Source organism: Moraxella osloensis (assembly GCF_001553955.1).
GTDB lineage: Bacteria > Pseudomonadota > Gammaproteobacteria > Pseudomonadales > Moraxellaceae > Faucicola > Faucicola osloensis.
Genome location: NZ_CP014234.1, coordinates 2361773 through 2419443, shown reverse-complemented (window position 1 = coordinate 2419443; position 57671 = coordinate 2361773). Strand labels below are relative to the sequence as shown.

The window sequence follows — 57671 nt, the reverse complement described above, 5'->3', positions numbered from 1 at the left end:
AACCGATAGCAGTTTTAACATGACACGAACGGAAGTGCGCTCGCGGGTCGCCAACTCACATTTAGGGCATGTGTTTGATGATGGCCCCAAGGATAAAGGCGGATTACGCTACTGCATCAATGGCGATGCGCTACAATTTATCGCTTTGGCAGACATGCAAGCGGCAGGCTATGGCGCACTTATGCCATTGGTAAAATAGCCAGTCAATTAGGTAGCACGTTGACTGGTAACGATATCAAAAACGCTTTGACAAGCCATCAGCTGCCAATGCGTTTTTAATAAGGCGTTTTTGATTATGCCGAGACTTTAAAATTTTTTAAAAATGCGCTTATAAAAATTTGGTCATCACCCTGAGCGGTAATATTTTCATACCAATTCCAATCGGCAGCCAAGGCCATGCTGGGACAAAGGCTTCATTCACTTTGGCTTCAATCGCTTCGACAATCGCCTCGACGCCCTCTTCTTCTGTACTTTCAAACGGCAAATATTTGGCACCGATATTGAGCTCGGTACGGATATACCCAGGGTAAATCGTGGTGACAGTTATCGGACGTTTTTCCTGCATCATATCAGCGCGAATGCCTTCGGCTAGATTTGCCAGTCCCGCTTTGGCAGCGGCATAGGTGGTAAGATGACGGGGTAAACCGCGCACCGCTGACATACTTGAGATGACCACCAACTGACCGCTGTTTTGCTGGCGAAAAATCTTCATCGCCGCCTCACACTGGGCAATCGCTGCGATAAAATTGACTTCAGCGGTATGGCGATTGGTCTCAAAGCGTCCATGACCAATGACGCGGCTATCGCCCACCCCTGCATTGACGATAATTTTATCAATCGTTTTCCCTCGGGTTTTGCAGTCACTCACAAAGCTATCAAATACCGTAAAAATCTGATTATAATCGGTGACATCCAAAGTTTTGACAGAGGCTTTGACAGGGTACTTGCTTTCAATGTCTTGCTTCAACGCATTTAATCGCTCTTCTCGTCTCGCGCAAATTGCCAAATCATAGCCTAGATAGGCAAATCGGCGTGCCATCATCGCGCCAATCCCTGAACTGGCACCGGTAATCAATACGGTTTTGCCTTGACCGATACCTTGTAGCTCTGCTAATGAACGTCGATTGACCAGTTTTTTCATCACAAACTGACCGTATTTATCAATTTTTTGTAGCGCGTTTTCAAGTTTTTTCATCGTTTGGTTGCCTGTACCACTGAGTTTTCGTAACAATAAATAAAAAATCATCAAAGAGGCGCTGATTTTATCATTACGACCCTTGTTTAGCCTACTGCAAATATCGCTATAGGCGTTAAATACACAACATAAACAAGGATGGCGATAGGGTTAATGATGACTGATACGATTTAGCCCTTCATACTTGTTAGCCCTTCACACGCGTTATTTTTTATAACAGCCTCTTACTGGGTAATGTCAAATCTGTCACCAAAGGCAAATATACAGGCTGGCAGTACCCTATATGAAGACAATAAAAACCCAAATCAGCACAAGGTCTCATTTGGGTTTTTTTACCATTCTTTGAGTTATGCCAAACCATTGACCCAGGTGAGTGGAGCGTTTTTCATCCAGTCACTCATCAGTGTCCACGGTTGTTCAGGGACACACGCTTCATCAGGCTCGCCTTCAATCGCGATTGCCAATGCTTTGGTGCCGATTTCTTCACTCACTTCAAAGGGTAACGGTTTAGCACCTTCGTTGATCTCAGTGCGTATATACCCTGGATATATCGTTGACACTTTAATCGGTAACTCAGATATCAGCATATCGGCGCGAATCCCTTCAGCAAGCTGGGCAATCGCTGATTTACTTGCCGCGTAAACTGACATGTGTTTTGGCAGACCACGGAAAGCCGACATACTTGAGATAACCACCAAATGACCACTATTTTGGGCACGGAAAATTTCCATTGCCGCTTCACACTGGGCAAGACCTGAAATAAAGTTAATTTCGGCAGTTTTGCGATTAATCTCAAAATTACCCTTGCCAATACGGCGACCCTCACCGACCCCTGCATTGATGATGATACGATCAAGCTTGCCAAACTCTTGGGCAAATTCATGAAACACTTTAAAAACCTGCGTATAATCAGTCACATCGAGTGCCTTGACACTGACTTTAATCGTCGGATTGTCCGCTAAGAGGTTGGCTTTGAGTTGTTCCAGGCGTTCGGTGCGGCGTGCACAAATTGCCAGATTATAGCCCATGCGAGCAAAATGGGTCGCCATGCCTGCCCCCAGTCCTGAGCTTGCGCCAGTAATCAAAATAGTTTTACCTTTGCCCACTTGGTTATCGATAAAACCAGATAAGTCAGTGTTCGGGGGTGTCATTGTGGTTTGAACTTGCTGCAGTAATTCCGGTAATGTTTGCATTATTTCTTCCTTAATTATTTGTCAATTTTTTTAAACGTTAAGCTGATAAGCTAAATTTTAGCGCCAAGTCACCATTTGCTCGCCTTGTTGATACAAATAGCTAAACTCATTAAAGGTTTGTAAAAAAACACCTTGGTCACTCACGCGAAATTGGTGAACACTGGCGTTGGCGATATGCCAGTTCAAATCAAAAGCTTGGACATCTGATAGTTTCATCACTTGCTGCATGATACTGGCAATCACGCCACCTGAGGTAAATACCATCGCATGTTCATGCTCGCCAGTTTGCGCAATCAAACGCTCAAAACCGTTCCAGGTGCGCTGCAAAAAGTGTTGCCAACTTTCATCATAATCACTGTCGTACTGACCGCTTTGCCAACGGCTCATGGCTTGAGTAAAAATATCAGTAAAGCTAATTTCAGGGTGTGTTTGACTGGATAAATACGCCATGAAACTGGCTTTATCCGCAAATGGCAATCCAGCTTTATAAAGAATTTGCTCATGATTAAATTCATTAAAACTGCTATCTTCACCCAGCAACAATGGCATGGTGACACTCGGATTTGCCTGATTTTTTAAAGCGTTTTGCACATGGTGGGTGATTTCGGTCAGTTCAATGCCTTCACGGGTGACATAATAATGGCTCAAAAAATGCTTGAGACTGTCTTTTTGGCGCGCCATACTGCCTGACATCAGCGCATGCACTTGCCGACCTGACTGGCGAAAACTATCACCAAGCCACTGGGTCTGAGCAACACCTTTTGGGGACAGTTGGTCATAATTGTCTGCGCCAAATGACGCTTGCCCATGACGAACAAGGCTGATGAGTTTCATGAGAATCCCTATGATTTATTGTTATTTTTTTCGATAAGTTCGATACAGCGGTCGTGCAAGGCGTTGACAATCACGCCAAAATCTTTGAACGCCGGATTATCCGTCTGCTGATGATAATAGCGGTAATAAATCTGCTGCGCAATCGCTGCCAAGCGAAATACCCCAAACACTTCGTAAAAGCGCCAGTTGTCCACTTTCAGCCCTGTTTTTTGCAGGTAATATTCGACCACTTCGGCACGGGTCATCATGCCTGGCAGATTGGTCGGCTGACGGCGCGTAGCTTTCATCACCGCATTGTCATCGGCTTGAATCCAGTAAGCTAACGCACAGCCCAAATCCATTAAGGGGTCGCCTATCGTTGCCATTTCCCAGTCGAGCACGCCAATGATGTTGGTTGGATTGTTTGGGTCTAAAATCACATTGTCAAAACGCCAGTCATTATGAATCACGCTAGTTTTGACATCGGTTGGGGTGTTGGCTGTTAACCACTGACGCACATCGGCAAAATCAGGCACATCAGGCGTGCGGGCTTGCTCATAGCGTTTATCCCAGCCCATGACCTGGCGCTCGCAGTAGCCTTCGCCTTTGCCAAGTGCCACCAAATCAGGGTTTTGGGTGTAATCGACCTTGTGTAAATCAATCAGCGCATCGACCACCTGTCGGCACAGCTCGCTGACTTGCTGTTCGCTTAACGTCAATGCTTTGGGCAAATTGGCGCGGGGAATAATGCCCTCGATGCGATCCATGACATAAAAATCGCAACCAATCACGCGGTCATCGGTACACAGCGCGACCATATTGGGTACCAGTGGGTATTGTGATTGCAGTGCTTTTTGCACTTTGTATTCACGCACCATATCATGGGCGGATTTGGCTTTGGTACCTTTGGGTGGGCGGCGTAAAATCAAATCACGGTTGGCATATTTTAGGCGGTATGTCCAGTTGGATGCACCCCCTGAAAATTGGGTGACTTCTGGCTGACCTTGCAAAGCGATGCCTTGGCTGATTAAATACTCGGTGACCGCGTCGCTGTCAATCTCTTCGCCTTTGCGTACTGGGTTGGCAGTATCAAGCATAATTTCATCCTTGTTTTTTAACTTGTATTTTTAACTTGTATTTTTAACTAGGTCAAATAGCAAAATGACGTAACCTGACATTACGTCTTTTTTGTTAGCTAGCTATCTTTTTTGTTAACTAGCTATTATTTATCTGGTAGTTATTTGGTCGTCGCTTGTTGGCGTTTTTTCACTTCCAGTTTGGCAATCATGCCTTTATGCACTTCGTCAGGCCCATCGGCAAGGCGTAGGCTGCGCGCTTGATTAAAGAACATCGGCAACAGCGTATCTTGGCTCACACCCATCCCCCCATGCAGCTGAATCGCCATATCGACGACTTCTTGTAATACCGTTGGGGCGACCACTTTAATCGCTGAGATTTCGGTCAACGCCGCTTTGGTGCCAAGTTTATCCATTTTATAGGCGGCATACAGGGTTAACAGACGCGCTTGGTCAATTTTGACACGGGCGTCAGCGATACGTTCACGGTTGCCACCTAAATCAAGCAGCGGTTTACCAAATGCGCTACGGCTTAGCCCGCGATCGATGGCAAGCTCTAGCGATTTTTCTGCAGCACCAATACAGCGCATACAGTGGTGAATCCGACCCGGTCCTAAGCGCCCTTGGGCAATCGCAAATCCCTCGCCTGCCCCGCCGATGACATTGCTAAGCGGTACACGCACGTTATCAAAATGCATTTCGCCATGTCCATGCGGTGCATCATAATCATTAAACACTTTGAGCATACGTTCAATCTTGACGCCTTTGGTATCTATAGGTACCAGTACCATGGTGTGCTGATGGTGGCGATCTTTGCTCTCGTCTGGGGTGTGTGCCATAAAAATAATAAGTTTAGCGTTTGGATCGCCCAAACCGGATGACCACCATTTGCGACCGTTGAGCACAATTTCATCGCCTTCGACAATCGCTGTGGCTTGCATATTGGTGGCATCACTACTGGCTACTGCAGGCTCTGTCATGCCAAACACGGAGCGAATCTCGCCTGCCAATAACGGCGTTAACCATTGCTGTTTTTGGGCGTCGTTACCGTAGCGCCAAATCAATTCCATATTACCACTATCGGGCGCATTACAGTTAAACACATGGGGGGCAATGAGACTTCTGCCAGACAACTCAGCAATATGGGCATATTCTTGAACGCTTAATCCTTGACCCAGTTGCTCGTCTGGCAAAAACATATTCCAAAGATTTTGTGCACGGGCTTTGGTTTTTAATTCTTCAAGTTTGGCAGGCCATTGCCAAGTCGTCCAATCGCCTGTGGGATTAAGCTTATGCGCGGCTTGCCAAAATTCTGCTTCAATCGGTTCGATTTCGGTTTGAATAAATGCTTTAGTACGGGCGATGTAATCTTTTGCTTTATCGCTAAGTTGGAATTCCATTGGGCGTTGTCCTTATTTGGTTCAAACAATTATTGAATGAGCTTAACGGATTTATTATCATGAATAAAATGATTTTAATTAGTATAATACCATGAATAAAATTCATACCATTGAAAGGTCTTAGCCAAATTATTGAGCAAATAATTGTCCTATACTTGTAAGGTATTATCCATATGTTGCGTAAAAACCCGTTAAAGCAGCTTGATTTAAATCTACTTAGGCTATTTATTTATATTTTTGAGCTTAAAAATCTTACCCATACCGCAGAAGCTTTGCATTTGAGCCAATCTGCCATTAGCCATGCGTTAGGTCGGTTACGTCAGGCGCTCGGGGACGAACTTTTTTATCGGGAAAAAGGTGAGCTGCACCCCACCCTGTATGCCAAACGGCTTTATCCCATCGTCAAACAAAGCTTTGAAAATCTCGAACAAATATTTCAAACTAACCATTTATTGAGCGAGGACAAACTTGGCGAGCTGGCGCAGCAGAGCTTTGCCTCATTGACGATTGCCATGCACGATGAAATTGAATTGATTGTGTTTAACAAATTGGTCAGCCAAATTCATCAAGTCCTGCCCAATTGCCAAATCACCAGTAGCCGGCTCAATCGCTCAGAACTCGCGCATGAACTAAAAGTTGGACAGCTGGATTTTGCCATTGATGTGGCGCGGGTGGTGGATAGTGAGATTGTGCACCGACCCTTGTTGCGAGATGAGTTTGTGCTGGTGTTGTATGCGCCAAATTTTGCCGCTGAATTGGCGAATGAACCGACTATCACCCAAGCTCAGTATTTTGCCAGTCAACATATAACTGTGTCATCGCGGCGGCTAGGTCTGTCGATTGAAGATAGTTTATTGTCCAAAGCAGGTTGGCAGCGGCAGAGTAAAATCCGTTGCCAACATTATGCCACTGCTTTTCAATTGCTAAAACAAGATAAGTTATTGCTCACCTTGCCGCGCCAGTTAGCCACCACATTTTTGCCACCCGCCCAAGGCTGGCAGATTTTGGATTTGCCGATTGCGTTGACCCATATCGAGTTACACGGCTATTGGCACCAACAACAGGTTGACCCGCTGTATGGCTGGCTAAGACAGCAGATTTTTAGTGCGTTTCATTAGCTCGCTGCGCTTAATAATTATTTATAGGCTATTGATGATTTATTCAGACAATAGCTGCTCAATACGGCCAGCGTGACGCTCTTGCTGTTTAGCGAGAGTCAAACGATTGGCGATGATGATTGATTTTAACTCCGCTAATGCCACGTCGAAATTGTCATTAATCACCACATAATCAAAATTCACGTATTGCGACATTTCATTGACCGAACCAGCAAGACGTTTTTCAATCACTTCTTGACTGTCTTGTCCGCGATTGGAAAGCCGCTGGCGAAGCGATTGGCGGTCGGGCGGTAGGATAAAAATGGTCGTGGCATCGGGACGCAATTTTTGCACTTGCAGTGCGCCCTGCCAGTCGATTTCTAAGATGACATCTAAGCCATTGCTCAGCATAAATTCTACTGTGGACTGGGCGGTGCCATAGTAGTTTTCAAACACTTCGGCATGCTCCAAAAACTCACCTTGCTTAATCATATCAGCAAATATCTCGCGGCTGACAAAGTGATAATGCTGCCCATCAATCTCACCAGGACGCGGCTTGCGAGTCGAATGCGAGATACTCACCGCCAAGTCATTGGTCGTTGCAATCAGCTGTTTGACCAGCGATGTTTTGCCAGTACCGCTTGCTGCGGTGATGATAAATAATGAGCCTTTGGTCATGACATATCCTTAGGGGTTTGATGAAGTGAGTAGTAGCCATTTTTGAATCGGCTATTTTAGCAATTTTTGCTAAAAATTTCTGCGTAATTTAGCCTTTCAATAGCGATTCGCTGATTTTTTACGTTTAACATATTTTGCGTGTATGAACTCATGGTAAACTAGCCATATGAATCATCAATGACTGAAGAACTGCGTTATGAAAATTTTACTCGCCAATCCCCGTGGTTTTTGTGCTGGGGTCGATAGAGCCATCGAAATCGTCAATGTCTGCCTTGAGCGCTTTGAACCACCTATTTATGTACGTCATGAAGTGGTACACAACAAATTTGTGGTGGAAGACCTTGCCAATCGCGGTGCGGTATTTGTCGAAGAGTTGGATGAAGTGCCGGATGGGGCGATTGTGATTTTTTCAGCGCATGGCGTCTCCAAAGCGGTGGAAGATGAAGCCGAACGCCGTGATTTGACGGTGTTTGATGCCACTTGCCCACTGGTTACCAAAGTCCATATCGAAGTCAATAAATTTGCCAAAACAGGCGTAGATGCGGTGTTGATTGGTCATGCCGGTCATCCAGAAGTAGAAGGCACGATGGGGCGCTTCGATCCACAATACGGTGGACGTATTCACTTAATTGAAGATGTGCTGGATGTTGCCAATCTTGATTTACCGACTGATACTGATTTGGCTTTTGTCACCCAAACCACCCTATCGATGGATGACACCGCAGAAGTGATTGATGCGCTAAAAAATAAATTCCCTAAAATCCATGCGCCGCGTAAAGATGACATTTGTTATGCCACTCAAAACCGTCAAGATGCGGTCAAGGAGCTTGCGGCGCGTTGTCAAGTGGTGTTAGTGGTGGGCTCACCCAACTCATCGAACTCCAACCGCTTGCGTGAACTCGCGGAGCGCTTGAGCGCCAAAGCGCATTTGATTGATAATGCCGGCGAAATGCAAAAAGACTGGTTTGCCGGTGTGGATACGGTGGGTGTTACTGCGGGTGCATCCGCGCCTGAAGTATTGATTCAAGAAGTGTTAGATACCTTACAATCTTGGGGCGGCGAAAAACCTGAAGAATTATCAGGTATTTTGGAAAACGTGACCTTTAGCTTGCCCAAAGCATTGCGTTCACCACAACTGCGTAATCCTAGTGAATCCAAGATTTAAAAGAGATATAGCATCGGATAGATAGCAAGTAAAGCCGGGTATAAGTCTGCTCGGCTTTTTATTGGTCAGTTAATTATTGGTTATTTAAACCCTGCTTGTATCATTTTTTTCATTATTTTTATTTAAAAATTAAAAAATTGTGCCGCTTGTGCTTGAAATAGTTTTGCATTCACCCTAACTATGACAACAAACCATCATAAATTGGGTTAATTATTTTTATTTTTATTCTTACTTTTAGGAGTTACTCATTATGGCAGATTCAACCAAACCTGAGCCAAAAAAACATAGCTTCGAAGCTGAAGTCGCGCAACTATTACATTTAGTCACCCACTCGCTTTACTCTAATGCGGATATCTTTGTGCGTGAGCTAGTGTCAAATGCGTCTGATGCCTGTGACAAGTTGCGTTTTGAAGCCAATCAAAACGACGCGCTGTATGAAGGTGACAGTGAACTACGCATTCGCATCGATATTGATAAAGATGCCAAAACCATCAGCTTTATCGACAATGGTATCGGTATGAATGAAGCCGATGCCATCGAGCATTTGGGTACTATTGCCAAATCAGGCACCAAAGCTTTCTTAGAAAAATTATCCGATGCACAAAAACAAGACGGCAATTTGATTGGTCAATTTGGGGTGGGGTTTTATTCAGGTTTTATCGTAGCGGACACCATCACGGTGGAATCGCGTAAAGCCGGTGAGCCTGCCAGCCAAGGTGTACGCTGGGTTTCAGACGGTACCGGTGAATTTACCACCGAAACCATCGAAAAGCCCACCCGTGGCACGACAGTGATTTTACATATCACCGACGAACACAGCGAATACCTTGACCGCCACAAAATTAAATCTTTGGTCAATAAATACTCTGACCATATCAGCTTGCCAATCCAAATGCGCAAAGAAGTTTGGCAAGAAGAAGAACTCACTGACGCGCAAAAAACTGCTAATTCAGAAGCAGGCGAAACTACCAAAGGTGAGATGCCCCAAGGTCAAATGATAACCACCGATGAATGGGAAACCATCAACCAAGCCAATGCCCTATGGACGCGCTCACCTTCAGAAATTACAGACGAAGAGTATAAAGAATTTTATAAAAATCTTACCTATGACTATGATGAGCCGCTAACTTGGACGCACAACCGTGTCGAAGGACGTCTACAATATACCCAGCTGCTATATATCCCTAAAAAGGCGCCGTTTGACCTGTACCAACGTGAGCAAAAACACGGTCTAAAACTGTACGTCAAACGTGTATTTATCATGGATGATGCCGAGCAGTTATTGCCGATGTATCTGCGTTTTGTCAAAGGGGTGATTGATACCGCGGATTTACCGCTCAATGTCAGCCGTGAAATCCTGCAAGAGTCTCGCGATGTCAAATCCATCCGCGATGGTAACGCCCGCCGTATATTGACCGTGCTAGCTAGTCTAGCCAATAGCGATGAAGCCGAAAAGCAAGAAAAATACAAACAGTTTTATGCTGAATTTGGCAACGTCTTAAAAGAAGGCTTGGGTGAAGACCAAAGCAATAGGGATAAAATTGCCAAATTATTGCGCTATGCCACTACCACTGATGACAATGTGGTCACCAGCTTTGACGACTATAAAGGCCGTATGAAAGACGGTCAAAAGGCGATTTATTATCTAACAGCTGAAAACCTTGCCGCCGCCAAAGCCAGTCCGCAACTTGAAGTGTTCAAGAAAAAAGGCATTGAAGTCATCTTGATGACCAACCCCGTTGATGAATGGGCAATGAACTTTATGTTTGAGTACGATGGCACACCGCTACAAAACATCGCCAAAGGCGCGGTAGACTTGGGTGATTTGACCGATGAAGCCGAAAAAGAAGAAGCCAAAAAAGCAGAAGAAACCTTGAAGCCTGTGGTAGAAAAACTCAAAGGCGTGTTGGGTAGCCGTGCTAAAGATGTGCGCGTGTCAAATCGTTTGGTGGATAGCCCTGCACTACTCGTTACCGCTGATGGTGAGCTATCGCCACAGATGATGCAAATGCTCAAACAAATGGGTCAGCCTGTACCAGAGAGCAAACCAATTTTGGAAGTCAACCCAAACCATCCGCTCATTCAAAAATTGGAAAGCGCGGAGCAGTTCGATGACCTCGCGCAAGTGATTTTTGACCAAGCATTACTTGCCGAAGGTGGTCAATTAGACGACCCAGCCGCTTATCTAAAACGCGTCAATGCGTTGTTGATGAAGTGATGTTGGCTAGGGGCGTAATGCTTACACCCTTTATAAATAAAGTCGGGCATTTGCTCGGCTTTTTTTAAATCAAATTTGCATACATTCAGAATGTATGTTAGATTAAAACAATAATTTAACAGGAGATAAGTTATGATTAACAGTGTTTATTCAGTCATTATGACAGACGATGTTAAAAAATCGGCAGATTTTTTTATCAAAAATTTTTCGTTCGATGAAACTTTTGCCAGCGACTGGTATATTAGTTTAAAAAATAATACTGGTTTTGAATTAGCTTTTATAGACTATCAACACGATACGATACCTATAGATTTTAGAAAAGTTTCTTCTGGTATCATTCTAAACCTTGAAGTGGATAACGTGGATGGCTATTATAATAGATTGAAAACCTGTGATGAAATTCGCTTTTTGCTTGACTTAACGATTGAAGATTTTGGTCAAAAACATTTCATTATAGAAACTTCCCAATCGCTTCTTGTTGATGTGATACAAATTATTCCACCTAGTGAAGAATTTGCCAAAAACTATCTTTAAAAGTATAAAAAAAGTGTAAAGTTGTATGAATAAAAACGAGCTTGCTTCTCAGCAAACGATTAAATTATTGGTGAATATTGCTAGAGAACATTTTTCAAGATTTGGGTATGCAGATGCTTCTTTAGAATCAATTACTTCTGAAGCAGGTTTAACAAGAGGTGCTCTATATCATCATTTTAAGAATAAAAAACATTTATTTATAGCGGTTGTCACGGAAGTACAGCTTGAAATAGCTGATTCAATTGCCACACAGTCGCAATTAGTTAACGACCTTTGGGAGCAACTAATTGTAGGCTGTATTGCTTTTATTCAAACAGCAATCACTGAAAAAAATAAACGAATATTGTTAATCGACGCTCCAAACGTCATTGAATGGCGTGAATGGAAAACGATTGATAATGAAAATTCCTCAAACTTATTACTGGAACATTTACAGAGTCTGTCTAAAAAAGGTTTTTTGGTGGAAATTGAAGTATCCTTAATCTCAAGTATGATTTCTGGTGCTTTAAACGAACTTGCACTGAATATTGCTGAATCAAATCTAATGTTAGATGTTGAAAAGCTTTATGAAATAATTTCTACACTCGTTAAAGGTTTTAAAAAGTAATAGGTCTAAATTACTACAGATAACTTCAAATCGTTATCTCTCTGCCACCATACACTGTTTGGGGATTTGCTTGCGATTGAGTGAGGTGATACAGCCCCAACTACCATCGACTTTACTATCACCAATACGGTACATGGTCAGCGTCTGACCATTGAGCCAGCGATTGGGAAACGGCACGCCTCGTACTGTCGCTTGAATCATACAATGACTTTCAGTTGGAACGCTTTCTGCTTGCGTGAGCACTTTTAACACCACTTTTTGGTTATCTGTGCTTAGCGGTGTATTGACAGGACATTGACCCGTGGCTTTGTAGATGGCATCGACTCGCCCCTGTGCGCTTTCTACGATATCAAGCACTTCAAACAGCGTGGCATTGGCTTTTTGTTTGGCATAAATCGGCAAAAACTGCACCTGTATCACAAACAAAGAAAACGCATAAAAGCCAAAGGCCAGCGCCAAACCCACCAAACTTACACCGCCGTGCCTGCGGATATGAGCCAGCTGTTTTTCCTCATCCCGCGGATACATTTCAATGGCATCGGCGATTTCACGGCGCGCCATCCGATAATAATAAGCATCGCTCCAACGTGCCACCATCACCGACCAAAACAGCCAAATCGCAAGCCCAATGCCAATACGTAGCGGCATACGAATCGCTTCATCAAGATTGCGTATCAATAAATACTCTATCGCCACCAAAATGATAGTGACATTGAGCTGAATAAATGACCATCCCGCCACCGAATAGACGATGCTATCTAAGAATCGCTTACGGTATAACAACCAAGGAAACGTCATCAAAAACCCTGCCCAATGCCACTTTGCCGTCAATCGCCCTGCCCGATCAAACTGGGCAAAACGCTTGAGATAATACGCCTGCGAACGATTGCCGATAAAAGCTTTGTCATACATCAGACGCTGTTTATCGGTTAGCTGTGGCTGCCAAAATGGCGGCGGTGATGTTTTTTCAAGAAATAACATGGCGATTAGCGATTATCCATTGGTTGTTTTCACTTGTTGAGGTTTTCACTTTTTGGGGTTTTCACTTATAATAGCCGAATTTTATCACAACCACCCTTTATCACACCAACTACGATTTTTGCAAATGATGACACCCCAACCTACCCAAACTTCTCAGACAGTCGATGCGGCTAAACCCGATGCCCCATTGCTTTCGCCCAATCCATCCACTACCCCACAACCGAGTGATGAAAACTCTTTATCCCCGCACTATCGCGCCATTCAAACTTTTATGAAGCGCAAAACCCATGTGGGCAAAAAGGCAGAAGCTGGGTTACAGTCAGACTTTGCCCATTTTTTCGTCCAGCCCAATTTGGATGCAATTCAAGCGATGGACATCGGCGGCATAACCAATTTGCGTGAGCTATTTTCAAACCCTGATGCGCCTTTGACATTTGAAATTGGCTTTGGTATGGGCACAAGCTTGGTGGAAATGGCAAAAAATGAGCCAACACGAAACTTTGTCGGCATTGAAGTGCATGAGGCAGGACTGGGTAACTGTGCATTTTTGGCAGGGGAACTGGGTCTAAATAACCTCAAACTCATCAGCGGCGATGCCATTGCCCTGATGCAGCAATTACCGGCGGCGCATATTGACACGCTGCAGTTGTATTTTCCTGACCCTTGGCAAAAAAAGCGCCATTACAAACGCCGTTTTGTCAGTGCTGATCGCATGAAGGTGGTGGAACGGGTGCTTAAAAAAGGCGGCATATTTCATGCGGCTACCGATTGGGAACATTATGCCCACTGGATGATTGAAGTCATGGATAGTTTAACCGCGTTTGAAAATGTCGAAGGCAAAAACAGCGAAGGTATAGGTAACTTTTTACCGCGTCCCGATTTTCGCCCCCTGACTAAATTTGAAAAACGCGGTCTAGAGGAAGGTCGCGCTATTTACGATATTATGTATCGCAAAGTTTAGCGCGTTGACAATTTTATACCGTACACAGGATAATCACAGCGATTATCCTTTTTTTATACCTAAAATTTTTCTACAATGTGACTTTTCGTTATTAGATGGTATCTATCAGGATGTCTATCAGGATGTCGATTAGCGTGTGATGACAATTGTAAAATCTCTATGACTGCTAGCAATTTTTAGTGGTTTTATTACCTTGAATCGGGATGACCTTAGGAGTGATGGGATGACACCCGTTTATATTACATTTACGTTGTATTTGATTTTGGTATTGGGCATCGGGTTTGCGGCATATTTTGCCACCCGTAACTTTGATGACTATATTTTGGGTGGCCGTAGTCTGGGCAGTTTTGTGACCGCGATGTCGGCGGGTGCATCAGATATGTCAGGATGGCTGCTGATGGGATTACCTGGGGCGATTTATGTATCGGGCTTAAGTGAATCTTGGATTGCAATTGGCTTGGTGATTGGTGCGTATTTTAACTGGCTTTTGGTGGCGGGTCGACTGCGGGTGCATACTGAGTTTAATAACAATGCACTGACTTTGCCTGAATACTTTCACCACCGCTTTGGCGCCAACAATCAATTGATTAAAATTGTTTCAGCGGCGATTATTTTATTTTTCTTTACCATTTATTGCGCCTCAGGCATTGTCGCAGGTGCGCGGCTATTTGAAAGCTTGTTTGAAATTGACTATACCACGGCTATGTGGCTAGGGGCATTTGCCACCATTATCTATACCTTTATTGGGGGATTTTTGGCGGTGAGTTGGACGGATACGATTCAAGCAAGTTTGATGATTTTTGCGCTGGTATTCGCGCCCATTATGGTTTATTTAAACTTAGGCGGTATGGATGAAATTCATGCGGCGGTCAGTATGGCGGCACAAGCAAACAACAAAAACTACGCTAACTTGCTGTTTGGTACGTCATTGGTCGGTATCATCAGCGCGGCTGCGTGGGGCTTGGGTTATTTTGGTCAGCCGCATATTTTGGCGCGTTTTATGGCGGCAAATTCGGTCAAATCACTAAATAATGCCCGTCGTATCGGTATGACTTGGATGATTTTATGCCTAGCAGGTGCGGTGGCGGTCGGTTATTTTGGGCTTGCCTATATGACAGTGCATCCTGAACAAACTGATATCTTAAAAGATAACAACGAGCGTATCTTTATCGGTTTGGCACAATTGTTATTTAACCCTTGGATTGTCGGTGTGGTATTGTCGGCTATTTTGGCGGCGGTCATGAGTACCCTCAGCTGTCAATTATTGGTATGCTCAAGCGCGATTACAGAAGATTTTTATAAAGGGTTTATTCGCCCTACTGCCACGCAAAAAGAGCTGGTTTGGATTGGTCGCTTCATGGTGCTTTTGGTCTCAGCGATTGCCATTATCATCGCCCAAAACCCAGATAGCAAAGTGTTGGGATTGGTCTCTTATGCTTGGGCAGGTTTTGGCGCGGCGTTTGGTCCTGTGGTGTTGATGTCATTATTTTGGCGACGTATGACGGGGACAGGCGCGTTGGCGGGTATGCTTGTAGGCGCGTTGACGGTCATCGCTTGGAAACCATTAACCGGTAGTAGTCTTTATGAAATCATACCTGGCTTTATTTTAGGCATGATTGCTATCTACGTGGTGTCGCTGTTAACGCCCGCATCTGACAAAGTCATGGCACGTTTTGATGATGCCAATAAAGCCTTTAACGCTGCTCGTTAATATTAAATGACAAAAAGGGTGATACAGCTATCGCCCTTTTTTTGTTTTTTTATTGTCAAATGACAAACAACAAAAAAGCCAAACATCAAAATGCTTGGCTTAGCAAAATACTGGGTTTATAAAATAGCGTGCGTTAAGTGATTTGCAAATGGTGGCGATGAAGAGACTTGAACTCTTGACCTCACGATTATGAGTCGTGCGCTCTAACCAGCTGAGCTACATCGCCATGTTTGGCAAATTTGCAGGATTTAGGCAGAATTTTTAAACTATTTCTTGCCTGTCATGGGGTGCATATTATGCGTATTTAACCCTATATCGTCAAGCATTTTGTCACATTTTTTTTCATTTTTCCAAAATTTAATTTTTGTTTATCGTGGCTGAGCGTTGGCTACGTGTCGACCTCAAAATCACTTGAAATGACAAAAACCCGTGAACGTCACTTGAATTTTTGCATATATTTACCATAATAGTATCAATGTGCCAAAATATTATATTGGTTACTGTCATACTCCCCTAATCTCTCAACCTTATGATTTATCACAACTATAAAAACCCATAAAAGGAAGCACTCTTGAGCGATACTATCAGCAGAACAGTCGATTTATCATCTCTAAAAGCCCCACAACTCAAAACCTTACTTGGCGAATACAACAATCATATTAAATATCTTGAACATCGTCTGTCAGTCCACATTCACCAACGCAAAACCGATTTTGTGATTTCAGGTGAGCTCGATTCAGTCGCGCGTGCTGAGCGTATCTTGGCACAGCTTGCCGATGAAACACAAAGCAGCGACGTCATCTCGCCAGAAGATTTACACCTGCTCGTGCAAACCAGTTTTAGCCGTGAGCAAGATTTAGCGCTGGATAATGATGCCGCTAGCGAAAATGGCAGCGAGCGCGCAGATAGCACTGAATTCACCCCGATTAGTTTGAGAACCCGTAAAGGAAAAATCATCCCCCGCGGTTACAACCAACAGCAATATGTCAAAAAAATCTTACTCTCTGATGTCTCGTTTGGCGTAGGGCCTGCAGGGACGGGTAAGACTTACTTGGCGGTGGCTTGTGCGGTGGATATGCTAGAGCGCAATGAGATTGAGCGTATTTTGCTGGTGCGCCCTGCGGTAGAAGCAGGGGAAAAACTGGGCTTTTTACCGGGGGATTTGACCCAAAAAATTGACCCTTACCTACGCCCACTTTATGATGCTTTATATGAAATGCTAGGTTTTGAAAAAGTGGCAAAACTGATTGAAAAACAAGTCATTGAGGTAGCACCCCTCGCTTACATGCGCGGTCGTACCTTAAATAATTCGTTTGTGATTTTGGATGAAGCACAAAATACCACCCCTGAGCAGATGAAAATGTTCTTGACCCGTTTGGGTTTTGGCTCGCGGGCGGTCATCACGGGCGATATGTCACAGGTGGACTTACCTCGCGGCACCAAGTCAGGCTTGCGACATTCGCTAGAAATTCTGGCGGATATTGAAGAGATTCATGTGACGCGGTTTGATAGCAAAGATGTGGTACGCCATCAATTGGTTCAAAAAATCGTGCAAGCCTACGATAAATATGATGAAGCGCAAGAAGCGATTAAAGAAGCCAAAAAGCAATCGCGCCTACTTGAACAAAGCCAAGCACAGTCGCAAGCAGCAAGCTTGGCTATCGGGGTGACGGATAACAACGCCCCGATTGATAAAGCTCCGATTGATAACACACCGATTGATAACACACCGATTGATAACGCACCCATTGATATCGGTATCGCGGAGTAGCTTATGTCATCAGCTTTGCCAACCCAAATTGCTTTAACAGGTGATTTAGCGAGCGCTGTGCCGCCAGCGCCGATGAGTCAAGTGCCGATGGGTCAAGTGATAATTAGTTTTGCAGAAAGCTTAATTGAACTGCCAACTTTTGGCGAACTTGAAGCCTTGTACCAACAAGACAAGATTGCCGCTATTTTGAAGCAAGTTCTGCAGTATTTTCAAACCCATCGAGACACTACTGAGATACCTAGTCAACTGGGTGAATTTATCTTTCAAAAAACGGTTGAGTTAGAAATTTATGTCACGGAGCCTGTGGAAGCTCGCGCCATCAATTTTGAGGCGCGTGGCAAAGACTACGCTACCAATATTTTATCCTATGCCAGTGAGTTGCCTGAAGCTGTGCTAGAATTACTGCCCGCACTGCCGCTAGGTGAATTAGTGATTTGCCATGCGGTGGTGGTCAGTCAAGCCGCTGAGCAAGGCAAGACAGTAGAGCAGCATCTGACCCATTTGCTGGTGCATGGTATGCTGCATTTGCTGGGTTTTGACCATGAACTTGGACAAGCTGAGCAAGATGAAATGGAAGCGATTGAAATCGCTGTCCTTGATAAGTTATCCGTTGCCAACCCTTATGAGTAAAATTTCAATTGAGTAAATCTATCACCAAATCAGGTATTGGCATCATCTACGCCGGCGGCACTTTTGGCAGTTATGGCAAACCGCTTGCCAGCTTAGATGCCGATATTTTTTTACCTGTGTTATCACAGATTTTACAGACCCATTTTGCCACTTACCCTAACCATGCACACGACCCTGTGGATTGGCGGATATTGGATAATGATGTCATTAAAGACAGTAGCCAGTTAACGCCTGCCGATTTTGCGCATTTTTATCAATTGATACTACAAGCCATTGCGCAAGGGCTTCGCCAATTTGTGGTGCTAACAGGCACGGATACGCTTAGCTACCTCGCGGCTTTTTTGGCAGAGTGTTTTGCGGGTAGTCATATCAGTATTGTGGTGACAGGGGCGATGAGACCTTTGCTTGATAGCAATGTGTTAACCGATTACCGCATCGACCCGCAGAGCGATGCCACGCAGAATTTATTTGATGCCTGTAAATTAGCCTGTCATGGTGAGCCTGGGGTGCGGGTGTGTTTTTCTGGTGAAGATTGGCCTGCCCAAACTGTACAAAAAATTCATAGCCATGATTTAATGGCGTTTGTGGGGCACCACCGTGCTGGTTATCCCGCCAATAGCTATACCGCAAAAATCACCCAGGCTCAGCATCAACTGTGGCTAGAAGATCGGTTGAGTCAATTGCCGCAAGTGTTTGGCAGCTTATCCCATGCCAATATTGCCACACTTTATTTGACGCCCGTGGATACGCATTTGCTCGCTGCTCGCTTGGATAATTTATTGTCTGAAAAACCAGATGCCATCATTATTTTGGCATTTGGTGCAGGCAATGTGCCGTATGCCGAATCCATCAAAAACCAATTATTACAGGCGAAAAAACAAGGCTGTCTGGTTGCAGTGACGACCCAATGCGCGTATGGTGGCGTGAGCAAAGCGTATGAAGCGGGGGCATGGCTGGCTCAATGTGAAGTTTTGATGACGGGGCGGTTGACCTTACCTGCCATATTTGCGCGTCTGCTATGGTTGATTGGCAGTTATGACTCCCCTGCTCGCCGCCGTCAGCGCTGGGCGCATTGTCTAAAAGATACCCACAGCGTCGCCTAATAACTGATTAGTTGTTATACTAGGGCGTGTCCCTATTTGGATAATGAGGCTAAAAATAGACTAAATCGCCAGCAAAACAAGGCAAATTGTGCAGATAATATTGGAATATTGTCAAACAATTTAACGCAGTTTTGCCAGATTTAGGCATTTTTAGGCCATTAAAAATACTTTGTTCCGAATTAGGGACACGCCCTAGGCTTTTTTATCCTAGGTTTTGGAAAAATTGGCTTTTTTATGACTGTAAATACTTATGCGATCAGCATTGAATTTATTGGTACTCGCTATCGCGGCTGGCAACGACAACAAGAAGTTGATAGTATTCAGCAGCATGTTGAAGCAGCGTTATCAAAAATAGCCAATGAACCCATAGAAGTCATCGCTGCGGGTCGTACTGATGCCGGTGTCCATGCGTCAAATATGATAGCCCATTTTCAGACCAGTGCCACGCGTCAGCCTTATAATTGGCTGCGTGCCGCAAATTCTCTACTACCTGATGATATCGCGGTGCGCTGGATACAAGTGATGCCCGCTGAGTTTCATGCGCGCTTTTCTGCCATTGCTCGACGCTACCGCTATATTACCCTCAACCACCCCTTTCGACCTGCGATACTCAATCAGCAAATTACTCATGAATACGCCCCGCTTAATGTCCAACTGATGCAGCAGGCAGCGACCTATCTGGAAGGCACTCATGATTTTACCAGTTTTCGTGCCGCTTCCTGCCAATCTAATCAGCCTGTCCGCCATGTCCATTTTGCCAAATTGATTCAGCATGGTGAGCTGTTAGTGTTGGATATCCAAGCCGATGGTTTTTTGCATCACATGGTGCGAAATATTATGGGTACGTTATTTGAAATTGGGCGTGGTGAAAAGCCAGTCGCATGGATTGAAGCATTGCTGCTGAGCAAAAACCGGTCACTTGCGGCAGCGACGGCTTCTGCCGATGGGCTGTACTTTATCAATGCGCTGTATCCACCCCAATTTCAATCACTGTTACCGGTAACAAGACTTTCGCCCATTTGGTTAAATTTGGCAGAATAATATGAATTTTCGCCTACAACTTTCAGCTATTTTTTTCAATTGATTGATTTAGGGGTTAAAAGTTGCGATAACACACGCATCAGCGTATAATCTGCATTTATACATTTGACTCATAGATATAGGTATTATGGCAAAAAAAGACGATGTAATTGAATTTGAAGGCGAAGTGGTCGATACTTTACCTAACACATTATTTAAAGTGCGTTTAGAAAATGGGCATGAAATTATTGCGCATATTTCTGGAAAAATGCGTAAGAACTATATTCGTATCTTAACAGGCGATAAAGTTAAAGTTGAAATGACACCTTACGACTTATCGAAAGGACGTATTACTTATCGCGGTCGATAGTTGTTTAGGCACATATAGTCAGTAAAAAGAGGGTGTTAACTCATTGGGTTAACACCCTCTTTTTTTCGTGACTGCTCAGGTCAATAAATTCTTACAAAAATGTGATTCTATGGTTGTCAATTGTTAAAATTTTGATTATTCTTTGACTGACGAAAGGAAGGTATTACGTCAATTTTAATTTACCGATAAGTTTTTGTTAAATTAGATGTTAGACGTGATGATTAAAATCAAACAGGGAGCTTCACATGTCATTTAAAATTTCTTCTCTTGCGCTAGCTGTTGCTACGCTTTCTACTGTTTCTATCGCAAACGCCGCAGGTCTAGACCGCTCTACCCAACCAAGCTGGGCTTTTACCGAGCAAGGTACTTTTGCCTATGTTGAGCACATTACTATCGCTCCAACAATCGAAGGTAAAGATAACGCAAAAGTTGCGACAACTGACGCAAACTTTGCCGCTGGTCGCAATGTCCCTGATATGGCAGAGGATTACCAGTTTTTAAATTTTGGGGCAAAAGCCGATGTCAATGACACCATCAGCGTAGGGGCATTTTTTGATCAGCCTTGGGCCGCAGATGTTGAGTTTTCTGGCGATAACAACTTTGTTGGTGCACCAACTTCTATAGTGAATGGTATCTATGCGCAGGCAGCAGCAGGATTGCAAAATGCAGGTATTCCACTCCCTGTTACCAATGCTGCAGAACTGCAAACCGCTATCTCAACCATCCAAAATCAAGTTACTGCAGGGCAAGCGCGATTAGATGCCGCAAATACTCAATTAGCGAGAGCCCAAGCTGCTTTGGCTGCTAACCCTGCATTAGCGCCTGTTTTAACGCCACAAATTACTGCACTTCAACAAGGGATTGCTGCAGGTACTACCCAAGTTGCGGCTGGTACCCAAGCAGTTAAGACTTTATCTACCGCACAAGCGGCTTCACAAAATTTATCTAAAGTTACAGGTGCAACCAACGTTTCTATCAGCAGCCAAAATTTCACAGGACTGTTGGGGGTAAAACTGGGGGAAAAGAAAAACATTCAAATCTATGGTGGTCCTACGATTCAGCGTTTAGAAGGTGATGTCCATTTACGTGGTAACGCTTATAAAACTGCCTCTGGGTATGATGCAAATATCACGCGTGATACGGCTTATGGCTGGATGGCTGGGATTGCTTATTTAAAACCTGAAATTGCCCTCAAAGCCGCGTTAACCTATCGCTCTGAAATCGACCACGACGTCAATAATATGACGGAAAATCTTCCTGCACTTGGTGCAGCGGGTGTCGGCACCAATGAAATTACTATCACCATGCCAAAATCTGTTAACTTAGATTTCCAAACAGGTATCAATCCAACAACCCTTTTAACTGCAAAAGCACGTTGGGTACCTTGGAGCGATTTTGCAATTAAACCAAAAATTTATAATGCAGCAGCAATAGCTAGTGGAAATGGTGACCTTAATTTGGTTGATTATTCTAAAGACGCTTGGACTGCTGAAGTCGGTCTAGGTAAGAAACTATCACCACAATTAGCTATTTCGGGCGCTGTGGGTTATGACTCAGGTGCAGGCAATCCCATCACTTCTCTAGGACCTGTGGAGGGTAACTGGAATGTGGGCTTGGGCGCAAAATACAATTTGACACCTGAATGGGCTGTCTCAGGTGGTGTTAAATACTTAATGTTTGGTGATGCCAAAGCCAAACTACCCGATGGTAGCATTGTTGGCGATTTCCAAGATAATGATGGCTGGGTATACGGCGTACGTTTATCCTACCAAAAGAAATAAGCTAACTTTCAATAACATGGAAGCCAATCTGTTCATCAGGTTGGCTTTTTTATGTGTCTAGTTAATCAATTGTTGACACAGTAAGCCCTTAATGATTATCACATAGATACTGCTTCAACGACATATTGTATGGTTTAATTTGCAAGATTGGTCAGTGCTATGGTGAGATTACCAATGCTTGGTACAGTGATGCCATTGGCTTTTTTTGGGTAAAGTTTGGCTTTTTGCACTTGTTGGCAAATAAATTTATCCACCGCTTGATCACCCGATGTTTGCGTAATCCTGCATTTTTCCACGTCACCTTTGGCATTGACATTAAGTTTTACTTGCAGGCTTGATAGCTGCTTTAGTGTCACAATACGCGATAAATTGGGTGGTAACTGCGTGTTCGGTTTTTTCTGCCAACTTGCATCCGCATTGCCAAAGGTGATGGGTGTTGCTGGTTTTGCTGACGAATTAATAGCTGGGACATCGGGGATAGCTGAAATAACTGGGCTAACGGGCTGATTTGGCGTTTTTTGTATTTGAGGGCGCATCGAGTCTTTAGATGATTTAGCAGATGATTTAGCACGCTCATCGTGAGTTATAGGTTTTAAAGCATTATCGGCATTGGTATGGCTTTGGTTGATAGTAGCTGATTTGGACTGAGTAAGAGATTGGCTAGTGTTTGAATTTATGTTGCGTTCTATTTGTGCCGCTTGCTGTTGTTTATAATGGGCGTTGTTTTCATGGGCGTTCAGTAATGGCGGGTTAGGAATATCCAGGGTTTTTGCTTGATTTTCAGTTTGAATTTGACTTGCTGTAGATAACGCAGTTTTAGGTTGACTGGCTTTTTTTTGGTTAGCCGAATTATCCCTCGTTGTTCTGAGTTCAATTGGCTTGTGGCTACTATTTTTTGCTGGGTGATTCACCAGTTTGGCGGGTGTAGGGTTTGGTGTTGGGAACGTTTTTTCTTTAATATCAGCTGCTTGTGTGTTAGTGCTAGTATAAGCTTGCTTGGTAGGGTTTGCATGATGGATAACCACAGGCGGTTGTGAAAGGTAGGTCTGTGAAGGATGTTGAGGCTTCAGCTGGATAAAGCTAATTTCGAGCGGCTGTGTAGTTTGTGGTTTGATTTTTAATGGCGTTTGGTACTGAAAAAATAAATATAGCAGCAGCCCATGCAACGCGGTAACGATGCCAACTACCACTACCCTAATATATAGTTTTGACGATTTGTTATCAGATGATGGGGTAGATAGCATAACAGGGGAATCGCTTGATGCACGCTTGAATGATGACAGATGATATTGCCATCTTAATTTGACTTCCTCCCCTCCCTAAAGCGAGGGGATTCCTTCTGCAAGACGGTGAAGCCCCACCGCAAACCTTAAATAGTGGCAACCGCCCGTACTACACACCGTACATTTAAGGTTCTTATTTTAAACTAATCCTACCATTAGGATTGTCAATAGACACGGATTAGCTTAAGTGTGTGTTTGGAGTGCCTTACCAGTTAAGTTACTGCGTACTCGCAATTTAGTCTTAACTTAACTGTTGAGTGCAAGACATTAAATATAGTGATATGAGTATAGCAAATCTTATAGAGTTAAGCAATTGCCTTATATCCACCACCTGAAGTCGGTGGTTTTACGGCAAGGTCACATAAAGCCGCTTGTCCAATAATGACGCTTTTTTGCCTATCAATTGATTCAGCGGGCTTGGCAAGGCAGGCATTTTTTGCATGGGTGGCAATCCAATCTTTATGCAAGAAAAAACCTAAAATGAATAAAATTCATCATTTTTAAATTTTAATTCGTTTTTATTCATCTTTATTTTAGCGTATAACTGTCTTTGTACTTTTAGCCGTGACGATTTTTAGTAATCGTAGGGTGCTAAAAGAAAATTTTTTGCGCTACTGTTACGGAGATTATAGACATGACTTTACCGATTGATTGTCATATCAAAACCATTGCCTTTGATGAAAACTACCAACCTGCCAAAGATACTAGGCTGACTACCAACTTTGCCAATCTGGCACGGGGTGAACACCGCGAGCAAAACTTACGCAATACCCTACAAATGATTAACCATCGATTTAATGACTTGGCACATTGGGACAATGTGACTGGCGACCGCTATCAGGTCGAGCTTAAAATTGTATCTGCCCATCTTGAGATAGCGGGTACGGGATACAGCTTTCCGGCTATTGAGATTTTAAAAACCGTTATCTTTGACACCCAGACCCAGCAGCGAATCGATGGCATCGTGGGTAACAGTTTTTCTTCCTATGTGCGCGATTATGACTTTAGTGTATGGCTGTTGGCGCATAACAAAAACCAGCCATCGTTTAGCGTGCCCGAGCGGTTTGGGGATTTGCATGGCAAGTTGTTTGATTATGTGTTGAACTCGCCTGCCTATCGTGAGCAATTTAACAAACCCCCGGTGATTTGTCTCAGTGTATCGACCACTAAGACCTACACCCGAACCGCCAATTGTCATCCGATTTTGGGCACTGAATATGTACAAGACGCATATTCGCTGACGGATGAATACTTTAGCAAAATGGGGTTATCGGTGCGTTATTTTATGCCGCCAAAATCAGTGGCACCTTTTGCATTTTATTTTAAAGGTGATTTGCTCAACGACTACACCAACCTTGAGCTTATTAGCGCGATTAGCACGATGGAAACGTTCCAAAAAATTTATCGTCCTGAGATTTATAACGCCAATACCGTGGCAGGTCAAAGTTATCAACCCAGTTTAAATCATGAAGATTATTCACTGACCAAAATCGAGTATGACCGTGAAGAGCGCAGCCAGCTAGCGATTCAACAAGGTCAATACACAGAAACCCACTTTATTAAACCCTACCAAACCTTATTACAAGAATGGTTAAATTCCCAAGTAGCTTAACCCAAGTAGCTTAACCCAAGTAGCTTAACCCAAGTAGCTTAACCCAAGTAGCTTAATAAGTCGCTTAAGCAGTTTTTGCTGACACCAAACAATTAAAGAGAAAACAATGACGACACTTTTTCCAACATCAACGGCAGGTAGCCTGCCTAAACCAAGCTGGCTTGCTGAACCTGAACAACTTTGGTCACCTTGGAAGCTAACAGACAGCACGCTTGTCCAAGGCAAACAAGACGCGTTATTGGTATCATTGCAGCAGCAACTAGCGGCAGGCATTGATATTGTGAGTGATGGCGAGCAGACCCGCCAACATTTTGTCACCACCTTTATTGAGCATTTGGATGGGGTTGATTTTGCCAATCGCGCTACGGTAAAAATTCGCAATCGCTATGAAGCCAGTGTGCCGACTGTGGTGGGTGCGGTGTCGCGCCCGCAATCGGTATTTGCTGAGGACGCCAAATTTTTACGTCAGCACACAGACAAACCTATCAAATGGGCGCTACCTGGACCCATGACCATGATTGATACCTTAAGTGACCAATACTACGGCAGCCGTGAAAAACTGGCTTGGGAATTTGCCAAAATACTCAACCAAGAAGCCAAAGAACTCGAGGCGGCAGGGGTCGATATTATTCAATTTGATGAGCCTGCTTTTAATGTATTTTTTGATGAAGTTAATGATTGGGGCATTGCGGCACTCGAACGTGCTATCGAAGGGTTGAAATGTGACACTGCCGTCCATATCTGTTATGGTTATGGTATCAAAGCCAATACCGATTGGAAACAAACCTTGGGCAGTGAATGGCGACAGTATGAAGCCATCTTCCCCAAACTACAGCAATCGGCGATTGATATGGTGTCGCTAGAATGTCACAATTCGCGCGTACCGATGGAACTTATCGAATTGATTCGTGGCAAAAAAGTGATGGTGGGCGCGATTGATGTGGCGACGCATCAGATAGAAACGCCTGAACAAGTGGCAGAAACGCTGCATAAAGCCTTGCAGTTTGTGGATGCCAAAAATTTGTACCCTTGTACCAATTGCGGGATGGCGCCGCTCCCCCGTGATGTGGCACAAGGCAAGCTGTCTGCCTTAGCACAAGGCGCCAAGCTCGTCCGAAATGACTATTTAGCGACGCATCAATTGGACGACCTCATAATTTAAAAAGTACTTTGGAAAAAATAATGGTTGACGTTACTGATTTTAGAAATGCCATGTCGATGTTATCGGCTGCGGTCAATGTGGTCACTACCGATGGCCCTGCGGGTCGTCATGGCTTTACTGCATCGGCGGTGTGCAGTGTAACCGATACCCCACCGACCTTGCTGGTATGTATGAATACCGCCTCACGCTCGTATGAATATTTTGTGCAAAACAAGGTATTGGCGGTGAATGTGCTGGCTGACCATCATGCAGAATTATCCGCGGTTTTTGCCTCCAAACTCGAAGCGCAAGCGCGCTTTGAGCATGGCACATGGCATACCTTGATGACCCAGTCACCGATTTTGGACAATGCCTTGGTGAGCTTTGATTGCCAAATCGAGCAAATCCAAGAAGTCGGCACACACGGGATTTTTATTTGTCGTATCGAAGCCATACAACAAGGCAAAGACCAGACAGGCTTGGTGTATTTTAACCGTGAATACCATGCCGTCAATAAAATTAAAGTTGATACGCCCAGCCAACCATAATGCCAAGCACCGAGTCAGATTTTGTACAATCCCAGCGAATTAATGCTAAAGTAGTCACTCATATCAATAGGTAGATAATTTAGGATGGGTGATGGCGATTATTAAGTCTTTGTTGGACACGGATTTATACAAATTTACCATGCTACATATGGGGCAAACACCGCTCAACATCGTCCTACAACTGGTTGAATGTAACGGGCAATCATGGCAATGTATGCCATGAATTTGGACGATTTAACTATTATTGCACATCAATACACCAATACTTGGTAGTCACATAGTCTTCAATCCCATATTTTGAGCCTTCACGCCCAAAGCCTGATTGCTTCACACCCCCAAACGGTGCGACCTCCGTGGATAACAGCCCGGTGTTTTGCGCCACCATACCATATTCAAGCCCCTCACACACTTTCCACGAGCGAGCTAGACTTTGGGTATAAAAATAGGCCGCTAGTCCATAAATCGTGTTGTTGGCATGGGCAATCACTTCCTCATCGCTATCAAACACAAACACGGGCGCAATCGGACCAAAAATCTCTTGGCTGGCGATGTCCATGTCATCGGTGATACCCGTGATAATGGTCGGTTCAAAGCTTAAATCTGACGCGCTGTGTTTCTTTCCACCGGTGACCACGGTCGCGCCTTTGTTGACCGCATCTGTCAGCAACTGCTCGACTTTGTCCATGGCGTCTTTATTAATTAGTGGACCGATATTTGTGCCCTCTGTCATACCGTTACCGACTTTTAAGGCTTCTACCTTTTGTTTAAAGATGGCTAAAAATTTGTCTTTAATACCTGATTGCACATACACGCGATTTGCACAGACGCAGGTTTGCCCCGCGTTACGGTATTTGGAAGCGATAAGACCGCTTGCCGCTTTTTCTAAGTCGGCATCATCAAAGACGATAAAGGGCGCGTTGCCACCAAGCTCCATCGAGAGTTTTTTGACCGTGGAGGCGCACTGCGCCATCAAAGTGCGACCAACTTCGGTGGAGCCAGTGAATGACAATTTATGGATACGCTCATCCTGAGTCAGCACTTCACCAATGACGGATGACTTGCCGGTGACGATTTGTAGCAAGCCTGCAGGAAAGCCTGCACGTACCGCCAGCTCCCCTAGCGCCAGTGCGGTCAAGGGTGTTTCAGTGGCAGGTTTGACAATGATGCTGCAGCCAGCGGCTAAGGCAGGGGCAACTTTGCGGGTAATCATGGCGGCGGGGAAATTCCACGGGGTAATCGCCGCGCATACGCCAATCGGTTGTTTTAACACCACGTAGCGTAGGTCTTTGTTGGTGCTAGGGATGATGTCACCATAGATGCGTTTGCCTTCTTCGGCAAACCAGCGAATAAAGCTATTGGCATAGCCGATTTCACCGCGCGATTCGGTGATTGGCTTGCCTTGCTCGGCTGTCATAATTACTGCCAAATCTTCTTTATTTTGGTCGATCAAATCTGCCCAGTTGTTTAAAATAGCTGCGCGCTCGTTGGCGGTTTTTTGTGCCCAGTCTATTTGCGCTTTATGTGCGATGGCGACGGCGTCGATGACTTGGGATTTTTCTAGACTCGGTATGGTGGCAATCACTTGGTTGTCAAATGGATTGGTGACATCAATGGTGTCGCCTGTCGTGGCGTCCGTCCATTGGTTGTCAATGAGTGATTGGGTTTTGAGTAAGGTTGGGTCTTTGAGTGGTAGCATCAGGAATTCCTGTTCGTTATGTTGTTATGAGGATAGTGAAAACTTTTTTATGATAAGCGGGTCAATGCCGTTTATTATAAGCGGATAGCGGCTGTGTGGAAAAGCGTCATTATATTGCAGCAGCTGTCTATGCAGTAAAATCTAGGCAGTAAAATCTAGACAGTAAAATCTAGACAGTAAAATGAGTCGGTGAAACTTGCCGCTGCTTTAAATCTTTTCTTGGACGTTTTTCTTTAAAGTTTTTGTTGGAAATTTTTTTCACTGCGCTGTTGGTAAATGCCGCTGCATAAAATCATTGACCTTGTTAAAGGTGGGATAAAAAGACTGTAACGGTGTTGCCAGTCCAATGACGATGCCTGCATGAGTGGCAGGGACTTGCACCCGTTCCACGTTGCCGCCTGCTTGGGTCAGCGCTTTTTGTAGGCTATCAGCATTTTGTGGGTAGACAAGCCTGTCTTTACTGCCTGTGACCAACAAATGCGGGGGTACATCTTGGCGGATATGATACACAGGCATCACTTGCTGGCGGGTGGTATCAGCTGGAAAGGCAACTTTGGTAGTACCGCTACGAAAATCGTAATCATACGGCCCTGCTAGTCCAATCACGCCTAATATTGCCTTGTTGGGAATGCCGGTGGTTTTCCAAAAACGGCTATCATCCACCGCAGATACCACATTAAACGCCCCTGCAGAATGCCCTATGACAAACAGCTGATTAGGATTGCCGCCATATTGAGCGACATTGCGATACACCCAACCCATGGCGCTGGCTGTATCAAGCACATAATCTGGGAATACGTTTGCAGGGGCTAAGCGATAATCCACCACCACTGTGGTGTAGCCCGACTTGGCAAACTGCTTACCGACAAAGCCATAGGTTTGGCGTTTGCCATGTTGCCAGCTGCCCCCATATACAAATATCAACACAGGGTGACGCTGACCATCTGCAGGGGTATAAATATCGAGTTGTTGGCGGGTATCTGTGCCATAGGCAATATTTTTGATGGTTTTAATACCATTTGACACAGTGCTAGTGCTATCAGCTTTTGCTGCGATGGGTGCGTTTTTTGTCGCCATGGCCTGACAGCCTGTCAAATTTAACCCCACAAGGGCTATAACCGCAGCAGTTCCAAGTTTGTATTTATTCAAGCGGACGGTGGCGGATGACGGGTGTTTTGTAGCGTGGGTCGATGAATTTGACATAGGTTTCTCTTTTTTAAAGGTTTCTCTTTTTTAAGGTTTTTGCTTTTTTAAATAAGTAAGTTTTTAAGTCAGGACGTTAAATTTGAAATGATTAAATATTTATGTAAGAAAATGGCTTTTTGTTAAGTATAATCGCTTATAAGCGTTAATCAAATGCCTGCTGTAGTGAATTGGTAACAGCGGTAACCTTATGTTGGATATCGTTATGTGTGATGCTATTTATTATTTAACTTACACCAGTAAAATCACCTTACTGGGCGCGATTAATCCTTTTACTTTCAAAACTATCGAGCAGATTTCTAGGCAAAACAATCATGCCCAACATATCACGGGATTTTTGCTATTCAAACATGGGCATTTTTTTCAATATTTGGAAGGGGATAAGGCATTGGTCACTCACCTGTACCAAGATTTACTTAAAGATTATCGCCATAAAAATTTAAAAATAATTACCGAGGGTCATCGGGAACAGCCGCGGTTCAAAAAATGGGATATGTACTGTATTGACATTGATAAGGATGTGAATAATTTATCCATTAGCCGACTATTTCAAGCGTTTAACCCCACCGATTGGCAGTCACCGGAGGTGAATGAGCTAATCACAGATATGCAAACACAGCATCATAAAAATAATTAAATTTTTACCCTAAAAAGATTTATAAACTTTAATTTATTTTTGTATGAATTAAGGGTTATACTTTAGTTTTAATAAAAGATGCTAAATTAATAATAACATTAAAAATTATTATGCTACACTCAAAGTAACATATAAAGAGTATGGCTGAGGAGTTCTACGATGATGTCTCCCCCTACTTATTACCTGACTTATACCAGTTCGCTTACGTGGTCAGCCGCTTTAAAGCCCAGCACATTTACCCAAATTTATCAAAGTGCCAGAGATAATAATCAAAAAACCGGCATCATGGGTTTTATCCTATTCAAAGATGGTCGCTTTCTGCATTTTATGGAAGGTAGTGAAATGTATATAGCGAATTTGTACCTCGCTATCACCCATGATAAACGCCACCATAAAATTCATCTTATCCATCAAGGTACGACCCATTCTAAACGCTTTAAGCAATGCGATATGCTATGCGTGACACCCAGCATATCCCATACCACCCCAGTGATTAGTAAGCTGTTAGCACAGTTTGAAACCTACCAATGGCAGACCGAACAAGTCGAGCAATTACTCAATGAGATGGTCGCATTCTATGAGCGCGATGCGGCTGATATTGCGCCCTACCAAGTCAAAGCGGAAAGCTACATCGGCGCCATCATCAAACACCATGTCAAAAAACACCTTTTTTTCATGTTCACCATCATCACGGTTCCATGGTTGGTGATATTTATGTTGTTAATTGACCTGTAAATTTTTGCCAATCTGATGGCGAAAAGGCTAACCATTAAACGCTTACGCAAGCGCAAGATAGCGACGCGGTTTAAGCTCAATTGTTTCGACGTCTTTATTAAGTGTTTGGTAATCGTCACTTTCGGCTTATACCCTATCGCGTTAATCAATGTTTGCTTTTAATGGTTGCTTTTTAAGAACAATAAACTGATGAAAAACATACCTAATATCAGCAGTTGAATGATTAAATATTTTTTATTCTGCCGCATAAAGCGGCGATAAACCACCGAGAAAAAACTGCCTGTTTGGGGTGTCATGCCAAGCAAATGGTTTTTTGCCATTAGTGACATCACCTCATGTACGTGAGCTTGGCTCCAATGATAAATATCAAAGTCGTACACCATATCTGGAAGATTAAGCAGTTCAAGGGTTTGGGTTTTTTCATCCATGTTATAACAATTCATCAGCCATTGCTGATAATAGCGTTTTTCTAACTGTCCCTGGTCTAACACCACCATCTCTTTATGTCGTCGGTCTTGCTTTATGGTGTTAAATAATTGTTCACATACCGCTTTTTGACCTTCAATATACTGCAAAAATTTGCCATCCTTAAACAATAAAAACCCCGTAATATGATGGTGTTGATTGTTGGACTGGGCTTGCTCGCGAATATCAGTGAATAAATTGTGGTCAAAAATTTGGGTCAAATTTATTTTACTGGCGTAAACATAATACTGAATTTGATGATTCATGACATTTTCCGAAAATTTGTGAGGGAAGCCAGTTGCAATAAATTTTCATCGGTTAAAAAAAACTTAATCTTATGACACCTAGAATTGGTCTCATAAAATTAAGCTACAATACAGTATCAAGCGCAGTGCTAAACTCTCTAAAATGGACCTGGAAATAAAATGAACTGGGAACTTGCCATTCAGCATCTTTAGGTCTGCATAAAAATTGTACTATGATACTGTCAATCCGTAGTATTTTATATAAATGGCATTCTACATAAATTTTTCAACCAAAGATACGTCAAACTTGGCTTTGGTAATCTTGTTTGCCTGCGCCAAGGCAATATCTGCATCAGTAGGTCCCGCCCATTGACACGCTTGCTGATAAAATAACGATAAGATAGTTCTAAACCCTGCTGTATCCGCATCGGTCAAGGACATTGTCAACGCACTTTGTTTGTCCCCACCAAAAAACTGATCAAAAAAGTGAATCATGGTTAAGGTTAAAGCCTGATTGGTTTCTGCCTTGCGAGCTAATAGCCCAAAACCACGAGATTTTGATGAATTATGATGCTGATGAATCGTCTGCCTGACACTGTCTAAAATTTGGCTGCCCAATAATGGTGAAAATTGCGCCGTAAAACTATCAATCAGTAACTCAAAGGCGGCTATTTGGTTAGATGTTTGGCTAGATATTGGGTCAGATATTGCGTCAGGTTTTTGGTTAGAGATAGCTACTTGACTGGGTGATGGGTGAATTACTAGCCTATTTTGCCCCAAATTAGGGATATCATGGGTTATCGGTTGGGGGTTGGCTGCACCCATTTGGTAATCACTCAGCGCTTTCATCAAACTTCGACGGATATTTGAGCGATATTCTTTGGTTTCGTTGTCTTGCGTAATTTCATGGACAAAACGCTGGATTTGGTAGGGCGTAATATCGGCATAATCTTTATGAAAGATGTCCATGGCTTTACGTATATCAGCATCTTTTAAAAACGGTGTTAACGCAGATTTAATAGTAGCTTCTTTGTTCATGACGGTGCCAAATATTTAAAGTTAATAAAATTACAATGGACGCAAATGACTGTGGTGGGTCGGGTACCTGTGACGACAGAGCAGACAGGTACCGCAAAAATTTAAAACTAGTGCCGCTCAGTTAGCGTTTGCTGACTAAATAAGCTATCTTGGAATTCAGGGTAAGCCCCTTCGGCATGTTCGGTAAAGTCGAGCCCGCGTTGCTCATGCTGTGCAAGTACGCGAAGACCGATTGTTTTTTCTATCACAAAATACACCACCATACCCAGTCCAAACGACCAAACAAACATTGCCGCGATGCCCATCAGCTGTACGATAATACGATGGCTGTCGAATAAATCACCTTCATAAAACAGCCCTGCAGCCAGCGTACCCCACACACCGCCGCCCACATGCACGGCAACGGCATACACCGCATCATCCATTTGAACATTATCCAATAACCGCTTCACCGCCAAATACGCCAAACATGCACCAACACCGGTAACAATCGCATACACAGGCGACATGGTCGCACAGCCTGCGGTAATGGCGACCAATCCTGCAAGGCTGATATTGACCGTATCACTCAATAAAATTGCCTTACGCATCACCCCTGAAATCAGCAAATAAGCCGTCACCGCACTCACCCCTGCTAGATGGGTATTTAGCATGATTTTGCCCAAGTTGCCTGAGCTGGTCAGTGTAGAACCTGCGTTAAATCCAAACCACGCCAACCATAGGATAAAGCCGCCCAAGGTGACCAGCGTGAGATTATGACCGGCAATCAAGCGCGGCGTGCCATCAGGGGCAAAGCGACCAATACGCGGTCCAAGGACGATAATACCCGCGAGCGCTAACCACCCACCGACAGAGTGCACCACCGAAGAGCCTGCAAAATCAATAAATCCAAGCTGGGCAAGCCAGCCTTGACCGCCATAATAACCGCCCCATGCCCAACTTGCTACGACGGGATAAATCAGTCCGCAAGTCATCAACGTACCAATCAGATACCCTGAAAATTTAATACGCTCCGCCATCGCACCACTGGCAATGGTGGCGGCGGTGGAAGCAAACATCATCTGAAAAAACAAATGTGCCCATTGCATATTGCTAAGCTGCTCTGGTAAAAACTCGCTTTGACCCACGTAACCTGTGGGGTTGTTGCCTGCCATCAAGCCATAGCCCAAGATATAAAAAATTAATCCGCCAATCGCCATATCGGTATAGTTTTTCATCAGCACATTCACGGTATTTTTACTGCGCACTGAGCCGGATTCAATGAGCGCAAAGCCCGCCTGCATAAAGAACACCAGCAAACCGCCAATAACTACCCACATCACATTTTGGTAGTCATATAGCTGCTCATTGGTGGGCGTCGCAGCGTACACCGAGGAATGTTGACAAAAAACCATCACGGATAATAGCCATTTATAGGCTTTATTAAACCGTTTACCCGTATGCCGTTGAACCGTATTGTTTAACTTTCTCATGAAGCTTATGCCCTTATGCCCTAGATAAAAAACTATCGCTCAATTATTAGTCAGTTTTACAAAGACAGGGAATGCAAATTGTGTACCAAATAAGAAAATAATTAAAAAATAGCGGGTTTTGACAACGCATAAAAAAGCGCTTTAAGCCGTGGTGACTTAAAGCGCTAATGGTTGAGGTTGATGGCTATAAGGACTCGTTATCTGAAGTCTTACCTGTTTTATGGATATCTTCAGTGGGATTGCCTTCTGTCACCGTACCATCATTGGTGGGTTCGTCCGCAAGTTTTGGATTAAAGGCTTTATTACGCGCATCGGCATTTTCAAGCCACAGCGCGTTTAAAATCGCCAATAATACCGCAAACCCCAATCCTAATATCCACGCAAAATACCACATTGTGTTCTCCTATTAAGTTGCCTTGATTTGGGTCAGTAAAGTGAATGCTCTTGCTCTCGAACATAAGCCTTGGTCACTTTACCGCGCATCACGCTATATGCCCAGCTGGTGTAACCTACAATCATCGGTAATAACACCACCACGACAACCAACATAATCATCAAGGTAAGATGACTCGATACACTGTCCCAAACCGTCAAGCTTGACCGTGGGTCGCTAGAGGATGGCATGACAAACGGAAACAGCGCCACGCCTGCGGTCATAATCACACTAAGCACAGCAATACTGGAGGCGATAAATGCGCTCAAGGTTTTACGCGCTTTTAGCAATATCGCCGTGACAATCGGCATGATGACACCAAGTACAGGGAATGCCCATGCCAGCGGATACTGATGATAGTTTGCCATCCATGCGCCCGCTTGACGCGTCACCTCTTTATTGAGCACATTTGGCAAGGCTTGGGGGTCAATAGGGCTTGTGATATGATAGCCGTCAATGGATTGTATCCATACCCCTGCTATCACAAACAGCACCGCCATCACCAGACTACTGATAGCAGCGTAGTTAATGGTACGATTTTGTACCTCATCAAGGGTGCGATGCGCCAAATACGCCCCACCTTGCATAATCAACATAGACGCACTGATTAAGCCACACAGTAGGGCAAATGGATTAAGCAATGCCCAAAAAGAGCCTGTGTAAGTCGATACCAAATGGTCATTAAAACTAAATGGCACGCCTAAAAACAAATTACCAAATGCCACGCCAAACACCACAGCCGGAATAAATGAACCGACAAATAACGCCCAGTCCCACGCTTTTCGCCAGGTTGGATTGTGTATCATACTGCGATATTTAAACCCCACCGGGCGGAAAAACAACGCCCACAATACTGCCATCAACGCCCAATAAAAACCGCTAAAGGCAGTGGCGTACACCATCGGCCATGCCGCAAAAATCGCGCCGCCTGCGGTGATAAACCACACTTGGTTACCTTCCCAGTGCGGACCAATGGTATTGATAATCACCCGGCGCTCTTCATCATCCTTGCCGACAAAAGGCAGTAACGAACACACGCCCATATCATGCCCATCCATGATAGCAAACCCAATGAGCAGCGCACCGACCAATAACCACCAAATAATTTTGAGTGTTTCATAATCAAACAACATGATTCACCTCGGCTGTCTTAGGGCTCAAATTTAATGAAGGACTCACATGAACCTTGTGAGTGTCTTCGCCGTAGTATTTGCCCGTTCCTAGACTGGCGGGTCCTTTACGGGCATATTTCACCATCAAGTACATTTCAATCATCAGCAGCACCGTATAAAAACCAACAAATCCCGCCAGCGAGGCATACACATTCGCCACGCTAATGTTGGAGACTGAAAAATAGGTCGGCAACATGCCATAAATCGTCCAAGGTTGACGCCCATACTCAGCAACAAACCAACCAAATTCAGCAGCAAGCCAAGGCGCAGGCAGCATCAATAATGCCCAACGTAACAGCCAAGGTTTTTCGATAAAGTTGCCTTTGACAGTTGACCAAAGACTAATCGTAAACAATGCCAACAATAAAAAGCCCAAGCCCACCATGGCACGAAATGACCAAAACATCGGGACAATAGGCGGAATGGTGGCATCGGTGGCCTGTTTAATCATTGCAGGCGTAGCTTTGCTGACATCTGGGGAATAGCGTTTGAGCAATAACCCAAAGCCCAAGTCTTTTTTTACCTTTTCAAATTCCGCCACTGTCACAGGGTTTGGGGTTGAACCTGGGGGCGCACTGCGTAATTGCTCCAGCAGCAGCACCGCTTTTTGACCATTGATGATACGTTTTTCATTGATGATTTTGATGTCATGGATGCCCAAAATCGGGGTATCCAGCGAGCGCGTCCCAATCAAGCCCATCACATACGGGATTTGCACTGCCCAGTTGTTTTTTTGCTCGGCTTGGTTGATATCTGCAATCAAATTAAAACTGGCAGGCGCAGGCTCGGTTTCCCACATCGCCTCTATCGCTGCCATTTTGGTTTGCTGTGCCAAGCCAATAGAATAACCCGACTCATCACCCAGCACGATGGTGCTACAAATCGACGCAAAACCAAATGCCGCCGCGACTTGAAAGCTGCGTTTGGCAAATTCGACATCGCGTTTTTTGAGCAGATACCACGCTGAGATGGCAAGCACAAAGGTCGCTCCCACCGTATAGCCGGCAGAGACGGTATGCACAAATTTGTTTTGCGCATCAGGGTTAAATAATACTGCCGCAAAATCGGTCATTTCCATGCGCATGGTTTGGTAATTAAACTCCGCGCCAACCGGATTTTGCATCCACCCATTGGCAATCAAAATCCACAACGCGGATAGATTGGTACCCAGCGCCATCAATATAGTCACCAGCAAATGCTGTCCGCGCGACAGTCTATCCCAACCAAAGAAGAACAGTCCGACCATGGTCGATTCTAAAAAAAATGCCATCAAGCCTTCAATGGCAAGCGGCGCACCAAAAACATCGCCGACATATTGTGAGTAATACGCCCAGTTGGTACCAAACTGGAATTCCATGGTGATGCCAGTGGTGACACCCAAGGCAAAGTTGATGCCAAACAGTTTACCCCAAAAACGCGTCATGTCTTTCCACACTTCTTTGCCTGTCATCACGTACATGGATTCCATGATGACCAGCAGCCACACCATGCCCAGTGTGAGTGGTACAAATAAAAAATGATATAACGCCGTGACTGCAAATTGCAGACGGGAGATATCGACTAGATGTTCTGTTATCATGTTGACTCCTTGGTTTGACAACCAATTCAGATGTCAATTACCCTCATGCGTGGTTAACAAAGGGTAATGTTTTTATTTACAAACATTATATAAATCTATAAATTATTTGTCATGCGGCATAATGTCGCACCTGACTACAAAATATTATGATGAGTATTGCGTTGCTGCTACCATCTTTTCATACCCTGTCAAAGATGGTGATAGCTGAATGAGCGATAGTTTATGGGTCTGTTGAGGGTAATATTTTAAAGTGGGGTCGTTCATCGCTTTACTTATTTAATTGCCTTTTATATGGCTTTTTATATGCCTTTATCAAGGTTTTATCAACCCTCATTGGTAGGCAGTGTGTTTACACTTTTTTATCTCATTGCCTTGATGAGCATGATTTGTCATACCTAACCTGCGCTTGATACGCTATGATATGTCCATTGATTTTATCGTTACTGTTAACCAACCATGTCTGAAACTTCTGCTGTCAACCAAACCCTTCGTCACTATGCCGCTATGGCAAAACGACCGATTTATATGGCATGGGGACTGTCAGTTGTGTCCACGCTAGTATTGATCGTGCAGTCTTGGCTGATTGCGGTCATCTTTGCAGATTGGTTAACGCAAATCGCCCATCACCGCCCTGCCACTGACGTATTTTTTGATTATCTGCCGTGGCTCATAGGGTGTCTGTTGCTACGTCCTTTACTGCATTTTTGCAAAGACCGACTAGCGTTAGACGCGGGGCTACAAGTAGCCGGCATCCTACGAAAAACGCTAGTTGAAAAACTGGCACAAGTAGGTGCAGCGCGGGACCAGTATGGCAGTGATGGCGGGCTTGCCAGTATGGTGATTGAGCAATGTGACGCCTTAACGGGCTATGTCAGCCGTTTTTATCTGCAGCGACTGATTGTGGTGACCACGCCTATCATGCTATTAGTTGCGGCAGCGACCCAAAGCTGGATAGCGACGCTGATTTTATTGCTGACAGCACCGCTAGTCCCTGTATTTATGGTATTAATTGGTCATGCCACCGCCCGTAAAAGTCGGCAACAATTTGCCGCGATGGCACAGCTGAGCGGGCGATTTTTGGATTGGTTACGTGGCACAGCGACACTGCAGCGGCTGGATGCTGTCGGGCACGCCAGTCAAGACATCGACGCCTCAGCCGAAGCCTACCGTATGCGCACCATGTCGGTACTCAAAATTGCGTTTTTAAACACCGCAGCGCTAGAACTGTTAGCCGCGCTGTCGATTGCGCTACTTGCCGTGTATTTGGGTTTTGGTTTAATCGGTATTTTACCCTGGCAAAAAAACACGGTGCCTGTGCCTTACCAGTCGGCGCTATTTTTACTGCTGTTGGCACCTGAATTTTATGCCCCGCTACGTCAGTTGGGCGCGGATTATCATGTCAAAGCGCAAGCGGAAGGCGCGATTGCCGAATTATCACCCTTGTTAGCTTTTCAGTCAGCGGAAAACACAAAAGCTAACCCCTCTATCTTAACTGCGCCCCCTGCCATTGACGCGGATAATATTTGGGTCAATCATCAGCAACGCACACGGCTCGCGCCGTTAAGTTTTGCTATTGCCGCAGGGGAACGGTTGGCGATTGTCGGTCAAAGTGGCAGCGGCAAATCCACCCTATTGCAAATTTTTTTGGGTTTTTGTGCCTATCAAGGCGATATCTTTATTAATAACCAAAATTTTAACACCATCAATTCCACGCAATTTCGCCACCAAATCGCCTATTTGTCACAGCAAACCATGCTACTGCCGATGAGTATCGCCGATAATTTGCGCCTGCCAAACCCAACCGCCAGTGATGACAAACTATGGCAAATTCTTGCGCAAGTGGGGTTAAAACCTTTGATAAAAGCACTGCCAAATCAGCTAGATACTCAGTTAGGTGAACGTGGTAGCGGCTTGTCCGGTGGACAGCAGCGACGATTGGCAATAGCCCAGTTACTCTTGCAAGACGCACAGCTTTGGCTACTCGATGAACCCACTGAGCATTTAGATAGTGACACCGCAGCCGAGATTAATGCGCTATTACAACAAGTGACGAGGGGGAAAACCGTGTTATGGGTGACGCACGATGCCACAAAACTGCCTTGGCTGGATCGGCAAATAAGCCTTGATATTGCATCTACTTTGGCGAAGGCGTAACGGTATGACAGACTCTACTAGTGAAAAAAATAGCGAAAATAAACTTGCTAGTGAAAATAGGCTTATTAATCAAAATAGCCGTGTCAACACTCACCGGCAAAAAAAATCAAACAGTCATCAAACCTTTCGTTTAACCCAGCTGTTTAGCACGCAGCTAGATAAATGGCTCATTGCTGCCTGTTTAGCCATGATGACTGCGTTATCCGTGATTGGCCTATTGATGACGTCAGGGTGGTTTATTTCTGCGGCAGCAATGACAGGGATGGTGGCGCTGGGCTCACACAGTTTTAATTATCTGGTACCGGCAGCGATTATCCGTGTGATGGCGATGGTACGTACCGCAGGACGCTATGGTGAAATGATGGTGTCCCACCATGCGGTGTTTGGTTTGTTGCAGCGGCTGCGAGTGCGTTTTTTTAACCAGTTTTCACGCCTGCCACTGGCAAATTTATCAATTACCTTACAATCTACCCATGCCATGCACCGTTTAACCCATGATATTGATGTGCTCAATGAGTTGCCACTGCGCGTGGTATCGCCTTGGCTAGTCGCGACAACCGCGAGCTTGCTAGTAGCCACCTTACTTTATCAGTATGAGGTTAGCCCCGTCTTGATTGCCATATTTTTAATCGCCGGTTTGATGTTGCCTACCATGCTGACATGGCGCAGTATCAAGCACGCCCGCGCTCATCAGGCATTGGCAGAGTCTAGGCGTGTCAGTTTGCTCAATCCGCTATCGGCGCTTACCCATTTATTGATTTGGCAGCGCTGGCAATCCGAATTGACTGCTTTTAACAGCGTCGACACTCAACATACGCATCAGCAAAAGCGCATCCAGCGCGCCCAATCATTGGTCATGCTAATCATGCAGTGGCTGATTGCAGCGGTTTTGGTCGGCTTGTTAGTGGGTTTTTATCACACGCCCCTTGTCATCAGTGTGCCGATGTTGCTTGCGCTATCCCTCGGTATCATGGGCATGACTGACTTGCTAACACCGTTAGTCACCCATTCGCTAGCCCTTGGCAATAGTTTGGCAGCAAAACACCAACTCAATGAATTACTCAATCCTTCGCTACAACCTAGCCATCATTTAACGCCTGATTTAACCAATCACTTAAACCATGATTTAGCCCCTTTACCCATCGATGTTGCGCGCCTAAGTGCACCACTCACACTCACCATCCATCAGCTAGCTGCCAAAATGCCGCAGGCGATTGTCGGTTTCAAAGCTATCAGCTTGACTGCCACCCAAGGCATCCCTGTATTGATTACTGGGCGCTCGGGCGCGGGCAAATCAACACTGTTACAAGTGCTGGCTCGTGAACTAGCACCGCAACAAGGCAGCATAGAGCTCAATGGTAGGGATTGGCTAGCGTTACACGATACGCCCGCGCTCACAGGTTATTTGGGGCAACAGATTGATATTTTTGACCAGACCTTGGCGACCAATTTAAGATTGGGCAACGCCGATGCCAGTGATGAACAGCTTTGGCAAGTGCTGGGTAAGGTTGGACTCAAAGACTGGGCGCGCAGTCAGCCGCTACAATTACAGACCCCGCTAGGGGAATACGGGCAAGCTATTTCCGGTGGACAAGCCAGACGCATTGCCTTGGCACGGCTATTACTTAGCCCAAAAAAAATCTTGCTGCTAGATGAGCCGTTTGCGGGACTTGATAAAAAAAGCCGTGAAGCACTGTGGCAAATGCTGGTACAGCATCAGCAGCAAGGCATTTTAATCATTGTCACCCACCATCTTTGGCAAACTGACCATCCAATTAATATCGTGCAATTACCTGAGCCTGATATTTTAATTTAACCTGTCTGGGGAAAAATTGATTTGACAGGCAAAAAAATTGATAAAAACATTTTTGAACATTGTTGCCGGCGTTTATGCAAAGCAAATTTTTTTAATCCGATTGCTATAACCTACCTAGCCTGATTCTGCGTTATCGCTAAGTTTCTGCTGTCTTAATTTTTGTATGATAGTACTATCCAATCAAGGGTTATCAACAACTATATTAACAATCGCAGGAAAACCTATGAACTTAGCAAAATTTAACCCCTCATTTTTAGCCACTGGGCTTAGTATAGCCTTGCTTAGTGTTGTTACAGGTGCGACAGTCACCGCCTGTGCGAGCACCTCAGCGGCACCACAAGCGCAAAACATGCAAAAACGCCATCCCGCCAATGCCAAGAACTTTGAGCAACGCTTACAAGCCATGCAGGCCAACGCCCAAGCAGCCGCCAATGCCAGCATCAGTGCCTCTCAAGCGGTCGCCTTGGTACAAAAACAAACCGCGAACACACGCATTGTTGGCGTAAAATATCATGACAATAGCAACCGACCCAACCCAAACCCTGCCCGTATCGCCAAAAACGCCAATAACAACATCGTCGGCTACCGTGTCATGACCCTTAGTGCGAATGGTCAACCACAACTGTATATCGTCAATGCCTCTAATGGTCAAGTGACCCAAGCAACTATGCCATCACGGCCATCACGCCCAGCGCGTCCGCCACAACCTAATACGTCTAATACCCCCAACAACAATCAACCACCTGCGCCGCCTGCCACCAATGTCAGCCTAGAGCGCGCCATGCAATTGGCAGCAAGCCAAGTGGGTGGTGAAGCCATTGGCGCCCATTTGGGTGGGGATAAAGGGGGCAAAATGGGTCATGGTCCTCGTGACGGTCAACGCCGCCCTAACAGAGACCCACAAATGGGCCATACAGGCATGCCGCCTGCACCAAACCCTGCCCAGAATCAATCACCAAGAACCCCAAGCTATCAGATTGAAGTGGTAAAAGGTAAAGAAGTCTATCATGTCAAAGTTGATGCCCAAACAGGTGCCGTGAGCGATGTCAAATCACTTAACGACCTCAACCGTCGTGCGCCTACTCAGCCATAATTGAGTGCCAAATGGCAACTTTGCCTATGAGCAACACCGTCATTCTTAGAATGGCGGTTTTTTGTGTTATAGTTTATTTATTGAACAGTATTCGTGTATAAAGGTAACCCAATGAGAGTATTACTCGTCGAAGATGACGTATTCATTGCCGACAGTCTGATTGATAGTCTAGAAGAAGAAGCGTATGCGGTAGACTGGGCAAAAGATGGGCGAGAAGCGATTTTGACCCTCAAAGTCGAATCGTATGACGTGATTTTGCTGGATTTGGGCTTACCAGAAATTGACGGCATGAGCGTGTTAGAGACGCTTCGCAGTGCCAAAATCGATACGCCTGTACTGGTGCTGACCGCCCGAGACCAAATCAAAGACCGCGTGAAAGGGCTGGATGCTGGGGCAGATGACTATATGACTAAGCCATTTGCGATGAGTGAATTGCTTGCTCGTATGCGTGTGTTGGTGCGCCGCTCACAAGGCAATAGCCAAAACACCCTACAAGTCGGCGACTTAACCCTCGATATCAATGCCAAACGCCTCAAACGTGACGGCATAGAAATCGATATTACCGCCAAAGAATACATGCTGCTCACCACTTTTATGACCGCGCCCGATAAAGTGTTTTCTAAAAGTGAATTGGAAAATTCTATCTACAATTGGGAAGCTGGGATAGAGAGCAATGCCATTGAATTTTTAATCTATGGACTGCGCAAAAAAATTGGTCAAAAACGGATTAAAAACATCCGTGGTTTAGGCTGGTATATCAGCGCCGAAGCCCAAGACTAACAAAAAGTGATAAAAAAAGGCCTCAAAAAAACATCCAGACAATGACCGCCAAATAGCGGCGAAAATGACCATGACTACTCCTACAAAAACCGCCCTGCCGTTGCAAAAATCACTGCAAAAACAGTTGCTGGTCTGGATCCTTGGCACGTTACTATCGATTGGCATTTTGGTACAGATTGCGGTATTTTGCTATACCTATCAAGAGTTTAACACCTCACAAGAAACCAATCTTAGCTATCTTGCTGAGCTGGTTAGCTCGCGCGCGGCCCTGCGACCCCCTCCCCGTAACCTGAAGCCTAATAGGCGTCTATCAAACCCAGATAACGATTTTGCACCGCATGACTTACCACCGCCTAGACCACCTCTACCAGCTAAGATAGCTTCTGCCCCTAGCAGTAGCACGCCGACCACGGTTTTCTCATCCAATGATGAAAGCAACGTACTACAGTATCAAGGCGTTAAAGACGGTGTGCAAGTTGATATCTTCCCGGCCCGTTTTGGCAAAATTGACACCAATTTTATTGAGCCAATGGCTCACCCGCAATTGATTAACACCCCTATTGGTTTTAGTGAATTAACCCTCGATGGTGAAATCTGGAAAGTCTTTCGTAAAGACACCCCAAGGCGGGTGATTTTTGTGCGTCAACCTGTCGAATGGCAGAAAAAAATTGCGTTAAAATCGGCTTGGCAATCTATTATTCCAATTTTACTAACGACCCTATTGCTGCTTGCCCTATTGCCTTGGGTATTAAAGCGCGTATTGCGTCCGATTCAGATATTAGCTAAGCAAATGGCAAAACGTCATGGTCAAGATCTCAGCTTGATCGAGCTACCCACTGACAGCCAACATCGCTCGATTCTGCCCAGCGAGCTCATGCCCTTGGTCATTGAAATCAATGCCTTGTTACAAAGGGTTGACGCGCATATCCAAAACCAAAATCGCTTCATCGCGGATGCCGCGCATGAGCTACGCTCGCCATTGACCGCCATCTCGCTGCAAGTGCAACAACTGCAAAAATACAGTCAAGACGCGGCGATGTATAGCGACCATGCAAGGCAAGCCAAATTCAAACAAAACATTCATAAACTCGCTGTCAGAGTAGAACACAATCAACATTTGGTGGAACAGCTACTCACCCTTGCCCGTATGGAAGCCCAGCAATCACAGCTGACCGAGCGCACCAACACGCCCACCGATTTAATCGCAGTGCTACGAGAAGCCATCAAACTGCTATTTCCGATTGCCGATAGCAAAGACCAAACCCTGTCAGTTGACAACCATCTCGCCGCGCTGGGTACGTCAGCGACGCAGGTCAGTGTAGATGAAACCGCCTTGTTTATCCTCCTCAAAAATTTACTGCAAAATGCCATTTTATATACCCCAACCACAGGCAATATCGCTGTTGTCATTGACCACATGACTATCGAAGATTTAACACAGACGTCAAGCAGCAGCGATTCGACCCATGCCACCCATACCAACTTCGCCAACGCATTGACCCCGACCCCTGTGTTGGTGAACAACGCTAGCAACACACCCAATCACCGCGCAAAACGACTCATCGTCCAAGTTGCCGATACCGGCATTGGCATTGATGCAGCCCATTATCAAGACGTCTTTCAACCTTTTTACCGCGTCAATCAAAATGCGTCGAGCGCATCACTAGCACAAGGACAAACAAGCAGTACACAAACCCATAGTGATACTGCCAAAAAATCTTTTTCCTCCAAAGACACAAGTACCCATTCAGGTTTCACGGTAATTGGCGGTACAGGCTTAGGTTTATCGATTGTTTATCAAATCTGCCAACAAGCCAATATTGATATTTATCTCAGTCCTACGCAACTGGTTGACAACAACCCCCAAACCACTGCCACCACCCAAGGCTTAACGGTAACCTTGGTGTTTTAGCCTGCCTCAAAAACAACGTACTTTTGTCAAATCATCGCTACTTTTTTTAAATCATTGTTCAATCTAGTTTTCTCAAACGTATAATTGCGGTATAAAGTACAACAACTATGCTTGGGTAAAACGGAAGTCAACTTTACGATGTTTGATTTTATATTGAAAAAAAATAAAAAAAATGCGCTGGAGTCAATGCAGGATAGTCCATCTGGTGTGTTTCATAAACTGGTATTTTATAGCAGTTTATTCGCTGTATTGCTTGCGATTATTGAGACAGGGTTTGATTTTAAAGTTTGGTTGCATGGCGTGGCTTCGACGTTTTATTTAATCGTGCTTGGGCTCAATTTTATTGAATTACTGAATCAATATGTGCAAAAAGGTATACGCTCAAAGCTTGTGCTCACGTTTGATTTGTCCATTGCTTTATTAGTTATTGCATTATTGGTGACACATTTTTTTGCCGATAACAGCTCTTTTTTATACAAATTCTTGTTTGAAAAATCATTGATAAAAATTGCGTTGTTGGTTTCTTTTATTCGTCAGTTATTGGTGATGGAGTTCAGCTTTAAGATAGTTGTTGCGCATCCTGCCCAGTTGTTTATTTTAAGTTTTTTATTGCTTATTTTGCTCGGCACGTTTTTGCTAATGATGCCAAATGCCACCTATGGTCATATTGCATTTGTCGATGCGTTATTTACTGCCACGAGTGCGGTGTGTATTACGGGTCTGGCGGTAAAAGATACCGGCGCTTTTTTTACCCCATTGGGTCAAATCATTATCATGTGTTTGTTTCAATTGGGCGGCTTAGGGATTTTGACTTTTGCTACCTATTTTAGCTATTTTTTTCGAGGACGCATCAGTTATCAGACACAGCTACAGCTTGGGCATGTGACCTCAGCCAATCGTATGAGTGATGTGCTAAAGACGCTCAAAGTAATTTTTGCGGTCACCTTTGCGGTGGAGTCCGTGGCAGCCATAGCGATTTATATCAGTATGCTTGATGTCCCTATGAGCACCCATCGCCGCATCTTTTTTTCGGTGTTTCATGCCATCTCTGCATTTTGTAATGCAGGTTTTTCAACGATGAGTAATAGCTTATATGAGTTACAAGTGCGCTTTAATTATCCGTTACAAATCGTTGTGGCGGTGACATTTTTATTTGGGGGGTTGGGATTTACGATAGTTGCCAATGTCGTGGAATATTTGCGCCATCAGGTGATGCGCCTGTTGTTTCCTAACCGCTCACGATATGGTGCCAAGCCGTGGCTACTGAGTATCAATAGCCGCATTAATCTAGTGACAACCGTGTCCTTGCTAGTGCTTGCCTTTGTCAGTGTGCTTGCCTTTGAGTGGCAAGGCACTTTATCTGAGCATACCAGTGTCATAGGCAAACTTGTGACAGGGTTTTTTGTGGCAGCTGCACCGCGCTCATCAGGAATCAACGTGGTAGACATGGCACAGCTAGCGCCACCGACCGTGATGCTTACCATTGCACTGATGTGGGTCGGGGCAGCCCCAAACTCTACAGGCGGTGGTATCAAAACCACGACTTTTGCAGTCGCTGTGCTCAATATTGTGTCACTGGCACGCGGCTATTCTCGTATCGAAGTATTCCGTCGTGAAATTGCGGATATCTCAGTGAAGCGGGCATTTGCGATTATCTGTTTGTCAGTGATTATCATTGCGTTTGGTTGTACGTTAATACGCTGGGCAGAGCCCAACATGAGTATGACAGAAGTGTTATTTGAAAGTGTTTCTGCTTACACTACCACAGGTCTAAGCTTAGGCATCACCCCGCATTTAAGTGCGTTTAGCAAATCTGTCCTGATTGGGCTGATGTTTTGTGGACGGGTTGGGGCATTGACCATCTTAATTGCCTTATTAAATCGCCCAAGGCATCAAAGCTATCGCTATCCCAGCGAAGAGATTATTATCACCTAAAAATAAATTGATAAGGTATAGATATGAAATACATCATCGTCGGTCTAGGCAATTTTGGCTCATCACTCGCCACCAAACTCACCAGTCAAGGGCATGAGGTCATTGGTATTGATATCGATATGGATAAAGTCGAGCGCTACAAAGAATCCATTTCGCACACGATTTGTATCGATTCTACTAGCGAAAACGCCGTCTCAGGGTTACCCATCGCCCAGACAGATGTGGTGCTCATTACCATTGGCGAAGACCAAGGGCAAAACGTGATGGTCACTGCGCTATTCAAAAATCTCAATGCCAAATATATCATTAGCCGAGCGATTAACCCACTGCATGAAAAAGTGCTACAAGCATTGGGGGTGGATGACATCATCCAGCCCGAAAACGAGGCGGCAACGCACTGGGCAAAAAAACTCTCGCTAACTGGCTTAATTGATTCGTTTGAACTTGATAACGATTATAGTATCGTTCAAATACAGACACCGCCTACATTTTACGGTAAAACAGTTCATGCGCTTGATTTAATCAATCAATTTAATGTGATGCTGTTAACCACCGTTTCATTTCAGCAAACCCAATTTGGTTTTGGTCGAAATCAAACTAAATCCAAAATCGATGGCATTGTGCATCCAGATTTTGTCATTGAGCCTAATACAGTTTTAGTATTATTTGGGGAAACCAATGACTTAAGACGGCTGTTCAAGTATATACATGCTTCTCAGAAATAACAATAGCCCATCAAAGCATTTAGTCGTTGTGGCTAATTTTTTGATTTTCGCTAGGCTTCTTGTGTTTTCACAACGGCTTGTGACCTTGCAAGCCGTCAGCCAAAATTTTTGCTCACAAAATGGTCACGTTTTGGTCCCAAGCGTTTGGTCACGTGAGTTTTACTTAAATATTAAAAATAAATATCTTTTCAACTTAACAATCAAAATCAATTTTCCTAATCATATCAAGAAAAAAATGTATAAAATAATATATTTTTTAAAATCAATAGCTTGGTGTAAAATTTAAGGCAAAAAAAACCTCAAATCAGGGGAGATTTGAGGCATAAAACTATAAAAATTTCGTTTTTAGTTCCACTAAAATAAGTGGCGCAGCGGACGGGACTCGAACCCGCGACCCCCGGCGTGACAGGCCGGTATTCTAACCAACTGAACTACCACTGCACGGTAGCTTGATAGCGATGATATAGGTTGGTGGGTCGTGACGGATTCGAACCGCCGACATTCTGCGTGTAAGGCAGACGCTCTACCAACTGAGCTAACGACCCTGATAGGCAATCTATAAGCCAATCAAGTTGCTTCAATATCATCGAAGTGACGCGTATTATATAGACTTATCATGGATTGTCAACTAGTTATTTAAAGATTTTTTCGATATCTTTTTGCAAACTTGGCATCGCTTTTTCAAATTGGCTTGTGTCACCTATCAGGGTCGGCATCATCACCTGCACAAACTCACTGGAAACTTGCGATTGTTTGCTCAAGATGCGTTGTCCCATTGGGGTCTCATAAAATTGGTTGAGGGCATCGACTTCAGCTTGGGTATAGGTTCTTTTGGCAATCGCCTGATAAGCTTGTTGCAGTTGCTGTTTAGCGATGGGTTGGTCTAATTGCTGTCCCAAGACGGTGCTATATTTGACAAAGATATTTTTAAGCTGTTTTTGCGCATGACGGCTAAAAATACCCGCGTTTTCATCTGTAGGTAATTCTTGGGGTAGCCCTTTCGTCATATTGGCCGCTTGCTGACGTTGGGCAAGCATTTCATCAATCATTTTATCGATATGTAGCACCTTGATAAGCTTGTCAAGCGATGCATCCGTGGGCTGGGTTTGCAATTCATTAATAGTGGTAACTGGTGTTTGACCATTGACTGGGTTGTTTTGAATGATTAATTCGGCGTAAGCAGGATGAACCAACATAGTCATACCAGTCGAGGTCAATAAAATTAGCAAGGCTAATTTTTTAGCATTTAATGAGCCTGATGGATTTAACGGTTTGTTGGGTTTTTTAGAGGAATATTGATGACGCATTCTTTTGCCTATTTGATATCACATTGGGGAATGTTATTACTTTGAAAACGTAATGCTTTACGCATCTGTGCGGCTTTTTGGCGACATTCTTGCAAACTATCTTTGATTTCAAGGGGTGGCACCCGGTTGGCTTGCCATATTGATCCACCGCGACCATGGTAAAATAACAAATGTTGGTATGGCGTATCGTACGGTTTTGGATATTTTCTGCCTGCACTCGAATACCCACTTCCATCGAAGTTTTGCCCACATAATTGACGCTTGCCAAAAAGGTGACCAACTCCCCTACATGAATCGGCTCACGAAAAATCACTTGATCCACCGATAGCGTCACCACGTAACCACGTAACCACGTAACCACGTAACCACCACTATAGCGACTGGCACAAGCATAAGCCACTTGGTCAAGCATCTTTAATAAATCGCCGCCATGCACATTGCCGGTGAAGTTTGCCAAATCAGGCGTCATCAGCACAGACATGGTAAGTTCGTTTTGTAAAGGGGCAACTTGCAAATTTTGATTTGATTCAATGGCGTTGGGCACAATGGCGATCCTTCTTAATTTATATAACAACTATGATAAAAAATTATCAACCTTAGCATAGCTGTGAATCAACTTGACCCATACAGTGATGCCTTAATCGCTAAAGTAGCAAATTCGCCTTATCATCACAATAGCCAATCAGTAACTGACTGACTACTAGCCATAATCTGGTCAAAAATAAAAAAATCCGAATATTTTTGATATAGGGCTTGACAGTCACGGTTAATTTGCTAAAATACGCACCACTTAAACGCTGCGATGTTTTTTGCAGGTTTAACAAAAAATTCTACCGCTTATTCTCCAATAGCTCAGTTGGTAGAGCAATGGACTGTTAATCCATGTGTCCCTGGTTCGAGCCCAGGTTGGAGAGCCATATTAAGAAGACCTTTAACAAGTGTTGTTAGAGGTCTTTTTTTATGTGGCATTTTTTATCTAGCATTAATGCTATGAATCATTTGCATCATGCATTTTATTGATATTTTTTGCTAAAAAATGCTTGACTCATTTTTTAAATCTCAGTAATATACGCACCACTTGATTATCTGTTCTCCAATAGCTCAGTCGGTAGAGCAATGGACTGTTAATCCATGTGTCCCTGGTTCGAGCCCAGGTTGGAGAGCCAATCAAGCCAAATTCTGTTGTATATTTTGAACCCGTTCCCTTGTGAATGGGTTTTTTTATGAGCAATGTTTTTTATGAGCAAAGTTTAGCAATTTGCTGTTTAATATGCCTGTTTTTGATACCCTATCATCTCACTTGCTAAAGTACTATGCTAAAGTACTATAAGATACTATTGATAAGATACTATTGATAAGATACTACTTATGACACTGTCTTTTTCCCCTACCCAATCTCAATTTTTAGCCCTACAACAAGCGATTAATAAAGACCGCATCACCCAGCTAGTAAGCGATCATCAGCAAGGTAAATTGTCGCCAGATGATAAATCTTACTATGAAAGCTTAATCACCCAATTTATCGAGCTAATCAAGCTGCCTGATAGCGCGCATTTGGCCATGCAGCTTTTACCAGAATTCAAAATCACCGTGCCAGCCTTGCTTGATGGCATGGCTTATCGCGCAGTGTCCGATAAAAACCCGAAAGCGTGTGTGTTTGCGGCATATATGATTGACCAATCGCTGTTGCAGCGCGATATGACGCCCCTATTCAATGTGATTATTGAATTCGGTACGCCCGAGCTGTGGGTTGAATTGGTGAAAAAAGTGAATAATGCCCCTGCTGATCGCATCGTTGAGAAGGTTTATCAATGCGATAAATCGGTACAGACCTATTGGGAGCAACAAATTTTGTAAAGAAATTTCGCCTGATTGTCGCGTGCGGCGTTAAGCTAATGCAACATTTGGCTAAGATTTTTGTAGGAATTTTACGTTTGCCTTGCTTGTTTATCGCCAATGAAATAATTACACTAGGTTAAAGATATCTAATTGCGCTAAATTTTCCGTCTAATTGATAATTTGGTTATATCTAGCTTGATTGCTAAAAATTGATCACACGCGAGGCATGCAAATGGTTACTAAAATCAAAAAAAATCAACAAGTCATGGTTCCTATCCATATCAAAATCACTGAAGAAATGCGAGATTTGTTGACCCAAGTCGCCAAAAGCCATGGGTTTCCACGTATTCAAGGCTTGATTCGCTTATATATTCGCCGGGGACTCGATGCCGAGAATGTCGGCTACTCACTCGCTAAAGACAGCCGTTTTATCGAAAAGCTTAAGCGTCAAGGGGTGCCTGATGAGGTGATTTTTGAAGCCATTGATGAGACAGCCAAAGCCAAAGCCAAAGCAACTGATACGGCAAAACCTTAAGCATTTTTAGCCCCATAAAAAACCCAAAACGCAAATGTTTTGGTTTTTTTAAGATTCATCAACACTTTTATAGGCTTATCTTTTCTAGGCTTATACGCTTATACGGTGGGATGATGCTCAATAGGCGGTAATGGCTGACCATTGAGCGCGGCGTCCAAACGCTGTTTGTCTAGCGCATTTTCCCAACGTGACACGACAATCGTCGCACAGGCATTACCGGTCAAGTTGGTCAATGCACGGCACTCTGACATAAAGCGGTCAATCCCTAAGATAAGTGCCATCCCTTCGACTGCTGCCTAACACCAATAGTAATTCATCTTTGATGTACTTGATCATTTTGATGATTGAAAAGCCATTGTAACGTGCCAGAGCAGCGAGTTATTAACAATGTGATAACATATCAGCAAGGTAATTTTCAACATTATTGTTAAGCTGTAATGGGTCACATGGAGGCACTAAAACAATCCGTTGTATCAATATTTTTAGACGCAAATTTGGTGGGTTTTTGAGCGTTTTTTGCTTCAATATGTTGCTTAACATTAGCGCAAGGTATGAAGCTCAAGTATTAAGCCAAAATTTTCAGCATAGTTAGCCAACTTTCTATTTAGCTTTCTTTTGCTAATATTTTTTGCATTAACGTAAAAAAATGCTTGCATTGTTATTTCACTTGTATATAATAGCCACCACAATTTGGAAGCTTGGCAGAGCGGTTGAATGCACCGGTCTTGAAAACCGGCAAGGGTGCGAGCCCTTCGAGAGTTCGAATCTCTCAGCTTCCGCCATATTAAAAAAACCCCTGACTTGATTAAGTTTTGGGGTTTTTTATTGCCTAAGATTTATCCCTATGAATATCATTCTTTTACCACAAAATACCTTATCGACCGCTATTATTGATGATAAAACGCGCGTTATGCATTTAAAACAGGTGCTTAAAGTGGCATTGGGCGATACGGTGAAAGTCGGTATCAAAAATGGTCATTTAGGCACAGCGGTTGTCAGTAATATCCACGATTCAAGCATCGAATTATCGCAAATCCACTGTACTATTGCACCACCTGCCAAACTTCCGCTGACTGTTATTTTGGCAATTCCCCGCCCCAAGGTATTGCGTCGTCTATTTTTGGACATGACGGCGATGGGTGTCCAGCATATTATCTTGGTCAATAGTTACCGTAGTGAAAAAAGCTACTGGCAGACCCCTTTTTTAACTCAGCTCGATAACTATATCCATGAAGGCCTACAACAAGCCTGCGATACCGTAAGCCCGACCGTGAGCCTCAAAAAACGCTTAAAACCCTTTGTTGAAGATGAACTCCCTGCTTTAATCGCGGGTAAACAGGCGATTTTGACACATCCTTATGCCAATGAGCAGTTTACCCAAGTGTGGGACAATGCCCTGCCACATGTGCTAGTGATTGGGGCTGAAGGCGGCTGGATCGATTATGAAGTCGAATTATTCAAAACCGCTGGCTGCCAAGCGGCGCATATTGGCAATCGCATCTTACGCACTGAGAATGCCGTGAGTGTGCTCTGCGGTCATGCACTGTTAACTAGCCAATAAAATAGCCCATAAGAACAGCCCTACCTTGCCGTCAGATAACCTGCTATCGCCAAAGTTAAGCGGATGCAGGTGTGAAAAAATTATTACAACATCATAACAATTTTGTCTTGGGATTGATTTTGCATAAGGGTGTATGATATTTCCTGCTTCATGTCATAACAATAAAATTAAATAATATTGCATAACTGGATAATATAACGAGATAAAAAGGAAAGCTCATGAAAGCGAGTGATATCTTAGATAACGCGACGTTTATGCCTTTTACTGCCCCACCTTGTTCGAATGGTCCTTACGAATTTTTTGACCGCGAATACTTTATCATCACCTACCGCACCGATCCCGAAAAACTGCGCGCTATTGTACCTGAGTCACTGCAAATCACTGATGACGCGTTGGTGAGTTACGAGTTTATCCGTATGCCCAACAGTACAGGATTTGGCAACTATACTGAATCGGGACAAGTGATTGAAGTGATTGATGCCGAAGGCCGTCATGCCAATTATACCCATTGTATGTTTTTAGATGACTTTGGACCTACCGCGGGCGGGCGTGAGCTGTGGGGTTTCCCCAAAAAAATGGCATCGCCTGTATTAACCGTTGACAACACCGACACGCTACTTGGCACCCTCGACTATGGCAGTGTGCGCGTAGCCACAGGCACTATGGCATATAAATATGATGAGCTGGACAAAGCCACCGTCAAAGCCAATATGGAAAAAACGCCCAATTATTTGTTAAAACTTATTCCCCATGTCGATGGCACGCCGCGTATTTGCGAGTTGGTACGTTATTATTTGACCAATGTAGAAGTTAAAGCAGCCTATACAGGACCTGCTACCTTACAGTTATTTGACCATGTGATGGCACCCGTGTCAAAATTACCTGTGCTAGAAATCGTCAAAACCTCTCATATTATTGCTAATCTCACCCTTGCGTTGGGTGAAGTAGCAGTAGACTATATTGCCGATGCGCAAGCCCGTCCCGATAGTAACTTTCAATAATTAATTTTTAATAATTAAAACCGTCATAATAAAACCACTTTGTCATAAAAAATCAAGGAGAAAAAATGGCTACCCAACTCACTACTGATTTAACCGGTAAAGTCGCACTCGTCACTGGCTCTGCAAGTGGTATCGGTCGCGATATCGCAGAAACCTATGCTAAAGCAGGCGCTGCGGTAGGTATTGCAGATATCAATCCAGATGCGGCGCAAGCAACCGTGGATACAATCAAAGCCGCAGGCGGCAAAGCGGTTGCTATTGCTATGGATGTGACCAATGAAGATGCGGTAAATGCTGGCGTGGATAAACTGGTACAGGAATTTGGGGGTATTGATATTTTGGTATCCAATGCCGGTATCCAAATCATTAATCCCATCGACCAATTTAGCTACGCGGATTGGAAAAAAATGATTGCCATTCATCTAGACGGTGCTTTTTTGACTACCAAAGCGGCACTTAAATACATGTATCAAAATGATAAAGTAGGTACCGTCATTTATATGGGCTCAGTCCACTCACATGAAGCATCAGCCCTAAAAGCGCCGTACGTCTCTGCCAAACACGCGCTATTAGGTCTAGCCCGCGTATTGGCTAAAGAAGGCGCAGCTCACAACGTGCGCTCATACGTGGTATGTCCAGGCTTTGTCAAAACCCCACTGGTTGAAAAACAAATCCCAGAGCAAGCCAAAGAAAAAGGCATTTCTGAAGAAGAAGTGGTGAAAAACGTGATGCTAGGTCAAACCGTTGACGGTGAATTTACCACAACCGATGATATCGCTCAATTAACCTTATTTTTAACGGCTTTCCCAACCAATGCGATGACCGGTCAATCATTTATCGCAAGTCATGGTTGGTTTATGAAATAGCTGAATACTAGCTTATAAAACTAAAGTACAAAACAAAGTACAAGAATAAACTACAAAACTGACTGATAAAAAAGGATTAGCTTGGCTAGTCCTTTTTATTTTTGCATTTGCAATCTATATAAATGATTAATGCATAGATTACAGATCATCAATGAACTTTCGACCATCACTCGCCACAGGTTCATGGTCAATTTTTTGAATCTCTGATTTTATAAGCTGTTCCTTATTATCAGCGATACATTGCATGATCATGGCAAGTTGTTGCTTGGTCGCATCTTGATATTTTTCTGCTAAAATTTGCCCGACGTGACCGGCGGTTTGGGCAGATTTTGGGTTGGCAAGCCAGTGAGCCAGTTGCTGCGTTAATTCATCACTACCATTGACTTGCACCAATGCACCCGCTTGTTTTAACTGATCCACAATCAGTTGGCAAGATTGGGTATATTGCCCCATAATAATCGGCTTGCCGACAATGGCTGCTTCAATCGGATTATGCCCACCGATATTGACCAAAGACCCACCGACAATGGCAATGTCTGAAAGCGCATACCACACGCCAAGTTCACCCATACTATCTGCCAAATATACGCTTTCATTTTTGGCAGGTTCACCATCTTGGCTACGACGAATCACCGGCAAATTTTTGGCATCAATCAATTTGGCAACAGCATCAAACCGCTCGGGATGACGGGGTACGATAATGAGCAGCGGATGACGGTTGGCATACTGGGCTTTCACGGTTAAAAAGCTGTCTAAAATTGCCAATTCTTCGCCTTCATGGGTGCTGGCTGCCAAAATCACGGCGCGATCTGGCAAGTTCCAACTTTCTCGTAACTTTTCGGCACGGCTTAGCATCAACGGGTTGGTTTTACTAGACCATTTAAGCGAGCTGGCAATGCGGATTTTGTCACTGGTAGCGCCCAATTGGCGAAAGCGTTTGGCAGAATCGCTGTCTTGGGCGATGATAAGGCTTAAATTCTCCATCATACTTTGGCTAAGCTTGGCAGCTTTTTGATACCCCTTAAAAGATTTTTCAGACAAGCGCCCATTGACCAAAATCGTGGCAATTTGACGATTGCTCAGTTCAGCAAGCGTGGTACCCCACAATTCAGTCTCGATAAATAGCGCGGCAACGGGTTGGACATGTGCCAAAAATTTATCAATCACCGCTTGGCTATCGATGGGTACAAAACTATGGTACACCTTACTTGCTGCTATCTCAGGCGCAAACAGCTGCTCAACGCGGTTATAGCCTGTATGGGTGGTATTGGTCACCCACAGCGCATAGCCTTGCGCGAGCAAATCTCTTAAAATCGGTTCGGCGGTATTGGTTTCACCGAGTGATACCGCATGACACCAAATTATCGGCTGGCGGGTGTGAATCTTTGGAAACACTTGACCAAAGCGTTGCTGCTTTTCATTAGGCAAGGTGGTTTTGCTCGCAAGTTTTAGTTGGTATAGTGGCTTTAACAGCGACATAGCGAGACGATAGTATAACGGTGTGGCTTGCATAACGACTCTTGAAACAACTTAATAAAAAATGCCGTCATTGTAAAAAACGAGGGCTAAAATAGCAATAAAAAAACCCTACTTTGTAAGTAGGGTTTTTGAACTTAGACGTTCGCAAAATTCAACACCAGCCATTAGGCTTGTTCTGTCCAGCGTTTTTGTGATTCTTTAATCACCGCTTTGGCTTCTTCAATGTCGCCCCAGCTTTCAACTTTGGTTGTGCCCGCTTTTTTCAAATCTTTATAGTGATTAAAATGGAACTCGATTTGCTTAATCAGTTGCTGTGGTAAATCTGCTAGGGTATTAATCGCGTTACCGTTGTTGCGGTCATCTGCCGGCACTACCACCACTTTATCATCTACTTCACCATCATCCACGAATTTCATCACGCCAATGACTTTGGCTTCGATAAAGATGCCTGTTGGTAGCGGGGTGTCAGTGATGATCAGTGCGTCTAATTCGTCGCCATCTTCATCAAGGGTTTGTGGGATAAAACCATAGTTGGTAGGTTTGGCAAATAATTGTGGCTCTACGCGGTCAAGTTGCATCACGCCAAGTTTACGGTTCCATTCGATTTTGTTGTTTGAGCCCGCTGGGATTTCGATAACCACGTTAATCACGCCGCCGTCAACGTCGCCCGCATCAAGAATTTGGTTAAAATCTGCCATGAGTTTTTCCTTTTTGTTAGTAAAGTTGTTTATAAAACTGCTTGTAAAAAAGTAGCCTAAAAGTGGGTTGATTATAGCAAAGTCTGTTGGCTTTCTCTATTTTTTCCCGCCGCAACTTCTAGGAGATTATGAATATGCATAGGCAAATTTGGAATTAAAAAATTGGTCGTTTAACATCCTGTGTCAATTTAAATCCACTTACTTTTCAATAAACTTGGCTTTGTCTTTAAACATACATTCGTCATACACTGGGCATTTGCCACATTCGGGACTTCTAGCTTTACAAGTATAGCGTCCATGCAAAATCAAATAATGGTGCGCGTCCAATATATAGTCCTGTGGTATGCGTGCGATGAGTTTATCTTCCACTTCTCGCACATTTTTACCCGTTGCCAAGCCTGTGCGAT

At 44.1% G+C, this 57671-nt stretch carries 53 protein-coding genes, 6 tRNA genes and 2 pseudogenes (2 of these 61 running past the window's edge); 35 read left to right on the top strand and 26 right to left on the bottom strand.

The window, feature by feature from the left end; translation table 11 throughout:
* Positions 1–199, top strand: partial view of a bifunctional peptide-methionine (S)-S-oxide reductase MsrA/peptide-methionine (R)-S-oxide reductase MsrB gene (gene msrAB, locus AXE82_RS10745; protein ID WP_062334979.1) — the 3' portion only. It extends 1535 nt beyond the left edge of the window; only the last 199 of its 1734 coding nucleotides appear in the window; its start codon lies off the left edge, out of view; its stop codon occupies positions 197–199.
* 129 nt (positions 200–328) lie between these two features.
* Here the strand turns inward: msrAB and AXE82_RS10740 are convergent, their stop codons facing one another.
* The 5 genes from AXE82_RS10740 to AXE82_RS10720 form a co-directional block, all read right to left on the bottom strand.
* Positions 329–1141 (bottom strand): SDR family oxidoreductase, encoded by an 813-nt coding sequence (locus tag AXE82_RS10740; protein WP_062334977.1) that lies wholly within the window; start codon positions 1139–1141, stop codon positions 329–331.
* Between the two features lie 401 nt (positions 1142–1542).
* The gene (locus AXE82_RS10735) at positions 1543–2346 is read right to left on the bottom strand and encodes an SDR family oxidoreductase (protein ID WP_062334975.1); all 804 of its coding nucleotides are present in this window, start codon (positions 2344–2346) and stop codon (positions 1543–1545) included.
* Between the two features lie 99 nt (positions 2347–2445).
* Complete coding sequence (locus tag AXE82_RS10730; RefSeq protein WP_050324212.1) at positions 2446–3222, bottom strand: histidine phosphatase family protein; 777 nt, start codon at positions 3220–3222, stop codon at positions 2446–2448.
* An 8-nt stretch (positions 3223–3230) separates the two neighbouring features.
* Entirely contained in the window at positions 3231–4298 is a 1068-nt protein-coding gene (locus AXE82_RS10725) for a phosphotransferase family protein (RefSeq protein ID WP_062334583.1), read from the bottom strand.
* Between the two features lie 140 nt (positions 4299–4438).
* Positions 4439–5677 (bottom strand): acyl-CoA dehydrogenase family protein, encoded by a 1239-nt coding sequence (locus tag AXE82_RS10720; protein ID WP_062334579.1) that lies wholly within the window; start codon positions 5675–5677, stop codon positions 4439–4441.
* A 173-nt stretch (positions 5678–5850) separates the two neighbouring features.
* Here AXE82_RS10720 and AXE82_RS10715 point away from each other — a divergent pair, with 173 nt between their 5' ends.
* Positions 5851–6795, top strand: coding sequence for a LysR family transcriptional regulator (locus AXE82_RS10715; RefSeq protein WP_062334576.1), 945 nt, complete (start codon positions 5851–5853; stop codon positions 6793–6795).
* A gap of 39 nt (positions 6796–6834) precedes the next feature.
* Here the strand turns inward: AXE82_RS10715 and gmk are convergent, their stop codons facing one another.
* Positions 6835–7452 (bottom strand): guanylate kinase, encoded by a 618-nt coding sequence (gene gmk, locus AXE82_RS10710; protein WP_062334573.1) that lies wholly within the window; start codon positions 7450–7452, stop codon positions 6835–6837.
* A gap of 196 nt (positions 7453–7648) precedes the next feature.
* Here gmk and ispH point away from each other — a divergent pair, with 196 nt between their 5' ends.
* From ispH to AXE82_RS10690, 4 genes are all read left to right on the top strand, one after another.
* On the top strand, positions 7649–8617 hold the full coding sequence (gene ispH / locus AXE82_RS10705) for a 4-hydroxy-3-methylbut-2-enyl diphosphate reductase (protein WP_062334570.1): 969 nt from the start codon (positions 7649–7651) through the stop codon (positions 8615–8617).
* Positions 8618–8867: 250 nt separating this feature from the next.
* Positions 8868–10835, top strand: coding sequence for a molecular chaperone HtpG (gene htpG / locus AXE82_RS10700; RefSeq protein ID WP_062334567.1), 1968 nt, complete (start codon positions 8868–8870; stop codon positions 10833–10835).
* Between the two features lie 132 nt (positions 10836–10967).
* Positions 10968–11369, top strand: coding sequence for a VOC family protein (locus AXE82_RS10695; RefSeq protein ID WP_062334564.1), 402 nt, complete (start codon positions 10968–10970; stop codon positions 11367–11369).
* Positions 11370–11394: 25 nt separating this feature from the next.
* Positions 11395–11976: a TetR/AcrR family transcriptional regulator gene (locus AXE82_RS10690; protein ID WP_062334561.1), complete on the top strand. Its 582-nt coding sequence runs from the start codon at positions 11395–11397 to the stop codon at positions 11974–11976.
* A gap of 33 nt (positions 11977–12009) precedes the next feature.
* On the opposite strand, the gene AXE82_RS10685 is transcribed toward AXE82_RS10690, so the two are convergent.
* Positions 12010–12957, bottom strand: coding sequence for a pilin (locus tag AXE82_RS10685; protein ID WP_062334559.1), 948 nt, complete (start codon positions 12955–12957; stop codon positions 12010–12012).
* A 127-nt stretch (positions 12958–13084) separates the two neighbouring features.
* Between AXE82_RS10685 and trmB the strand changes: the two genes are divergently transcribed.
* Positions 13085–13918 carry a tRNA (guanosine(46)-N7)-methyltransferase TrmB gene (gene trmB / locus AXE82_RS10680; protein ID WP_197931503.1) on the top strand — a complete coding sequence of 278 codons (834 nt, stop codon included), beginning with the start codon at positions 13085–13087 and terminating at the stop codon, positions 13916–13918.
* Between the two features lie 223 nt (positions 13919–14141).
* Positions 14142–15629, top strand: coding sequence for a sodium/proline symporter PutP (gene putP, locus AXE82_RS10675; protein WP_062334554.1), 1488 nt, complete (start codon positions 14142–14144; stop codon positions 15627–15629).
* Positions 15630–15778: 149 nt separating this feature from the next.
* On the opposite strand, the gene AXE82_RS10670 is transcribed toward putP, so the two are convergent.
* Positions 15779–15855 (bottom strand) — tRNA-Met (locus tag AXE82_RS10670).
* A gap of 345 nt (positions 15856–16200) precedes the next feature.
* Between AXE82_RS10670 and AXE82_RS10665 the strand changes: the two genes are divergently transcribed.
* The 6 genes from AXE82_RS10665 (at position 16201) to AXE82_RS10640 (ending at position 22304) form a co-directional block, all read left to right on the top strand.
* Complete coding sequence (locus tag AXE82_RS10665; RefSeq protein ID WP_062334551.1) at positions 16201–17400, top strand: PhoH family protein; 1200 nt, start codon at positions 16201–16203, stop codon at positions 17398–17400.
* Between the two features lie 3 nt (positions 17401–17403).
* On the top strand, positions 17404–18030 hold the full coding sequence (ybeY, locus tag AXE82_RS10660; RefSeq protein WP_082741471.1) for an rRNA maturation RNase YbeY: 627 nt from the start codon (positions 17404–17406) through the stop codon (positions 18028–18030).
* Positions 18031–18038: 8 nt separating this feature from the next.
* Positions 18039–19133: an asparaginase gene (locus tag AXE82_RS10655; protein WP_062334549.1), complete on the top strand. Its 1095-nt coding sequence runs from the start codon at positions 18039–18041 to the stop codon at positions 19131–19133.
* 234 nt (positions 19134–19367) lie between these two features.
* Entirely contained in the window at positions 19368–20174 is an 807-nt protein-coding gene (truA, locus tag AXE82_RS10650; RefSeq protein ID WP_007116281.1) for a tRNA pseudouridine(38-40) synthase TruA, read from the top strand.
* A gap of 127 nt (positions 20175–20301) precedes the next feature.
* Entirely contained in the window at positions 20302–20523 is a 222-nt protein-coding gene (infA, locus tag AXE82_RS10645) for a translation initiation factor IF-1 (protein WP_007116282.1), read from the top strand.
* A 245-nt stretch (positions 20524–20768) separates the two neighbouring features.
* Positions 20769–22304 (top strand): outer membrane protein transport protein, encoded by a 1536-nt coding sequence (locus tag AXE82_RS10640; RefSeq protein ID WP_062334547.1) that lies wholly within the window; start codon positions 20769–20771, stop codon positions 22302–22304.
* Positions 22305–22438: 134 nt separating this feature from the next.
* Here the strand turns inward: AXE82_RS10640 and AXE82_RS10635 are convergent, their stop codons facing one another.
* Both AXE82_RS10635 and AXE82_RS12210 read right to left on the bottom strand, forming a co-directional pair.
* A complete protein-coding gene (locus AXE82_RS10635) occupies positions 22439–23548 on the bottom strand; it encodes an energy transducer TonB (RefSeq protein ID WP_062334544.1) in 1110 nt (369 codons plus the stop codon).
* Positions 23549–23892: 344 nt separating this feature from the next.
* Positions 23893–24054, bottom strand: coding sequence for a hypothetical protein (locus AXE82_RS12210; RefSeq protein WP_156627573.1), 162 nt, complete (start codon positions 24052–24054; stop codon positions 23893–23895).
* A 167-nt stretch (positions 24055–24221) separates the two neighbouring features.
* Here AXE82_RS12210 and AXE82_RS10630 point away from each other — a divergent pair, with 167 nt between their 5' ends.
* The 4 genes from AXE82_RS10630 (at position 24222) to AXE82_RS12370 (ending at position 27111) form a co-directional block, all read left to right on the top strand.
* Entirely contained in the window at positions 24222–25199 is a 978-nt protein-coding gene (locus AXE82_RS10630) for a DUF1852 domain-containing protein (protein ID WP_062334542.1), read from the top strand.
* Between the two features lie 106 nt (positions 25200–25305).
* Positions 25306–26361, top strand: a complete 1056-nt coding sequence (locus tag AXE82_RS10625; RefSeq protein ID WP_062334540.1) for a methionine synthase — start codon at positions 25306–25308, stop codon at positions 26359–26361.
* 20 nt (positions 26362–26381) lie between these two features.
* Positions 26382–26888, top strand: a complete 507-nt coding sequence (locus AXE82_RS10620) for a flavin reductase (protein WP_062334538.1) — start codon at positions 26382–26384, stop codon at positions 26886–26888.
* 91 nt (positions 26889–26979) lie between these two features.
* Positions 26980–27111 carry a hypothetical protein gene (locus AXE82_RS12370; RefSeq protein WP_257721697.1) on the top strand — a complete coding sequence of 44 codons (132 nt, stop codon included), beginning with the start codon at positions 26980–26982 and terminating at the stop codon, positions 27109–27111.
* A gap of 18 nt (positions 27112–27129) precedes the next feature.
* Here the strand turns inward: AXE82_RS12370 and AXE82_RS10615 are convergent, their stop codons facing one another.
* Positions 27130–28584 carry an NAD-dependent succinate-semialdehyde dehydrogenase gene (locus tag AXE82_RS10615; protein ID WP_062334535.1) on the bottom strand — a complete coding sequence of 485 codons (1455 nt, stop codon included), beginning with the start codon at positions 28582–28584 and terminating at the stop codon, positions 27130–27132.
* A gap of 258 nt (positions 28585–28842) precedes the next feature.
* Positions 28843–29787, bottom strand: coding sequence for an alpha/beta hydrolase (locus AXE82_RS10610; protein ID WP_062334533.1), 945 nt, complete (start codon positions 29785–29787; stop codon positions 28843–28845).
* Positions 29788–29992: 205 nt separating this feature from the next.
* On the opposite strand from AXE82_RS10610, the gene AXE82_RS10605 reads away from it, so the two are divergent.
* Positions 29993–30424: a BLUF domain-containing protein gene (locus AXE82_RS10605; RefSeq protein ID WP_062334532.1), complete on the top strand. Its 432-nt coding sequence runs from the start codon at positions 29993–29995 to the stop codon at positions 30422–30424.
* A gap of 159 nt (positions 30425–30583) precedes the next feature.
* Entirely contained in the window at positions 30584–31159 is a 576-nt protein-coding gene (locus tag AXE82_RS10600) for a BLUF domain-containing protein (RefSeq protein ID WP_062334529.1), read from the top strand.
* Positions 31160–31317: 158 nt separating this feature from the next.
* On the opposite strand, the gene AXE82_RS10595 is transcribed toward AXE82_RS10600, so the two are convergent.
* The 6 genes from AXE82_RS10595 to AXE82_RS10570 form a co-directional block, all read right to left on the bottom strand.
* Positions 31318–31890, bottom strand: coding sequence for a BLUF domain-containing protein (locus AXE82_RS10595; RefSeq protein ID WP_062334527.1), 573 nt, complete (start codon positions 31888–31890; stop codon positions 31318–31320).
* 252 nt (positions 31891–32142) lie between these two features.
* Entirely contained in the window at positions 32143–32907 is a 765-nt protein-coding gene (locus AXE82_RS10590) for a hypothetical protein (protein ID WP_062334525.1), read from the bottom strand.
* Between the two features lie 107 nt (positions 32908–33014).
* A complete protein-coding gene (locus AXE82_RS10585) occupies positions 33015–34301 on the bottom strand; it encodes an ammonium transporter (protein ID WP_062334971.1) in 1287 nt (428 codons plus the stop codon).
* 262 nt (positions 34302–34563) lie between these two features.
* Entirely contained in the window at positions 34564–34773 is a 210-nt protein-coding gene (gene cydX / locus AXE82_RS12515; RefSeq protein ID WP_082741469.1) for a cytochrome bd-I oxidase subunit CydX, read from the bottom strand.
* Positions 34774–34805: 32 nt separating this feature from the next.
* Complete coding sequence (gene cydB / locus AXE82_RS10575; protein WP_208856230.1) at positions 34806–35942, bottom strand: cytochrome d ubiquinol oxidase subunit II; 1137 nt, start codon at positions 35940–35942, stop codon at positions 34806–34808.
* A complete protein-coding gene (locus AXE82_RS10570; RefSeq protein ID WP_062334520.1) occupies positions 35935–37563 on the bottom strand; it encodes a cytochrome ubiquinol oxidase subunit I in 1629 nt (542 codons plus the stop codon). The genes cydB and AXE82_RS10570 overlap by 8 nt, the downstream gene beginning before the upstream one ends.
* A gap of 456 nt (positions 37564–38019) precedes the next feature.
* Between AXE82_RS10570 and cydD the strand changes: the two genes are divergently transcribed.
* The 7 genes from cydD (at position 38020) to AXE82_RS10535 (ending at position 47978) form a co-directional block, all read left to right on the top strand.
* Positions 38020–39717, top strand: coding sequence for a thiol reductant ABC exporter subunit CydD (gene cydD, locus AXE82_RS10565; RefSeq protein ID WP_062334518.1), 1698 nt, complete (start codon positions 38020–38022; stop codon positions 39715–39717).
* Positions 39718–39721: 4 nt separating this feature from the next.
* A complete protein-coding gene (locus AXE82_RS10560; RefSeq protein ID WP_062334515.1) occupies positions 39722–41533 on the top strand; it encodes an amino acid ABC transporter ATP-binding/permease protein in 1812 nt (603 codons plus the stop codon).
* A 223-nt stretch (positions 41534–41756) separates the two neighbouring features.
* A complete protein-coding gene (locus AXE82_RS10555) occupies positions 41757–42626 on the top strand; it encodes a PepSY domain-containing protein (RefSeq protein WP_062334511.1) in 870 nt (289 codons plus the stop codon).
* Between the two features lie 111 nt (positions 42627–42737).
* Positions 42738–43406 carry a response regulator gene (locus AXE82_RS10550; protein ID WP_036603962.1) on the top strand — a complete coding sequence of 223 codons (669 nt, stop codon included), beginning with the start codon at positions 42738–42740 and terminating at the stop codon, positions 43404–43406.
* Positions 43407–43470: 64 nt separating this feature from the next.
* Positions 43471–45318: a sensor histidine kinase gene (locus tag AXE82_RS10545; protein ID WP_062334508.1), complete on the top strand. Its 1848-nt coding sequence runs from the start codon at positions 43471–43473 to the stop codon at positions 45316–45318.
* Positions 45319–45504: 186 nt separating this feature from the next.
* Positions 45505–47253 (top strand): TrkH family potassium uptake protein, encoded by a 1749-nt coding sequence (locus tag AXE82_RS10540; RefSeq protein WP_062334969.1) that lies wholly within the window; start codon positions 45505–45507, stop codon positions 47251–47253.
* A 23-nt stretch (positions 47254–47276) separates the two neighbouring features.
* Positions 47277–47978 carry a potassium channel family protein gene (locus AXE82_RS10535; protein ID WP_062334505.1) on the top strand — a complete coding sequence of 234 codons (702 nt, stop codon included), beginning with the start codon at positions 47277–47279 and terminating at the stop codon, positions 47976–47978.
* Between the two features lie 364 nt (positions 47979–48342).
* On the opposite strand, the gene AXE82_RS10525 is transcribed toward AXE82_RS10535, so the two are convergent.
* From AXE82_RS10525 to AXE82_RS10510, 4 genes and pseudogenes are all read right to left on the bottom strand, one after another.
* Positions 48343–48419, bottom strand: a tRNA-Asp gene (locus AXE82_RS10525).
* 28 nt (positions 48420–48447) lie between these two features.
* Positions 48448–48523: transfer RNA gene (locus tag AXE82_RS10520), tRNA-Val, on the bottom strand.
* An 87-nt stretch (positions 48524–48610) separates the two neighbouring features.
* Positions 48611–49285: a DUF2059 domain-containing protein gene (locus tag AXE82_RS10515; protein WP_062334499.1), complete on the bottom strand. Its 675-nt coding sequence runs from the start codon at positions 49283–49285 to the stop codon at positions 48611–48613.
* An 8-nt stretch (positions 49286–49293) separates the two neighbouring features.
* Positions 49294–49766: pseudogene (locus AXE82_RS10510) on the bottom strand (acyl-CoA thioesterase).
* 360 nt (positions 49767–50126) lie between these two features.
* Here AXE82_RS10510 and AXE82_RS10500 point away from each other — a divergent pair.
* The 4 genes from AXE82_RS10500 (at position 50127) to AXE82_RS10485 (ending at position 51659) form a co-directional block, all read left to right on the top strand.
* A tRNA-Asn gene (locus tag AXE82_RS10500) sits at positions 50127–50202 on the top strand.
* Positions 50203–50375: 173 nt separating this feature from the next.
* A tRNA-Asn gene (locus AXE82_RS10495) sits at positions 50376–50451 on the top strand.
* A 202-nt stretch (positions 50452–50653) separates the two neighbouring features.
* Complete coding sequence (locus AXE82_RS10490) at positions 50654–51142, top strand: hypothetical protein (RefSeq protein WP_062334493.1); 489 nt, start codon at positions 50654–50656, stop codon at positions 51140–51142.
* 214 nt (positions 51143–51356) lie between these two features.
* Positions 51357–51659 (top strand): CopG family transcriptional regulator, encoded by a 303-nt coding sequence (locus tag AXE82_RS10485; RefSeq protein WP_065252214.1) that lies wholly within the window; start codon positions 51357–51359, stop codon positions 51657–51659.
* A gap of 98 nt (positions 51660–51757) precedes the next feature.
* On the opposite strand, the pseudogene AXE82_RS10480 reads toward AXE82_RS10485, so the two are convergent.
* Positions 51758–51949 (bottom strand): annotated as a pseudogene (locus AXE82_RS10480) (cation:dicarboxylate symporter family transporter); the annotation flags it as partial.
* A gap of 402 nt (positions 51950–52351) precedes the next feature.
* Between AXE82_RS10480 and AXE82_RS10475 the strand changes: the two are divergent.
* The 4 genes from AXE82_RS10475 (at position 52352) to AXE82_RS10460 (ending at position 55087) form a co-directional block, all read left to right on the top strand.
* Positions 52352–52441 (top strand) — tRNA-Ser (locus tag AXE82_RS10475).
* 62 nt (positions 52442–52503) lie between these two features.
* Positions 52504–53220: a 16S rRNA (uracil(1498)-N(3))-methyltransferase gene (locus AXE82_RS10470; protein WP_062334483.1), complete on the top strand. Its 717-nt coding sequence runs from the start codon at positions 52504–52506 to the stop codon at positions 53218–53220.
* 218 nt (positions 53221–53438) lie between these two features.
* On the top strand, positions 53439–54221 hold the full coding sequence (locus tag AXE82_RS10465) for an acetoacetate decarboxylase (protein ID WP_062334480.1): 783 nt from the start codon (positions 53439–53441) through the stop codon (positions 54219–54221).
* A 65-nt stretch (positions 54222–54286) separates the two neighbouring features.
* A complete protein-coding gene (locus AXE82_RS10460) occupies positions 54287–55087 on the top strand; it encodes a 3-hydroxybutyrate dehydrogenase (RefSeq protein WP_062334477.1) in 801 nt (266 codons plus the stop codon).
* A gap of 138 nt (positions 55088–55225) precedes the next feature.
* Here the strand turns inward: AXE82_RS10460 and AXE82_RS10455 are convergent, their stop codons facing one another.
* From AXE82_RS10455 to nth, 3 genes are all read right to left on the bottom strand, one after another.
* Positions 55226–56599 (bottom strand): 3-deoxy-D-manno-octulosonic acid transferase, encoded by a 1374-nt coding sequence (locus AXE82_RS10455; RefSeq protein WP_062334475.1) that lies wholly within the window; start codon positions 56597–56599, stop codon positions 55226–55228.
* Between the two features lie 131 nt (positions 56600–56730).
* Positions 56731–57264 carry an inorganic diphosphatase gene (locus AXE82_RS10450; protein ID WP_060994803.1) on the bottom strand — a complete coding sequence of 178 codons (534 nt, stop codon included), beginning with the start codon at positions 57262–57264 and terminating at the stop codon, positions 56731–56733.
* Between the two features lie 198 nt (positions 57265–57462).
* On the bottom strand, positions 57463–57671 hold the final stretch of the coding sequence (gene nth / locus AXE82_RS10445; RefSeq protein ID WP_062334967.1) for an endonuclease III. Its footprint extends 436 nt past the window's final position; only the last 209 of its 645 coding nucleotides appear in the window; its start codon lies off the right edge, out of view — the gene reads right to left on this strand; the stop codon is at positions 57463–57465.

Bases quoted from the DNA above. Each gene is read 5' to 3' on its own strand.
- ispH (WP_062334570.1), top strand. From the start codon at position 7,649: ATGAAAATTTTACTCGCCAATCCCCGTGGTTTTTGTGCTGGGGTCGAT.
- AXE82_RS10740 (WP_062334977.1), bottom strand. From the start codon at position 1,141: ATGAAAAAACTGGTCAATCGACGTTCATTAGCAGAGCTACAAGGTATC.
- cydD (WP_062334518.1), top strand. From the start codon at position 38,020: ATGTCTGAAACTTCTGCTGTCAACCAAACCCTTCGTCACTATGCCGCT.
- AXE82_RS10605 (WP_062334532.1), top strand. From the start codon at position 29,993: ATGTGTGATGCTATTTATTATTTAACTTACACCAGTAAAATCACCTTA.
- trmB (WP_197931503.1), top strand. From the start codon at position 13,085: ATGACACCCCAACCTACCCAAACTTCTCAGACAGTCGATGCGGCTAAA.
- AXE82_RS10600 (WP_062334529.1), top strand. From the start codon at position 30,584: ATGATGTCTCCCCCTACTTATTACCTGACTTATACCAGTTCGCTTACG.
- AXE82_RS10620 (WP_062334538.1), top strand. From the start codon at position 26,382: ATGGTTGACGTTACTGATTTTAGAAATGCCATGTCGATGTTATCGGCT.
- infA (WP_007116282.1), top strand. From the start codon at position 20,302: ATGGCAAAAAAAGACGATGTAATTGAATTTGAAGGCGAAGTGGTCGAT.
- htpG (WP_062334567.1), top strand. From the start codon at position 8,868: ATGGCAGATTCAACCAAACCTGAGCCAAAAAAACATAGCTTCGAAGCT.
- AXE82_RS10490 (WP_062334493.1), top strand. From the start codon at position 50,654: ATGACACTGTCTTTTTCCCCTACCCAATCTCAATTTTTAGCCCTACAA.
- AXE82_RS10735 (WP_062334975.1), bottom strand. From the start codon at position 2,346: ATGACACCCCCGAACACTGACTTATCTGGTTTTATCGATAACCAAGTG.
- AXE82_RS10555 (WP_062334511.1), top strand. From the start codon at position 41,757: ATGAACTTAGCAAAATTTAACCCCTCATTTTTAGCCACTGGGCTTAGT.
- AXE82_RS10720 (WP_062334579.1), bottom strand. From the start codon at position 5,677: ATGGAATTCCAACTTAGCGATAAAGCAAAAGATTACATCGCCCGTACT.
- truA (WP_007116281.1), top strand. From the start codon at position 19,368: ATGACTGTAAATACTTATGCGATCAGCATTGAATTTATTGGTACTCGC.
- AXE82_RS10535 (WP_062334505.1), top strand. From the start codon at position 47,277: ATGAAATACATCATCGTCGGTCTAGGCAATTTTGGCTCATCACTCGCC.
- AXE82_RS10685 (WP_062334559.1), bottom strand. From the start codon at position 12,957: ATGTTATTTCTTGAAAAAACATCACCGCCGCCATTTTGGCAGCCACAG.
- AXE82_RS10515 (WP_062334499.1), bottom strand. From the start codon at position 49,285: ATGCGTCATCAATATTCCTCTAAAAAACCCAACAAACCGTTAAATCCA.
- AXE82_RS10460 (WP_062334477.1), top strand. From the start codon at position 54,287: ATGGCTACCCAACTCACTACTGATTTAACCGGTAAAGTCGCACTCGTC.
- AXE82_RS10625 (WP_062334540.1), top strand. From the start codon at position 25,306: ATGACGACACTTTTTCCAACATCAACGGCAGGTAGCCTGCCTAAACCA.
- AXE82_RS12370 (WP_257721697.1), top strand. From the start codon at position 26,980: ATGGCGATTATTAAGTCTTTGTTGGACACGGATTTATACAAATTTACC.
- cydX (WP_082741469.1), bottom strand. From the start codon at position 34,773: ATGTGGTATTTTGCGTGGATATTAGGATTGGGGTTTGCGGTATTATTG.
- AXE82_RS10730 (WP_050324212.1), bottom strand. From the start codon at position 3,222: ATGAAACTCATCAGCCTTGTTCGTCATGGGCAAGCGTCATTTGGCGCA.
- AXE82_RS10455 (WP_062334475.1), bottom strand. From the start codon at position 56,599: ATGCAAGCCACACCGTTATACTATCGTCTCGCTATGTCGCTGTTAAAG.
- AXE82_RS10570 (WP_062334520.1), bottom strand. From the start codon at position 37,563: ATGATAACAGAACATCTAGTCGATATCTCCCGTCTGCAATTTGCAGTC.
- gmk (WP_062334573.1), bottom strand. From the start codon at position 7,452: ATGACCAAAGGCTCATTATTTATCATCACCGCAGCAAGCGGTACTGGC.
- AXE82_RS10585 (WP_062334971.1), bottom strand. From the start codon at position 34,301: ATGGTTTTTTGTCAACATTCCTCGGTGTACGCTGCGACGCCCACCAAT.
- AXE82_RS10725 (WP_062334583.1), bottom strand. From the start codon at position 4,298: ATGCTTGATACTGCCAACCCAGTACGCAAAGGCGAAGAGATTGACAGC.
- AXE82_RS10690 (WP_062334561.1), top strand. From the start codon at position 11,395: ATGAATAAAAACGAGCTTGCTTCTCAGCAAACGATTAAATTATTGGTG.
- AXE82_RS10695 (WP_062334564.1), top strand. From the start codon at position 10,968: ATGATTAACAGTGTTTATTCAGTCATTATGACAGACGATGTTAAAAAA.
- AXE82_RS10610 (WP_062334533.1), bottom strand. From the start codon at position 29,787: ATGTCAAATTCATCGACCCACGCTACAAAACACCCGTCATCCGCCACC.
- AXE82_RS10560 (WP_062334515.1), top strand. From the start codon at position 39,722: ATGACAGACTCTACTAGTGAAAAAAATAGCGAAAATAAACTTGCTAGT.
- AXE82_RS10595 (WP_062334527.1), bottom strand. From the start codon at position 31,890: ATGAATCATCAAATTCAGTATTATGTTTACGCCAGTAAAATAAATTTG.
- AXE82_RS10635 (WP_062334544.1), bottom strand. From the start codon at position 23,548: ATGCTATCTACCCCATCATCTGATAACAAATCGTCAAAACTATATATT.
- AXE82_RS10715 (WP_062334576.1), top strand. From the start codon at position 5,851: ATGTTGCGTAAAAACCCGTTAAAGCAGCTTGATTTAAATCTACTTAGG.
- AXE82_RS10630 (WP_062334542.1), top strand. From the start codon at position 24,222: ATGACTTTACCGATTGATTGTCATATCAAAACCATTGCCTTTGATGAA.
- AXE82_RS10485 (WP_065252214.1), top strand. From the start codon at position 51,357: ATGGTTACTAAAATCAAAAAAAATCAACAAGTCATGGTTCCTATCCAT.
- AXE82_RS10590 (WP_062334525.1), bottom strand. From the start codon at position 32,907: ATGAACAAAGAAGCTACTATTAAATCTGCGTTAACACCGTTTTTAAAA.
- AXE82_RS10545 (WP_062334508.1), top strand. From the start codon at position 43,471: ATGACCATGACTACTCCTACAAAAACCGCCCTGCCGTTGCAAAAATCA.
- AXE82_RS10550 (WP_036603962.1), top strand. From the start codon at position 42,738: ATGAGAGTATTACTCGTCGAAGATGACGTATTCATTGCCGACAGTCTG.
- AXE82_RS10450 (WP_060994803.1), bottom strand. From the start codon at position 57,264: ATGGCAGATTTTAACCAAATTCTTGATGCGGGCGACGTTGACGGCGGC.
- putP (WP_062334554.1), top strand. From the start codon at position 14,142: ATGACACCCGTTTATATTACATTTACGTTGTATTTGATTTTGGTATTG.
- AXE82_RS10640 (WP_062334547.1), top strand. From the start codon at position 20,769: ATGTCATTTAAAATTTCTTCTCTTGCGCTAGCTGTTGCTACGCTTTCT.
- AXE82_RS10615 (WP_062334535.1), bottom strand. From the start codon at position 28,584: ATGCTACCACTCAAAGACCCAACCTTACTCAAAACCCAATCACTCATT.
- AXE82_RS10465 (WP_062334480.1), top strand. From the start codon at position 53,439: ATGAAAGCGAGTGATATCTTAGATAACGCGACGTTTATGCCTTTTACT.
- AXE82_RS10540 (WP_062334969.1), top strand. From the start codon at position 45,505: ATGCAGGATAGTCCATCTGGTGTGTTTCATAAACTGGTATTTTATAGC.
- ybeY (WP_082741471.1), top strand. From the start codon at position 17,404: ATGTCATCAGCTTTGCCAACCCAAATTGCTTTAACAGGTGATTTAGCG.
- AXE82_RS10470 (WP_062334483.1), top strand. From the start codon at position 52,504: ATGAATATCATTCTTTTACCACAAAATACCTTATCGACCGCTATTATT.